At 69.8% G+C, this 53,275-nt stretch carries 61 protein-coding genes and 6 pseudogenes (2 of these 67 only partly in view); 27 read left to right on the top strand and 40 right to left on the bottom strand.

The genetic code is table 11. The features are described from left to right. A protein-coding gene (gene phnE / locus FDA94_RS00610; RefSeq protein ID WP_137245037.1) for a phosphonate ABC transporter, permease protein PhnE crosses the window boundary here: on the top strand, positions 1–143 show its final stretch. It extends 733 nt beyond the left edge of the window; 143 of the gene's 876 nt are visible here — the last part of the coding sequence; its start codon lies beyond the left edge, outside the window; it ends in the stop codon at positions 141–143. Beyond that, a complete protein-coding gene (locus FDA94_RS00605; protein WP_062436733.1) occupies positions 140–490 on the top strand; it encodes a DsrE/DsrF/TusD sulfur relay family protein in 351 nt (116 codons plus the stop codon). Before phnE ends, FDA94_RS00605 begins: the two co-directional genes overlap by 4 nt. Before the next feature lie 57 nt (positions 491–547). On the opposite strand, the gene FDA94_RS00600 is transcribed toward FDA94_RS00605, so the two are convergent. The 3 genes from FDA94_RS00600 to FDA94_RS00590 all read right to left on the bottom strand — a co-directional run bounded on the left by FDA94_RS00600 (position 548) and on the right by FDA94_RS00590 (position 4,520). Continuing rightward, positions 548–1,903: an aminotransferase class V-fold PLP-dependent enzyme gene (locus tag FDA94_RS00600; RefSeq protein WP_137245036.1), complete on the bottom strand. Its 1,356-nt coding sequence runs from the start codon at positions 1,901–1,903 to the stop codon at positions 548–550. Positions 1,904–1,968: 65 nt separating this feature from the next. Beyond that, a complete protein-coding gene (locus FDA94_RS00595; protein WP_137245035.1) occupies positions 1,969–3,207 on the bottom strand; it encodes an MFS transporter in 1,239 nt (412 codons plus the stop codon). Further along, complete coding sequence (locus tag FDA94_RS00590; protein WP_246059429.1) at positions 3,204–4,520, bottom strand: MBL fold metallo-hydrolase; 1,317 nt, start codon at positions 4,518–4,520, stop codon at positions 3,204–3,206. The genes FDA94_RS00595 and FDA94_RS00590 overlap by 4 nt, the downstream gene beginning before the upstream one ends. Before the next feature lie 56 nt (positions 4,521–4,576). Between FDA94_RS00590 and FDA94_RS00585 the strand changes: the two genes are divergently transcribed. The 3 genes from FDA94_RS00585 (at position 4,577) to FDA94_RS00575 (ending at position 6,762) form a co-directional block, all read left to right on the top strand. Next, positions 4,577–5,236: an ArsR/SmtB family transcription factor gene (locus FDA94_RS00585; protein ID WP_137245033.1), complete on the top strand. Its 660-nt coding sequence runs from the start codon at positions 4,577–4,579 to the stop codon at positions 5,234–5,236. Further along, positions 5,233–6,348, top strand: a complete 1,116-nt coding sequence (locus FDA94_RS00580; protein ID WP_137245032.1) for a cysteine desulfurase family protein — start codon at positions 5,233–5,235, stop codon at positions 6,346–6,348. Before FDA94_RS00585 ends, FDA94_RS00580 begins: the two co-directional genes overlap by 4 nt. An 87-nt stretch (positions 6,349–6,435) precedes the next feature. After that, a complete protein-coding gene (locus FDA94_RS00575) occupies positions 6,436–6,762 on the top strand; it encodes a YciI family protein (RefSeq protein WP_137245031.1) in 327 nt (108 codons plus the stop codon). 5 nt (positions 6,763–6,767) lie between these two features. Here FDA94_RS00575 and FDA94_RS00570 read toward each other — a convergent pair whose 3' ends face one another. From FDA94_RS00570 to FDA94_RS00550, 6 genes and pseudogenes are all read right to left on the bottom strand, one after another. Beyond that, positions 6,768–7,982, bottom strand: a complete 1,215-nt coding sequence (locus tag FDA94_RS00570; protein ID WP_137245030.1) for an RNA polymerase sigma factor — start codon at positions 7,980–7,982, stop codon at positions 6,768–6,770. After that, the gene (locus FDA94_RS00565; protein WP_170990714.1) at positions 7,979–8,320 is read right to left on the bottom strand and encodes a YciI family protein; all 342 of its coding nucleotides are present in this window, start codon (positions 8,318–8,320) and stop codon (positions 7,979–7,981) included. Before FDA94_RS00565 ends, FDA94_RS00570 begins: the two co-directional genes overlap by 4 nt. A gap of 31 nt (positions 8,321–8,351) precedes the next feature. Further along, complete coding sequence (locus FDA94_RS00560) at positions 8,352–8,747, bottom strand: VOC family protein (protein ID WP_137245029.1); 396 nt, start codon at positions 8,745–8,747, stop codon at positions 8,352–8,354. A gap of 209 nt (positions 8,748–8,956) precedes the next feature. Continuing rightward, positions 8,957–9,160, bottom strand: a pseudogene (locus FDA94_RS00555) (transposase); the annotation flags it as partial. Then, a pseudogene (locus FDA94_RS41445) lies at positions 9,148–9,467 on the bottom strand (transposase); the annotation flags it as partial. The pseudogenes FDA94_RS00555 and FDA94_RS41445, both read right to left, overlap by 13 nt. A gap of 80 nt (positions 9,468–9,547) precedes the next feature. Then, entirely contained in the window at positions 9,548–10,342 is a 795-nt protein-coding gene (locus tag FDA94_RS00550) for a MerR family transcriptional regulator (RefSeq protein ID WP_137245028.1), read from the bottom strand. Between the two features lie 78 nt (positions 10,343–10,420). Between FDA94_RS00550 and FDA94_RS00545 the strand changes: the two genes are divergently transcribed. The 3 genes from FDA94_RS00545 to FDA94_RS00535 all read left to right on the top strand — a co-directional run bounded on the left by FDA94_RS00545 (position 10,421) and on the right by FDA94_RS00535 (position 12,831). Beyond that, complete coding sequence (locus FDA94_RS00545) at positions 10,421–10,783, top strand: nuclear transport factor 2 family protein (RefSeq protein WP_066376311.1); 363 nt, start codon at positions 10,421–10,423, stop codon at positions 10,781–10,783. 38 nt (positions 10,784–10,821) lie between these two features. After that, positions 10,822–11,610 (top strand): SDR family oxidoreductase, encoded by a 789-nt coding sequence (locus FDA94_RS00540; RefSeq protein ID WP_137245027.1) that lies wholly within the window; start codon positions 10,822–10,824, stop codon positions 11,608–11,610. Between the two features lie 276 nt (positions 11,611–11,886). Next, positions 11,887–12,831 carry an alpha/beta hydrolase gene (locus FDA94_RS00535; RefSeq protein ID WP_212735084.1) on the top strand — a complete coding sequence of 315 codons (945 nt, stop codon included), beginning with the start codon at positions 11,887–11,889 and terminating at the stop codon, positions 12,829–12,831. A 647-nt stretch (positions 12,832–13,478) separates the two neighbouring features. On the opposite strand, the gene FDA94_RS40960 is transcribed toward FDA94_RS00535, so the two are convergent. The 5 genes from FDA94_RS40960 to FDA94_RS00510 all read right to left on the bottom strand — a co-directional run bounded on the left by FDA94_RS40960 (position 13,479) and on the right by FDA94_RS00510 (position 18,336). Continuing rightward, complete coding sequence (locus FDA94_RS40960) at positions 13,479–13,877, bottom strand: Tn3 family transposase (RefSeq protein ID WP_281286523.1); 399 nt, start codon at positions 13,875–13,877, stop codon at positions 13,479–13,481. Further along, positions 13,831–15,111 (bottom strand): Tn3 family transposase, encoded by a 1,281-nt coding sequence (locus tag FDA94_RS40955; protein ID WP_212735083.1) that lies wholly within the window; start codon positions 15,109–15,111, stop codon positions 13,831–13,833. The genes FDA94_RS40960 and FDA94_RS40955 overlap by 47 nt, the downstream gene beginning before the upstream one ends. Positions 15,112–15,319: 208 nt before the next feature. Next, positions 15,320–16,423 carry a lipase family protein gene (locus FDA94_RS00520; RefSeq protein ID WP_137245026.1) on the bottom strand — a complete coding sequence of 368 codons (1,104 nt, stop codon included), beginning with the start codon at positions 16,421–16,423 and terminating at the stop codon, positions 15,320–15,322. Between the two features lie 476 nt (positions 16,424–16,899). Next, positions 16,900–17,334 (bottom strand): DUF3040 domain-containing protein, encoded by a 435-nt coding sequence (locus tag FDA94_RS41440; protein WP_137245025.1) that lies wholly within the window; start codon positions 17,332–17,334, stop codon positions 16,900–16,902. Positions 17,335–17,952: 618 nt separating this feature from the next. Beyond that, a complete protein-coding gene (locus FDA94_RS00510; protein ID WP_030924288.1) occupies positions 17,953–18,336 on the bottom strand; it encodes a hypothetical protein in 384 nt (127 codons plus the stop codon). A 48-nt stretch (positions 18,337–18,384) separates the two neighbouring features. Between FDA94_RS00510 and FDA94_RS00505 the strand changes: the two genes are divergently transcribed. From FDA94_RS00505 to FDA94_RS41435, 4 genes and pseudogenes are all read left to right on the top strand, one after another. Then, the gene (locus tag FDA94_RS00505) at positions 18,385–19,143 is read left to right on the top strand and encodes a DeoR/GlpR family DNA-binding transcription regulator (RefSeq protein WP_170990713.1); all 759 of its coding nucleotides are present in this window, start codon (positions 18,385–18,387) and stop codon (positions 19,141–19,143) included. Positions 19,144–19,200: 57 nt separating this feature from the next. Further along, positions 19,201–19,548: a helix-turn-helix domain-containing protein gene (locus FDA94_RS00500; RefSeq protein ID WP_246059427.1), complete on the top strand. Its 348-nt coding sequence runs from the start codon at positions 19,201–19,203 to the stop codon at positions 19,546–19,548. A gap of 57 nt (positions 19,549–19,605) precedes the next feature. Then, complete coding sequence (locus FDA94_RS00495; protein ID WP_137245023.1) at positions 19,606–19,788, top strand: site-specific integrase; 183 nt, start codon at positions 19,606–19,608, stop codon at positions 19,786–19,788. Positions 19,789–20,291: 503 nt separating this feature from the next. Further along, positions 20,292–20,491, top strand: a pseudogene (locus FDA94_RS41435) (IS21 family transposase); the annotation flags it as partial. 83 nt (positions 20,492–20,574) lie between these two features. Here the strand turns inward: FDA94_RS41435 and FDA94_RS00485 are convergent. Further along, on the bottom strand, positions 20,575–21,192 hold the full coding sequence (locus tag FDA94_RS00485; protein ID WP_137245021.1) for a TetR/AcrR family transcriptional regulator: 618 nt from the start codon (positions 21,190–21,192) through the stop codon (positions 20,575–20,577). Between the two features lie 143 nt (positions 21,193–21,335). On the opposite strand from FDA94_RS00485, the gene FDA94_RS00480 reads away from it, so the two are divergent. Then, entirely contained in the window at positions 21,336–22,115 is a 780-nt protein-coding gene (locus FDA94_RS00480; RefSeq protein ID WP_137245020.1) for a glucose 1-dehydrogenase, read from the top strand. After that, a complete protein-coding gene (locus FDA94_RS00475) occupies positions 22,112–22,588 on the top strand; it encodes a nitroreductase/quinone reductase family protein (protein WP_137245019.1) in 477 nt (158 codons plus the stop codon). Before FDA94_RS00480 ends, FDA94_RS00475 begins: the two co-directional genes overlap by 4 nt. Positions 22,589–22,629: 41 nt before the next feature. Here FDA94_RS00475 and FDA94_RS00470 read toward each other — a convergent pair. The 8 genes and pseudogenes from FDA94_RS00470 to FDA94_RS00430 form a co-directional block, all read right to left on the bottom strand. Beyond that, a pseudogene (locus FDA94_RS00470) lies at positions 22,630–23,507 on the bottom strand (IS5 family transposase). Between the two features lie 390 nt (positions 23,508–23,897). Further along, positions 23,898–24,092 carry a hypothetical protein gene (locus tag FDA94_RS00465; RefSeq protein WP_137245018.1) on the bottom strand — a complete coding sequence of 65 codons (195 nt, stop codon included), beginning with the start codon at positions 24,090–24,092 and terminating at the stop codon, positions 23,898–23,900. A gap of 87 nt (positions 24,093–24,179) precedes the next feature. Beyond that, positions 24,180–24,836: a WD40 repeat domain-containing protein gene (locus FDA94_RS38910; protein ID WP_342778436.1), complete on the bottom strand. Its 657-nt coding sequence runs from the start codon at positions 24,834–24,836 to the stop codon at positions 24,180–24,182. 8 nt (positions 24,837–24,844) lie between these two features. Beyond that, positions 24,845–25,201, bottom strand: a pseudogene (locus tag FDA94_RS41430) (WD40 repeat domain-containing protein); the annotation flags it as partial. A gap of 5 nt (positions 25,202–25,206) precedes the next feature. Beyond that, positions 25,207–25,398, bottom strand: a pseudogene (locus FDA94_RS41425) (WD40 repeat domain-containing protein); the annotation flags it as partial. A gap of 77 nt (positions 25,399–25,475) precedes the next feature. After that, a complete protein-coding gene (locus FDA94_RS00440; protein WP_342778435.1) occupies positions 25,476–25,673 on the bottom strand; it encodes a ferredoxin in 198 nt (65 codons plus the stop codon). A 7-nt stretch (positions 25,674–25,680) separates the two neighbouring features. Continuing rightward, on the bottom strand, positions 25,681–26,910 hold the full coding sequence (locus FDA94_RS00435; RefSeq protein ID WP_137245015.1) for a cytochrome P450: 1,230 nt from the start codon (positions 26,908–26,910) through the stop codon (positions 25,681–25,683). Positions 26,911–27,202: 292 nt separating this feature from the next. Beyond that, positions 27,203–28,093 carry an RNA polymerase sigma-70 factor gene (locus FDA94_RS00430; RefSeq protein WP_137245014.1) on the bottom strand — a complete coding sequence of 297 codons (891 nt, stop codon included), beginning with the start codon at positions 28,091–28,093 and terminating at the stop codon, positions 27,203–27,205. A gap of 311 nt (positions 28,094–28,404) precedes the next feature. Between FDA94_RS00430 and FDA94_RS00425 the strand changes: the two genes are divergently transcribed. Then, the gene (locus FDA94_RS00425; RefSeq protein WP_137245013.1) at positions 28,405–29,256 is read left to right on the top strand and encodes an SDR family NAD(P)-dependent oxidoreductase; all 852 of its coding nucleotides are present in this window, start codon (positions 28,405–28,407) and stop codon (positions 29,254–29,256) included. A gap of 51 nt (positions 29,257–29,307) precedes the next feature. Next, positions 29,308–30,513 (top strand): NAD(P)/FAD-dependent oxidoreductase, encoded by a 1,206-nt coding sequence (locus FDA94_RS00420; RefSeq protein WP_137245012.1) that lies wholly within the window; start codon positions 29,308–29,310, stop codon positions 30,511–30,513. A 386-nt stretch (positions 30,514–30,899) separates the two neighbouring features. On the opposite strand, the gene FDA94_RS40950 is transcribed toward FDA94_RS00420, so the two are convergent. Next, positions 30,900–31,025 (bottom strand): hypothetical protein, encoded by a 126-nt coding sequence (locus tag FDA94_RS40950; RefSeq protein WP_281286510.1) that lies wholly within the window; start codon positions 31,023–31,025, stop codon positions 30,900–30,902. A 43-nt stretch (positions 31,026–31,068) separates the two neighbouring features. Continuing rightward, positions 31,069–31,470, bottom strand: a complete 402-nt coding sequence (locus FDA94_RS00415) for a hypothetical protein (RefSeq protein ID WP_137245011.1) — start codon at positions 31,468–31,470, stop codon at positions 31,069–31,071. A 251-nt stretch (positions 31,471–31,721) separates the two neighbouring features. Between FDA94_RS00415 and FDA94_RS00410 the strand changes: the two genes are divergently transcribed. Further along, positions 31,722–31,892 carry a helix-turn-helix transcriptional regulator gene (locus FDA94_RS00410; protein WP_281286522.1) on the top strand — a complete coding sequence of 57 codons (171 nt, stop codon included), beginning with the start codon at positions 31,722–31,724 and terminating at the stop codon, positions 31,890–31,892. A gap of 626 nt (positions 31,893–32,518) precedes the next feature. On the opposite strand, the gene FDA94_RS00405 is transcribed toward FDA94_RS00410, so the two are convergent. Then, on the bottom strand, positions 32,519–33,427 hold the full coding sequence (locus FDA94_RS00405; RefSeq protein WP_137245009.1) for a hypothetical protein: 909 nt from the start codon (positions 33,425–33,427) through the stop codon (positions 32,519–32,521). Then, positions 33,427–33,921 (bottom strand): hypothetical protein, encoded by a 495-nt coding sequence (locus tag FDA94_RS00400; RefSeq protein ID WP_137245008.1) that lies wholly within the window; start codon positions 33,919–33,921, stop codon positions 33,427–33,429. Before FDA94_RS00400 ends, FDA94_RS00405 begins: the two co-directional genes overlap by 1 nt. A gap of 406 nt (positions 33,922–34,327) precedes the next feature. On the opposite strand from FDA94_RS00400, the gene FDA94_RS00395 reads away from it, so the two are divergent. Continuing rightward, complete coding sequence (locus FDA94_RS00395; RefSeq protein ID WP_246059424.1) at positions 34,328–35,494, top strand: coiled-coil domain-containing protein; 1,167 nt, start codon at positions 34,328–34,330, stop codon at positions 35,492–35,494. Positions 35,495–35,865: 371 nt separating this feature from the next. Here FDA94_RS00395 and FDA94_RS00390 read toward each other — a convergent pair whose 3' ends face one another. Together FDA94_RS00390 and FDA94_RS00385 are read right to left on the bottom strand one after the other, a co-directional pair. After that, on the bottom strand, positions 35,866–36,405 hold the full coding sequence (locus FDA94_RS00390) for a DUF1062 domain-containing protein (RefSeq protein WP_246059423.1): 540 nt from the start codon (positions 36,403–36,405) through the stop codon (positions 35,866–35,868). A gap of 244 nt (positions 36,406–36,649) precedes the next feature. Next, on the bottom strand, positions 36,650–37,387 hold the full coding sequence (locus FDA94_RS00385; protein ID WP_137245005.1) for a VOC family protein: 738 nt from the start codon (positions 37,385–37,387) through the stop codon (positions 36,650–36,652). A 33-nt stretch (positions 37,388–37,420) separates the two neighbouring features. On the opposite strand from FDA94_RS00385, the gene FDA94_RS00380 reads away from it, so the two are divergent. Further along, positions 37,421–38,062: a class I SAM-dependent methyltransferase gene (locus tag FDA94_RS00380; protein WP_137245004.1), complete on the top strand. Its 642-nt coding sequence runs from the start codon at positions 37,421–37,423 to the stop codon at positions 38,060–38,062. Here the strand turns inward: FDA94_RS00380 and FDA94_RS00375 are convergent. After that, a complete protein-coding gene (locus FDA94_RS00375; RefSeq protein WP_246059421.1) occupies positions 38,031–38,735 on the bottom strand; it encodes a TSUP family transporter in 705 nt (234 codons plus the stop codon). The genes FDA94_RS00380 and FDA94_RS00375 overlap by 32 nt on opposite strands. A 109-nt stretch (positions 38,736–38,844) precedes the next feature. Here FDA94_RS00375 and tmpA point away from each other — a divergent pair, with 109 nt between their 5' ends. Continuing rightward, positions 38,845–40,401, top strand: a complete 1,557-nt coding sequence (gene tmpA / locus FDA94_RS00370) for a 2-trimethylaminoethylphosphonate dioxygenase (protein ID WP_137245003.1) — start codon at positions 38,845–38,847, stop codon at positions 40,399–40,401. On the opposite strand, the gene FDA94_RS00365 is transcribed toward tmpA, so the two are convergent. Beyond that, positions 40,375–41,139 carry a GntR family transcriptional regulator gene (locus tag FDA94_RS00365; protein ID WP_246059420.1) on the bottom strand — a complete coding sequence of 255 codons (765 nt, stop codon included), beginning with the start codon at positions 41,137–41,139 and terminating at the stop codon, positions 40,375–40,377. The two genes, tmpA and FDA94_RS00365, sit on opposite strands and share 27 nt — an antisense overlap. Positions 41,140–41,157: 18 nt before the next feature. Between FDA94_RS00365 and FDA94_RS00360 the strand changes: the two genes are divergently transcribed. Then, positions 41,158–41,628, top strand: coding sequence for a DUF5946 family protein (locus FDA94_RS00360; RefSeq protein ID WP_246059418.1), 471 nt, complete (start codon positions 41,158–41,160; stop codon positions 41,626–41,628). On the opposite strand, the gene FDA94_RS00355 is transcribed toward FDA94_RS00360, so the two are convergent. The 3 genes from FDA94_RS00355 to FDA94_RS00345 form a co-directional block, all read right to left on the bottom strand. Continuing rightward, positions 41,612–42,208, bottom strand: a complete 597-nt coding sequence (locus FDA94_RS00355; RefSeq protein WP_246059416.1) for an ATP-binding protein — start codon at positions 42,206–42,208, stop codon at positions 41,612–41,614. The two genes, FDA94_RS00360 and FDA94_RS00355, sit on opposite strands and share 17 nt — an antisense overlap. A 147-nt stretch (positions 42,209–42,355) precedes the next feature. Further along, positions 42,356–42,838, bottom strand: coding sequence for a hypothetical protein (locus tag FDA94_RS00350; RefSeq protein WP_137245000.1), 483 nt, complete (start codon positions 42,836–42,838; stop codon positions 42,356–42,358). A gap of 80 nt (positions 42,839–42,918) precedes the next feature. Then, positions 42,919–44,496 carry an MFS transporter gene (locus tag FDA94_RS00345; RefSeq protein WP_137244999.1) on the bottom strand — a complete coding sequence of 526 codons (1,578 nt, stop codon included), beginning with the start codon at positions 44,494–44,496 and terminating at the stop codon, positions 42,919–42,921. A gap of 238 nt (positions 44,497–44,734) precedes the next feature. Here FDA94_RS00345 and FDA94_RS00340 point away from each other — a divergent pair, with 238 nt between their 5' ends. After that, positions 44,735–45,352, top strand: coding sequence for a helix-turn-helix domain-containing protein (locus FDA94_RS00340; protein WP_137244998.1), 618 nt, complete (start codon positions 44,735–44,737; stop codon positions 45,350–45,352). Positions 45,353–45,475: 123 nt separating this feature from the next. Further along, positions 45,476–46,345, top strand: a complete 870-nt coding sequence (locus FDA94_RS00335; RefSeq protein ID WP_137244997.1) for a class I SAM-dependent methyltransferase — start codon at positions 45,476–45,478, stop codon at positions 46,343–46,345. On the opposite strand, the gene FDA94_RS00330 is transcribed toward FDA94_RS00335, so the two are convergent. After that, on the bottom strand, positions 46,315–46,767 hold the full coding sequence (locus tag FDA94_RS00330) for a winged helix-turn-helix transcriptional regulator (protein WP_137244996.1): 453 nt from the start codon (positions 46,765–46,767) through the stop codon (positions 46,315–46,317). The genes FDA94_RS00335 and FDA94_RS00330 overlap by 31 nt on opposite strands. A 130-nt stretch (positions 46,768–46,897) precedes the next feature. Here FDA94_RS00330 and FDA94_RS00325 point away from each other — a divergent pair, with 130 nt between their 5' ends. Genes FDA94_RS00325 through FDA94_RS00315 form a run of 3 tightly spaced genes read left to right on the top strand, consistent with a single transcriptional unit; the run spans position 46,898 to position 49,143 of the window. Beyond that, the gene (locus tag FDA94_RS00325; protein WP_137244995.1) at positions 46,898–47,782 is read left to right on the top strand and encodes an aldo/keto reductase family oxidoreductase; all 885 of its coding nucleotides are present in this window, start codon (positions 46,898–46,900) and stop codon (positions 47,780–47,782) included. A gap of 18 nt (positions 47,783–47,800) precedes the next feature. Then, positions 47,801–48,379, top strand: a complete 579-nt coding sequence (locus FDA94_RS00320) for a PadR family transcriptional regulator (protein WP_137244994.1) — start codon at positions 47,801–47,803, stop codon at positions 48,377–48,379. Further along, positions 48,376–49,143, top strand: a complete 768-nt coding sequence (locus FDA94_RS00315; RefSeq protein WP_137244993.1) for an SGNH/GDSL hydrolase family protein — start codon at positions 48,376–48,378, stop codon at positions 49,141–49,143. The genes FDA94_RS00320 and FDA94_RS00315 overlap by 4 nt, the downstream gene beginning before the upstream one ends. Here FDA94_RS00315 and FDA94_RS00310 read toward each other — a convergent pair. Beyond that, positions 49,133–49,903: a Fic family protein gene (locus tag FDA94_RS00310; RefSeq protein WP_170990709.1), complete on the bottom strand. Its 771-nt coding sequence runs from the start codon at positions 49,901–49,903 to the stop codon at positions 49,133–49,135. The genes FDA94_RS00315 and FDA94_RS00310 overlap by 11 nt on opposite strands. A gap of 64 nt (positions 49,904–49,967) precedes the next feature. Next, entirely contained in the window at positions 49,968–50,414 is a 447-nt protein-coding gene (locus tag FDA94_RS00305; RefSeq protein ID WP_137244991.1) for a MarR family winged helix-turn-helix transcriptional regulator, read from the bottom strand. A gap of 75 nt (positions 50,415–50,489) precedes the next feature. Here FDA94_RS00305 and FDA94_RS00300 point away from each other — a divergent pair, with 75 nt between their 5' ends. After that, positions 50,490–51,254 carry an SDR family NAD(P)-dependent oxidoreductase gene (locus tag FDA94_RS00300; protein ID WP_137244990.1) on the top strand — a complete coding sequence of 255 codons (765 nt, stop codon included), beginning with the start codon at positions 50,490–50,492 and terminating at the stop codon, positions 51,252–51,254. On the opposite strand, the gene FDA94_RS00295 is transcribed toward FDA94_RS00300, so the two are convergent. The 3 genes in view from FDA94_RS00295 to FDA94_RS00285 are tightly spaced (each overlapping or abutting the next) and all read right to left on the bottom strand, a layout consistent with a single transcriptional unit that may run on beyond the window. Beyond that, positions 51,221–51,928 carry an NADPH-dependent F420 reductase gene (locus FDA94_RS00295; RefSeq protein ID WP_137244989.1) on the bottom strand — a complete coding sequence of 236 codons (708 nt, stop codon included), beginning with the start codon at positions 51,926–51,928 and terminating at the stop codon, positions 51,221–51,223. The two genes, FDA94_RS00300 and FDA94_RS00295, sit on opposite strands and share 34 nt — an antisense overlap. Beyond that, positions 51,925–52,962, bottom strand: a complete 1,038-nt coding sequence (locus FDA94_RS00290) for an LLM class flavin-dependent oxidoreductase (protein WP_137244988.1) — start codon at positions 52,960–52,962, stop codon at positions 51,925–51,927. Before FDA94_RS00290 ends, FDA94_RS00295 begins: the two co-directional genes overlap by 4 nt. Beyond that, positions 52,959–53,275: the 3' portion of an LLM class flavin-dependent oxidoreductase gene (locus FDA94_RS00285; protein WP_212735081.1), read on the bottom strand. The gene runs 724 nt beyond the window's last position; the window shows 317 of its 1,041 coding nt (coding positions 725–1,041); its start codon lies beyond the right edge, outside the window; the stop codon is at positions 52,959–52,961. Before FDA94_RS00285 ends, FDA94_RS00290 begins: the two co-directional genes overlap by 4 nt.

Raw genomic sequence — 53,275 nt, 5'->3', positions numbered from 1 at the left:
CGCTCATGGCCTCGGTGGTGATCCTCGTCATCGCCGTGGACCGGATCTCGAAGATTTTCCGGGGGCGCCTCGGGGCGGCCTCCGAACGTACGGGCGGCGGCCTGCCGTCCGCGATTCGATCCCTCTGGAGGAGCCCGCGATGAAGCTTCTTTTCGTCCTGCACGACGCCCCCTACGGCAGTGAGCGCACCTACAACGGCATCCGCTGGGCCCGGCAGATGCTGGAGGACGACGGCAACGAGGTCAAGGTCTTCATGTTCGGTGACGCCGTCTCGGCGGTGATGTCCGGGCAGAAGACCCCCGACGGCTACTACAACGTGGGCAACATGATCCGCGGACTGGTGTCCAAGAACGCCGAGGTCGGCTCGTGCGGCACCTGCCTGGACGCCCGCGGCATCAACGAGGACAGCGTCGCGCGCGGCACCCACCGCTCCTCGATGAAGGAACTGGCCACCTGGACGATGTGGGCCGACCGCACGATCAACGTCTGACCTCCCGGAAAGACGGAACCGGCCGGGCGCCCAGGGCCCGGCCGGTTCCTTTCGTCCTCAGGCCAGCGCCGCCATCGCGGAGATCGCCTTGTCGACCTCCTGCGAGGTGGTCACCATGCTCGGTCCGAACCGCACATAGCTCTCCCGGTAGGGCGTCGCCGCCGCCGCGACCTGATGCTCCTTGACCAAGCGTTCGGCCACGGCTTCGGGGTGCAGCCCCTGGACGGCGCAGCAGATGATCCCCGAGGACACCTCGGCCGACCGGGGGGTGACCAGGCGGACGTGCCGCAGCCCGGCCAACCCGGCCTTGAGCTGCTCGGCCTGGGTCCTGATCTGCTCGGCCACCCGGGCGGGGCCGATGGCCTGGTGGAACTCCACGGCCGCCGGCAGCGCCCACCGGTGCTCGAAGGTGTGATAGCCGCCGGGCGTGGCCAGGTCGCCGGGGGCGCCGCCGGGCGGCTGGCCGGTGAACCAGCCTTGGAAGGCCGGCATGGAGAAGCTCGGGATGATCTGCCGGTGCCGCCGCCACGCCGCCGGGGTGCCCCACACGAACCCCGTGCCGCGCGGCCCGAACAGCCACTTGTGAGTGGAGGTGACGAAGAAGTCGGCGCCCAGGTCCTTCACGGTGGCGGCCTCGGCGGCGAAGCCATGCACCCCGTCGACGCACAGCAGCACTCGCTCGGGCTCCCGCCGGCCGGCGTTGATCGTCGCGAGCATGTCGGCGACCTGCTTGATCGGGACCTTGACGCCGGTGATCGAGTGCACCCAGGTCATCGCGAGCACCCGCGTCCTGGGGGTGATCACCGCCTTCAGCTTGGCCACCATCTGGTCGGCCCGCGCCTGGGCGGGGTCGTCGTAGAGGCGGATGGTGCGGACCTTGGCGCCGGTCGCGGTGGCGCGTAAGCGCACCGCCTCGTAGGTGGAGTAGAACTCGTGGGCGGTGGTGACGATCTCGTCGCCCTCCTTGAGCACCAGACCCCCGTACATGAGGCCGATGCCCATGGTGGCGCTGTCGGTGAGGGCGATCTCGTCGGGGCGGGTGCCGATGTACTTGGCCAGGGCCTGGCGGGCCCGGGAGCTGAACTCGAAGTCGGCCATGCCCATGCCGAACTCGATCGGGTTGCTGTCCAGGCCCTGCCGGAACCCGGTGATCGCGGCGGTCACCGTGGCCGGGTGAGAGGACAGCATGAACGCCGAGAAGTGCGCCAGGTTCGGCGTCAGCGGGAACTGCGCCCGGACGGACTTCCAGTCGCGCGGGTCGAACTTCGGAGCCGGAGGGGGCGACGGGGCTCCTCCGGCCCCGGCCGCGCCGGCGTTCGCGGTCGTGCACGCGCCGGTCAGCAGCCCGCCACCCGCCAGGGCGGCGCCCAGGAGGAGGGAGCGGCGGTGAACGGTCTTCGCGGGGTCGGTCATGACGCCTCCTGCACAGGGCAGAGCGAGCTATAGATTTATCAAGCGTAACATCGTGCTATATGAATCTAAAGCAACGTTCTATCCGGCGTTTGACCAGGTCGCGTCTCCTTCATCCGTACCGCCACTACCAGGCCGGACAGGGCCGTCACCACGGCTGTGGCGGCCACTGCGGCGTGGACGCCGAACCGGTCGGCGACGACCCCGGCGAGCACCGCGCCAACGGCGAACCCGAAGTCGCGCCACCACCGGTAGACCCCCACCGCGCGCGCCCGCCACGAGGGATGAGCGACGTCGGCGACGGCCGCCAGCAACGTCGGGTAGACCATCGCGGTGCCCGCGCCGATGAGAGCGGCGCCGATCGCCCACGGGACGAAGCCGTCCGCGGCGGCGACCCACGCCAGCGCGGCGCCCTGAAGCAGCATCCCTCCGGTGATGAGGCGTTTGCGGCCCCACCTGTCTGAAAGCGCGCCCGCCGCGATCTGGCCCAGCCCCCACACGGCCGGGAGCACGGCCGTCAGGATCCCGATCTCGGCCAGAGTCAGCCCCTCGACCGCGAACAGCACGGGGAACAGGCCCCACGCCACGCCGTCGTTGAGGTTGTTCACCAGGCCGGCCTGGCTGACCGCCGACAACGAGCGATCGCGGAAACTCGTCGTCACGAAGATCTCGCGGGCCGAACGCCGATCGTGACCGCGCGTCTCCAAGGAGACGAATCCGCGCGTCTCCCTGACCAAGACCACGGAGAGCCCGAGCCCGATCACCGCGTAGGCCAGGCCGAGCAGGAAGGGCGCGGGCCGGAGCCCGTGCGCCTCCGCCAGGTAGCCGGTGACGAGGGCCGTGGCCGCCACGGCGAGGTAGCCGGCCGACTCGTTGAAGCCCATCGCCAAGCCGCGACGCTCCGGCCCGACCAGGTCGATCTTCATGATGACCGTGGTCGACCACGTCAGCCCTTGATTGACCCCGAGCAGCACGTTCGCCGCGATGACCCAGCCCCACTCGGGCGCCCAGATGATCAGAAGCGGCACCGGGAGCCCGACCAGCCAGCCCGCGACCAGAACCGGCCTGCGGCCGTAGCGGTCGCAGAGGGAACCCGCGAAGAGGTTGGCGATCGCCTTCGACAGGCCGAAGGCCAGGATGTACGTCAGCACGGCCGTGTAGGCACTCAGGGAGAACACCTGCTCGGCCAGCAACGGGAGAACGGTGCGTTCCTGACCGAGCATGCCGCCGACCATTGCGTTGACGACGACGAGCAGAGAGAACTGGGGAAGGTTCGCGCGCAGGCCGAGGCGAGGCCCACCTGTCATCGGCCGCGCTCCAGGGTCAGACCGGTCAGCCGGGACCAGTCACCCGGCCCACCCGACAGGATGCGCACGTTCCGGTGGCCAGCCCGCATCAGCAGGCTGGCGGCCGTCGCGGCACGCTCGCCGTGACCGCACATCACCACGAGGGGTTCACCGCCCGGAGGGAGCGTCTCGATCCGGCCGAGTTCCACGTTGCGCGCCCCCGGCAGGTGACCGGTCTCGAACTCCGACTCCTGACGCACGTCGATCACCTGGCCGGCGCCTACTTCGGCGGGCCCGATCACGTCGACCGTCGCCTGCCGGTCGCCGGCCACCTCGCCCAGAATGGTGTCGTATCCGACCTTGAGTGCCTGCCACACGATCTCGTCGGCGTCCTGCGCCGCGTTGCGCACGAACGCCACCGGGGTTCCGGCGGGCACCGTCCAGCCCAGCCACGTGGCGAACTGACCGCGCAGCGGGATGGAGACCGATCCCGGCACGTGCCCGCGCGCGAAGTCGAGCACCGGCCGCACGTCGACCACGACCCCGCCCGCACGGGCCACGGTCGCGAGGTCGACGAGGCCCAGCGGCGGCCGTCCGGCCACCACGGCCGGGCCCGTCCGGTTCACCTCGGGCAGGTCGGCGAAGTAGGACGGATGTGAACCCATCCCGGCGAGCAGGCGTTCGGCGAAGGCGGCTGGATCGGGTGAGCGGAGTAAGGCGTTGGCCTGCTTCTCGGCGCCGATCGTGGAGGTGCGCTCGGCTCCGGGAGGCGCCGAGCAGAAGGAACCCGCTCCGTGGGTGGGCCAGACGTGGGTCTCGTCGGGCAGTGTGGTGAGGCGGCGTAACGACGCGTACTGGGCGTGGGCGAGTTCGATCGTCCGGTCGGGGTCGACCAGGTCGGTCCGTGCGGCAGAGCCGACGATCAGGGAGCCTCCGGTGAAGACGCCGAGTGGCCGGTCGCCGTCGAGGAGCACGTACACGATGTGTTCCAGCGTGTGCCCCGGAGTGGTCAGAACCCGGAGCGTCGGCCCGCCGAGGTCGACCTCCTCCTCATCGCGCAGACCCACATGGGGAAACTCGCGTCCCCCCTCGGCCGAGGCGAGGATCGTCGCCCCGTCGTCGGCGGCGAGCTGGCGGGCTCCCGACAGGAAGTCGGCGTGCAGGTGGGTCTCCGCCGCGTAGGCGATCTTCAGCCCCCGGCGTTCGGCGGCTGCCCTGAGCTGCCGAAGGTCACGTGAGGCGTCGACGGCCAGAGCGCGGCCGTCGCCCAGGTCGGTGAGGTAGGCGGTGTTGCCGAGCCCTTCGTCCACGAGCGGGATGATGTTCGTGTCCACTGTGCTACCTCCCGGACGGCTGTTACGATATTCCATAAGTATTTGGAGGATTATAGATGAGCGACCGCGAACGCAAGCTGCTGCTGTACGAACAGTTCGCGCGCATGGGCAAGGCTCTGGCCAACCCTCTGCGGCTGGAACTGATCGACGTGCTGGCTCAAGGGGAGCGCAGCGTCGACGATTTGGCCACCTCCTGCGGGTGGAAGCTCAGCAACACCTCCGCCCAGCTCAAGGTGCTGCAGCACGCCGGGTTGCTGAAGACGAGACGGTCCGGGGTCAAGATCTTCTATCGGCTGGCCGACCCGTCGGTGCACGACTTCGTCGAAACCCTGAAGGCCCTGGCGACCGAGACCTTGCCTGACGCCGAGAAGGCGGCCCGTGACTACCTGGGCGACGTCTCCGTCCTGGAGCCGGTCGGGCGCGGCGAACTGACCGAGCTGATCGCCCGGGGCGAGGTCGTCGTGGTCGACGTGCGCCCCGCCGAGGAGTACGCCGCCGGTCACATCGCGGGCGCGCTGTCCATCCCGCACGACCAGGTCGCCGCCCGGCTGACCGAGCTGCCGAAGACCAGCCTCATCGTGGCCTACTGCCGCGGCCGGTTCTGCGTGATGGCGCCGGAGGCCGTGCGGCTGCTGCGCTCGGCCGGGTTCGACGCCCGCCTCCTGGTCGACGGCTGGCCGCAGTGGCACGCCGAGGGACTGCCGATCGCCTCATGAGACCGCCGGGCCTCCGCGACGACGTCGTCTACCTCGACCACAACGCCACCACCCCGGTCGACCCCCGGGTGGCGGAGGCGGCCCGGCCGTACATCGAAACGCACTTCGGCAACCCCTCGACCACGGGCGCCTACGCCGAGGCGCCCCGCCGGGCCCTCCACGAGGCCCGCGGCCACGTGGCGGAGCTGATCGGCGCCGAGCCCGGTGAGATCGTCTTCACCAGCGGCGGCTCGGAATCCGACGTCCTCGCGCTGCGCGGCCCGGCCCTCGCCCCGGACGATCACCTGATCACTCAGGTCACCGAGCATCCGGCGGTGCTGCGCACCTGCGCCGCCCTGGAACGCGCCGGCGTCCGGGTGACCCTGCTCTCCGTCGACCGGTTCGGGCTGGTCGAGCCGGCCGAATTGCGCCGGACCCTCACCCCCCAGACCCGCCTGGTGTCGGTCATGCTCGCCAACGGCGAGACCGGCACCATCCAGCCCGTCGCCGAACTCGCCGCGATCGCCCGCGAGCACGGCGCCCTGTTCCACACCGACGCCGCCCAGGCCGTCGGCAAGATCCCGGTGTCGGTCACCGACCTGGGCGTCGACCTGCTCACCATCGCGGGCCACAAGCTGTATGCCCCGAAAGGCATCGGCGCCCTGTACGTCCGCCGCGGCCTCACCCTCGAACCGCTCATTTCCGGTGGCGGACAGGAAGACGGCCGCCGATCCGGGACCGAGAACGTCGCCTTCGCCGTGGCCCTCGGAGAAGCCGCCCGCCTCGCGAGCGAGAGTCTCGACGTCGAAGCCGCCCGGATCGTCGAACTCCGCGACCGCCTGCACAACCGGCTCGGCGAGGTCCAGCTGAACGGCCATCCCGACCACCGCCTGCCCGGCACACTCAATGTCAGCCTTCCCGGTGTCGTCGGCCGTGATCTGCTCGCGGGCCTTCCCGAGCTGGTGGCCGCGACCGGATCTGCCTGCCACACCGGAGATCCGGAGCCGTCCGCGGTGCTCACCGCGATGGGTCTCGACCGCGACCGAGCCCTGGCCGCGATCCGCCTGTCCCTCGGCCGATGGACGACCGGAGCGGAAATCGACCACGCCGCCGCCCTGCTCACTCAGCGATAGAGGGAAATCTCCGCCGATGTCGTATCGGACCGGTTCCCGATCGTCTTCCCCATGAAGGCCGGAAACGCCGACAGGGGAGGACATGTCATGAAATACGTCCTGATGTTCTTCGAAACCGATTCCTACGTCAGCGAGATGCGAGCCAAGGGCGCCACGGAACAGGACGTCGCCTACGAGGCGGTCGGACGGTGGTTAGCCGAACACGCCGAAAAGATCACCCATCAGACCCGGTTGAAGCACCCCCACACCGCCACCACCATCCGGCTCGACGCGATCGTCGACGGGCCCGCCGGCGACGGCCCCGAAACGTTCAGCGGCTACATCGAGGTGGAGGTCGCCGACCTCGACGAGGCCCTGCGGCTGGCCAGATCCTGGCCGGCCTGCCCGGTCGTGGAGATCCGTCCGGCCACGTGAGCCCGTCAGCTCCAGCTCAGCCGCTCTTCCAGCAGTGCCTGCTGAGCGGGGTTGGCGGTCAGTGCCAGCGCCCGCTCATCGCACTCCCTGGCCTCCGCGTTCCGGCCCACCGCCCGCAACAGGTCGGCGCGGGTGGCGTGCAGAAGCAGATAATTCTCCAATACCCGGTCGAGATCCTTGAGCTCGTCCAGCGCCGCCCCCGGGCTGGAGGCGTATCGCAACGCGATCGCCCGGTGCAGCCTGGTGATCGGCGAGGGCGCCAGATGCAGCAGCATGTCGTACAGGACCACGATCTGGGGCCAGTCGGTGCTCTCGAAGCTCTCGGCCTCGGCATGGCAGGCGGCGATCGCCGCCTGTAGCTGGTAGGGCCCCGGCCGACGGTGAGCGCGGGCGGCGCGCACCAGCAGCGCGGTCGCCGCGCCGATCGCCTCGTGGTCCCACAGGGTGCGGTCCTGGTCAGCCAGCAGCACGAGCTGCTCGCGGTCGTCGAACCGGGCCGCCCCACGAGCCCGGTGAAGCCGGATGAGCGCCAGCAGCCCGGCCACCTCGGGCTCGTCCGGCATGAGCCCGGCCAGCAGGCTCGCCAGATATTCGGCGTCGTCGACGAGGTCACGCGCCTGCGCATGGACGCCGCTGCTCGACAGGTAACCCTCGTTGAACAGCAGGTAGATGACGGCGAGCGCGCCGTCGAGCCGTGCGGGCAGGTCGTCGACGTCAGGGATCCGGTAGGGGATGCCCGCCTCGGTGATCTTCCGTTTGGCCCGGGTCAGCCGCTGGGCCACCGTGGTCTCGGGGACGACGAACGCCGCGGCGATCTGCGCCGTGCTCAGCCCGCACACCACCCGCAGTGTGAGCGCGATCTGGGCCGCGCGGGACAACGCCGGGTGGCAGCAGGTGAAGATCAGCCGCAGCCGGTCGTCCCTCTGAGACGGCTCGACCCAGGTCATCTGGGCCAGCTTGGCGCGGTAGTTCGTCTCGCGGCGCAGCACGTCGAGCCCGCGCCTGCGGGCCACGGTGAACAACCACGCGTCCGGACGCTCCGGCACCTCCTCCACCGGCCACCGCCGCAGCGCCGTCTCGACGGCGTCCTGGACGAGATCCTCCGCTGCCGAGAAATCGCCCAGCAGCGAGACCAGAGACGCGGCGAGCCGGCCCGCGTGGTCGCGCACCACGTGGGCCAGCGCCTGTTCGGAGTTCGGTCCGGAGTTCGAAGCGGTCACGAGACGGGGCGGATCTCCACGATCGGGCAGGCGGGCCACGACCTGGCTATCTTCAGGGCCTCGTCGAGGTCGGCGACCTCCACTTCGGCGAACCCGCTGACCACTTCCTTGCCCTCCACGAACGGGCCGTCGGTCACCACCGGCTCCTCACCGCGCCGCAGCCGCATGGTGGTGGCGGTGTGCACCGGCGCCAGATGCGCGTGGTGGGTGATCTTGCTTCCGTGTTCGGCGAACCAGCGGCCGACGGCCGCGTAGGCGTTCTCCCGCTCCGGATCGCCCATCGTCTCCAGTTCCTTGGCGAACTCTTCGGTCTCCACGAACATCAGGACGTACTTCACTTCGGCTCCCCCCTTACCCTGGTCGGTCTCGTCAGGCCGGCAGCGTCGCGTAGAGGTCGACGCCGTTGCCGTCGGGGTCGGCGATGGTGGCGTACCGATGACCCCAGAAGGCGTCGAACGGCTCGGCCAAGCCCTTGTATCCGGCACCGGTCAGCTCCGCGTAGGCGGTGTCGACCTCGGCCGGGATTTCGAACTGGAAGCACAGCAGGGTGCGCGGGCCGCCGACCGGGGCCTTCCACCCGGGCAGGAACGGGGTGCGGAAGGACTCGGTGTCGAGCATGAGGTGCAGCCCGTTGGGCAGATCGCAACCGGCGTGCTCGGGGGAGTGGGGGTCGAGCTTGAAGTCGAGCCCGAGGCGGGCGTAGAACTCCACGGACGCCGCCATGTCGGAGACCACGATGTCGATCGTGTTCAACGTCGGATTCATGATGTGCCCTCTTCCTCCACTGAGTGGATCCTTCGTGCTCCTACAGGAGCGTGAGTGGACGAGGCCTCGGCCGCTGTTCGCGCAGGTCGGCAGAGCCAAGCCTCACTTGAAAGACGATCGGCCACCTGGTCACCACGACACTTGGGCCAACTTTTCCACTCCAGGTGTCCGCTCCTCCCAAGCGTCACGGCAGAACACGCTTAGAGCTCCTAACAAAATGAGTTGAGTCGTCGCCAGCAGATGAGGGCGCAGGCCAGTTTGAGGAAGGCCTCGTGGATGTCCGCCCGGGCTTCCCAACGGATCCGTAATCGCCGGAAAGCGTGCAGCAACGCGAAGGTCTGCTCGACGACCCAGCGCTGTTTGCCCAGGCCGGAGCCGTGCGGTGTGCTTCGGCGGGCGATCAGCGGGCGGATCTGAAGGGCGCGGGCCATGCGGCGGATATGATCGAGCCTCGAAGGTGCAGCCCGGCCTCATAGCTTTCGGGGGATTTGTCGTAGCGGGTGGCTAACCCGCGCCAAGTCTTGATCTTCTGGAAGCAGCGTTCGACGGTGTTGCGCTACCGATACAGGTTCGGGTCGAAACCGACCGGCCGCCCACCGGCTGAACCCTTCCTCTTCCGGTTGGCCTGCTGGTCGCTCTTCTCGGAATGACCGCGGTGATCCGGCGTGGGCGCGGGTAAGCGCGGTTGCCCGTGGAGGAGTAGGCCTTGTCCGCGCCCATCATCCCCCGGGAGGCCCCCGGCGCGGTGATCTTGTACGTGAACGGACGTCAATCACAACGCAGTCCCACAACTGTTCGCTTCAGGTGACGCGAAAGACCGGCCAGCCGATCTCGGTGCGCCACGCTGCGGGATCGCTTGTGTCACGAGGGCCGACGACGTAGACCTCCCGCACCGGCCCGGCCACCGACATCGCGTTCTCCACCACCCAGGTCCCGAGTGCGCCGTACGTGACCTCGATGCCGTCGTGCTCGCCGACGTGGGTGGTGACGGCCAGTTCCGCGGCCGGGAGAGTTGCGGGGTGCACGCGTCCGGTGCAAGGTGGCGCAGCGGTCGGTAGGTAGACGAGCGCGTGACCGCGCTCTTGTTCGAAGAGGACGTTGTCGTAGCAGCCGCCCGGCGGTCCGGTCGCGGCGGCGCCGACGGCCGCCTCCAGTTCGGCCATCGCGCCTGCATACCAGGTCGCGACGTCGCGACCTCTGACTACGGCCTCCACCGCCGCGACGGTCCGGGCGGGCTGCGCACGCAGCTCGACGTCGATCGGCGCGGGGTCGGGCCGGAGCAGGCGCCGCAGCGACACGACTGCGGCCCTGGTGCGGTCGAGCTCGTCCTCGAGGCGTTGCAGGTGGTCCGCGACCAGGGCCGCCCGGACACCGGGGTCGGGGGTCCGCAGGATTCGCTGAACATCGCTCAGGGGGACGTCGAGTTCGCGGAGCCGGTGGATGACCTGCGCGGTCGGGATCTGGTCGACGCCGTAGTAGCGGTAACCGGTGATCTCGTCCACCACGGCGGGTTCCAGCAGGGCCGCCTCGTGATACCGACGCAGTGTCCGCACGCTCAAGTGGGTCAGCCGCGAGAACTCCCCGATGGTCAGCACCCCCACATTCTGGACCCTCTCCCAGGGGGAGAGTCCAGGGCTTGACCCTCCCGCACCGTGAGGTCGCACGGTGGGCTCATGACACAGCACACCGATCTTCCGTCCGATCTGCTCCCGACCACCGTGCGCGAGTTCTTCGCCGCCCACGTCGTCCACGACGCCGACACCGCCTCGTCGTTCCTCACCGAGGACGCGGTGGTCGTCGACCAGGGCGAGACCTTCCGGGGCCGAGAAGAGGTCCACGCGTTCCTGCGGGACGCCGGGTCCGAGTTCGAGTACACGACCGAACAGATCGGCGCTCGCCGCGTCGATGACGCCCACTGGGTGGTGACCGTGCGGCTCGAGGGCACCTTCCCGGGTGGCGTCGCCGAACTCGACTACCGGTTCGCGTTGCGGGATGGCCTCGTCGCCGAACTCGTCATCGCCAACCACACAGCCTGACCGAATCCGCGCTACGTCGATCTTCAGTGGAGAGAGAAATGTCTAGTTCAGATCGCGATCGTCTCGACGGTCGCCGGGCGCTGGTCACGGGCGGCTCGAAGGGCTCGGGCAAGGCCGTCGTGGAGAGGCTCCGAGAAATGGGTGCCGACGTATACGTGACGGCGCGAACGATGCCCGACGGGTACGAGCACCCCGACCGATTCATCGAAGCGGACGTGACGACGATCGAGGGCACCGATGCCGTGGCCGCTCGAATCGGTGAGGCAGGCGGCGCACTCGACATCCTGGTGCACGTCGTCGGAGGTGCGTCGACGCCGGCCGGTGGGTTCGCGGTCATCACCAATGACCAGTGGCTCACCGAGTTGAACCTCAACTTCCTGGGAGCGGTGCGGCTCGATCGAGCTCTTCTCCCGGCGATGATCGAGTCTGGGGCGGGCGTGGTGCTGCACTTCACCTCGATCCAGCGTGAACTACCCCAGTACGACGCGTCCCTGGCGTACGCGGCAGCGAAGGCTGCTCTGCGCACGTACAGCAAAGGACTTGCCAACGAGCTCGCGCCGCGCGGCGTGCGGGTAAACGCGATCAGCCCCGGCGGGATCGAGACCGAAGCCTACGAACGATTCGTGGACCGGATCGCCGAGGGCAACGGACTCACGCGTGAAGCGGCCAAGCAGACCATCTACGACTCCCTGGGAGGAGTACCCCTGGGGCGATTCGCGAACACCGAGGAAATCGCGGACCTGGTCGGGTTCCTGGTGTCGGACCGCGCCTCGGCGATCGTGGGCGCCGAGTACGTGATCGACGGCGGGACTGTTCCGACCGTCTGAGCCAGGAGGCGGTTCCGAGCAGCCACTCGCTAACGGTTCGATCCGGCTGCCGAACCCCTCCTGCGCAAGCAGAACTCGAACGCCCACCTCGGCCTGCCAGTTGGCGGGCCACATCCACCACCTGACACATATCGATCACCTATGACCTGGGGCAGGCAGACGTCCGGTCTCTTGCCGCAAGGAGAACATATGACTGCGCAAGTCACGGACCGGTCCTCCACCCAGCCGGTCGGACCGCCACCACCCTTCGATCCGGAGCTCGCTCCTGTCGTTGAGATGCTGACCGGCCTGCGCCCTCCCGACGCGTACCGTTCGGACAACATCGTCGAGATGCGCAAGCCCGTCCCCGGGGTGGAGACCCCGACCGACGAGATCCTCTCGCGCGGTGGCGCCTACAGCGTGCAGGAGCGGGCGGTGCCAGGGCCGGACGGGGACCCGGACATCTCGCTGCTGATCTGTCTCCCGAAGCACGCGGCGACCCCGACTCCGGCGATCTATCACGTCCACGGAGGCGGCATGATCGTCGGAGACAACCGGTTCGGCCTGGTCGAGATGCTGAACCTGGCCGAACCGATGGGCATGGCGGTGGTCTCGGTCGAGTACCGGCTCGCACCCGAGACACCCCACCCCGGTCCCGTCGAGGACTGCTACGCGGGCCTGGTGTGGGTGTCGGATCACGCCCACGAGCTCAACATCGACCCTGAGCGCATCGTCATCGGCGGTGCGAGCGCCGGCGGCGGCCTCGCGGCGGCTGTCACCCTGATGGCACGCGACCGCAACGGCCCGGCCATCCTGGCCCAGCTGCTCCTGTCGCCGATGCTGGACGACCGCAACGATTCGCCCTCCGCTCAGCAGATGCGCGGCCTCGGCATCTGGGACAGCTCCTCGAACGAGACCGGGTGGAACGCGCTCCTCGGCGACGGCGTTCGCGGAGGACCGGACGTGTCTTCGTACGCCGCGCCTTCCCGCGCCGCAAACCTCTCCGGCCTGCCCTCCACGTTCGTCGACGTCGGGTCGGCCGAAACGTTCCGGGACGAGGACGTCGCCTACGCCAGCCGCATGTGGCAGGCGGGCGGCAACGTCGAACTGCACGTCTGGCCCGGCGGGTTTCACGGGTTCGAGGTCGTGGTTCCCCATGCCGTGCTCTCGCAGGACGCCATCGCGGCTCGAGTGGCATGGCTGCGCCGTCAACTGGGGCGTACTCCCCCGGTGAGGCGCTGAGCTGGGCGCGTGACCCGTGATCAGGTGTTGTCGGACCAGACGTGGGAGCGGATCGCGCCGTTGTTGCCGACGCAGTGGGGCAACGGCCGCCCGTTTCGTGATCACCGACCTCGATGACTCAGGTCTTGGTCGAGTTGAGGGAACTACTCGTCTTCGCGGCGTTTTTCCACCTGATCATCCTTTTCGTTTGGCCGTGGGGATGGCACGGTCACTCCTTTCGTGCTCGGCGGTGCGCCTTGATGCTGGTCAGCGGCTCTGGCCACCGCCCCGATCCATCTGGTGGATCACCCACCGCTGACCCCACCCTGAGCCCGGCTCCCGTGATGCCCGCGGGACGCCGAGTACCTGTTCAAGCAGGCCTCCGCCGCGCTCGACCGCCCGGGGCCTGCTGGTCGCTGCACCAGCTGCGGCACTCCGCGCGCCAGCACCTGGCCCGAGCCGGCCGTACCGCTCCTGAACTTCAGGCCAAGTCCCGCCACCAGCACCTGGCCAGCCTCGGCCACTATGTCCGGCTCAGCGACGAAACCGCCGCCCGCGTCACCGCCGAAGCCGACCCTGCCGCCAGGCGCAGACCGCGCTGACCAACACATCCCCCGCAGCGGCGAGCTGCCTTCCAAGGCCGGGCCGATCCTCCCCAAGGGGGTGGGTCAGAAGAGGGTGTCGCGGACCCGCAGCGGCCGGTAGCCGGTGGGGCTGATCTTGCCGAGATCCCGGATGCGTGGGGACAGCTGCAACCCGAGCAGGTCGAACAGGCCGAAGTTGACCAGCGTCACCCCGTGCGTGTCGGTGGCGTGCTCGGTGATCGGGATGTCGGTGGCGTCGCCGAGGATCTCATCCAGCACGTAGTGGGCTTCCCGCTTGGTCGTGACGATCACCTTCGTGCCGTAGGTGGTGTGCTGGTCGGTCACTTGCGTGTAGGTCGACAGGCCCTCGTGCGCGAAATAACGGCTCAACGCCCGCGCGGTCACTGACTTCCCGCGGATGGGGAAACGCTGGCCATCAGAGGAGGACAGGGTGCCGGACCCGAAGATCGAGGTCAGCGACAGGGTGCCGTGGTAGCCGATGAGCGCCAGGTTCGCCGCGCGCAGCGTCTCCCTCTCGCACGTACCACTCCGAGGTCCAGGCCAGGATGTCGTAGGAGATGCCGCAGGCATCGGCCATCCGGGTCAGACCGAGGTTGGTGGTGTGGCTGAGCAGCACCGCCATCAGGTTCCGTTTCAGCTCCGGGCTGCGGGACTGCTTGCCGTCGGCGTGGGTGAAGCAGTCCAGGAAGCCGGTGCGTTTGTCCAGCTCGATCAGCAGAGACACGATCGGCGCGAATGGCAGCATCTCGGTCAGCTCCGCTTTGAGCGCCAGCGCCTCGGCCGGCACGTCCTCCGCAGACAGCGGGGAGATCACCAGGTCTCCGTCGTCGTCCAGGCGGACCGGGCCGTCGCCGGCCGCCAGGGTCTGCTCCAACTCTTCCAGCGCGGTGTGCAGTTCGTCCTCGGCTTGAGTCACAGCTGTGTCGGCGTCGGCGGGTTTGCCGACCAGGCGGCAGAACTCCACCCGGTGATCGGCCCACTTGGCCGGGGTGAGCAGATAGGCGGCCGGGTCGGAGTAACGGCGCGAGCCGGGTACGAACACGTCGCCGGTGCGCAGCCCGTCGCGTAACGCCAGCAGGACGCACAGTTCCCAGTAATGGCGGTAGGCGGGGAGGTTGCCGTCCTTTGCCGCAGCGTCCAGGTAGCCGCGCCAGCGGGCCGGTACGAAGTCGGTCGGCGCGTTGCCCGGCACCTTCCGGGCACCAGTGGTGTTGAGCTCTCGCAGGATTTCGACCGCCGCCAGGAGTCTGGTTGCGGCGGTGCCGTCGGCGAACCGCACCGTGTCCAGGACCTGTGGGGTGAACTGCCGCAGGTAACCGTAGGAGCTGTCCAGCGCGGCCAGGTGGCCGTGATCGCGCGGCAGCGGAGGCAGCGTGGAGGCCTGCGCCGAGCGCAGCCGCTGCCAGCCGATCTTCTCTCCGCGGATCAGCCCGCCCACGTCCTCATCTGCAATCGCCGGGTCGGCAACGATGGCCAGGATCGCGTCCAGCAGGGCCTGGCGGTCCTTTCCTGCCTTGCCGCGCTCGGCCAGCGCGTCGCGCATCTTGTGCGCGGCCTTGCCCTCCCGCGCCGAGACGGCCTGGTCGAACAACTGCACGACCTCGTCCAGCACGTCGGTCGCCGACTGTGCCAGCAGGGTCAACAGGATCGGATGGCGGCGTTGCGGTTCAAGGCGTTGCAACGCCTGCGCGGTCAAGCGTCGGCCGACGGTCGCCAGGAATCGGCGTCGCTCCGCAGGCAGCACCGACGGATCGAGGGGGCATGGTGGCCGCCGGTATGTCGGCGGGGGTTCGGTTACGGCGCCAATGCGGTGGCGCGGATCGGAGGCCTTCGCCGGGCGAGCCCAGCCGTTCCGCGCGTTCGACAGCGGCGGGATGGTCGGCGAACGCGTCACCCGCTATTTCCTATGGGTTCGCGAAGAACGCCTCTGCCCGTGTCACCACGTCGGCCGCCACCGCTGGGAGCAGGGTGAAGTGGTCGGCGCCGTCCACAGGCGTGTACGTCGCATCCAGGCCGGCCCCCGCGAGCTGACCTGTCGTGATCTCGCTGAAGACGGCGGGGAGCGTGTCGGCGGTGCCGTGGATGAGCTGGACCGGGCGGGTGTATCCGGTGAGCGGTGCCTCCTCCTCGGCGAACAGGCGGACGAACTCATCGCTGGCTGCGACCGGATCCTTCAGTATGTCGGCGTTGGTCAGCCCGGCGACGGCCGCGACCATCTCATCCACGCAGAGCCGCCCGGCCAGACCGATCAGCTCCAGGCCTTTGCGGGTGAACCAGCGGGCGGGCCGGAAATCGTGGGTGATCGGGAGCGCCCGCCCCGAGTAGGGCACGACGAAGCTGGCCGCTCCGGCCGGGTCGCGTACAAGGGGCGAACCGACCTGGAGCTGCCACTGTGTGAAAGGCGCCAGGGCGATCGTGCCTTTGGCCGCCAGTTCGGGCGCGTAGGAGGCGGCGAGCGCGCCGGACCAGAGCGCGGCGTGCCCGCCGAGCGAGTACCCGACCGGCAGCCAGGACCGCGACACCGGCCCCAGCCTCCTGGCCGCACGGACAATGTCGATCATCGCGTACGCCGCCGAGGGGCCGTCCACGCCCGGACTTTCTCCCGGTGTGCCGATGCCTTGGAAATCGGTGACGGCCACCGCGTACCCGGCTCCGATCAAGGCTTCCTGGAGAGTGCGTTCCCCGGGGGCACCGCCGGTGCGGGAGACCGCGCAGGAGTCCGCCACCCCGCCGAAGCCGTGCCCGAAGCTGATCATCGGCCAGCCGCTCGCGGGTGGCCGGCCCAGGGGAAGCGAGATCGTGCCGCTGATCACCGTCGGTTGCCGGTTCCAGGCCGAGGACACGTACCAGACTCGCCACGAGGGGCCGGAACCCGCGAGCTTCAGGTTTCCGGTCAGCGCTTCGACCCGGACGAGGGTGCCTTTCCCGAGAGTCGAGGCATGGGCCGGTGAAACGGCGACGACGGCTGTGAACGCGAGTAGGGCCAGCAGTGCGCGAGCCAGACGCATGGCGCCTCCGGGGCATCGGTCCGTTGGCTCAGATCATCACCCCGGCCCACCGGGTCCTGGCAACGCGCGGCGTTGTCCGCGCACGTCGGCTATGAACGCTTCAGCCAGAGGGCGGCGTTCTGGTGGATCTCCCTCGCAGTTCTGCTGGTCGGCGGCACAGTGGGCGGCACGCTGTGGTGGCTGCTGGCCGACCTGGCCGCCCAGGCACCTCCAGTTCCTTCCGCGCCGGGCAGCCTGCCGGGGCGGGCACCCTGGCTCTGGCCTTCCGCCGCCACCACCAGGAGCTCAGCGCCGCCCACACCACCCACGACGCCACCGAACGCCGCGTGACCGACCTGTCGGGGCTGAGCCGCCCAACCGGCTGGAGGCCGCCTCACATGGGGCCGCCGGCAAGGCCTACGCCGTCCGCGACGATCCGGAGGCCATGGCCGAGCTGTGCGCTGCCGTGCGCAACCCCAAGGCGTCGGCTCCGAGTGTCAGCATGTCCCACCGGTCACCACCTTCCGCAGCGCGGAGGGCCCAGTGGGTCGCAACCGGCCGGAACGGATGGGCCGTCGTTCCCGGGCCCGGTCAGGCACTGATGATCGCTTCGATCGGCGCCGCCGCGATGGGCTGCGCCGCTGCCTGTTCGGGGAGGCCGGGCGGCGGGGGTTCTGCGGAGGTGTGAGCAGATGCATCGCCAACGGCGCCGTGACCAGGCCCGCCGCCAGCAGCAGGCCCTGCGGCAGCATCATGCCCGTGACCAGCATCGCCACAGAGACCGCCAGCAGAGCCAAGGCTAGGCCGCGCCGTCGTCGGTAGGCGCGCGGCCGGCGCGGGCGCCCTGCTTCCAGAGCGGGAGCGCCATGCGGATCGCCTCGCTGCATCTGCTCCTCAAGAGCGTGCAGTGGATCGGTGCCGGACTGTGCCATGGCTCCTCCTTCCGGGACCGGCAGGTCAGGGGCTCTATGCCACAATCACATGGGCCTGGCGGCATCACCATCGGGTCCAGCACCCATTTCCGCAGGGGAACGGACCCCATTCGCACCGAACGGCATCTGCATGCTGGCCGCGATGGACAGCGGAGGGGAACAGCTATGCCCTCAACCGGTCCCTGCGGAAGGCGTGGGTATTGGTACGTGAGGCGCTGACCCGCGCGGAGCCGCCCCCGAGGAAGACTCTCCAGATGCGGTCGGCACAGCTGGAGCCCTTCAAGAAAGTCATCGGCGAGTGGCTGCGCGCCGACCTGGACGCACCTCGCAAGCAGCGGCACACCTCAACGCGAATTCACTGCCGCCTGATGGACGAACAGGGCATGGGCAAGATGTCCTACTCGGCGGTGCGTGACTACGTGGTCCGGCGCAAGCCCGAGATCTGGATCGAGGAAGGGCGCGGTCCGGCTCAGGTATTCATCGCCCAGCACCATCCGCCGGGCCGGGAGGCCGAGGTCGATTTCGGGGAGCTGTGGGTCCGGCTGGCCGGGATCATGGCCGGCCTGGTCGAGGCCGGTGCGGCCGCGATGGTCGGGGTGTCGATGCCTGGGTGGCTTGTCACGCGGTCTCCTGCGGGGTGCGGCGGGGAATCTCGGCCACGTCGTGGTAGACGGGCAGGCCGCGGTGGCGGGCGGTGGCGACGTCCTGGTCGGCTCCGGAAGAGTCGCCGGGTAGGCGCAGCACGGCGTCGCAATGGGCGAGCAGTCGGTCGGCGGTCGGGTACAGCACCTGGTCGGCGAGGGGGTCGGTGGGGCCCGCATCGGCGGAGCGCAGGACGGGCAGGGCGATCCATTCCCCGATCACGGGGAGGTGGCCGGTGGCGAAGACCGGCCAGGCGGCGGCTTCGAGGCGGGCAAGATTGGCGGCCATGGCCTGCGGGTCGCCGTTGGTGCCGGAACGGTAGGGGCCGGCGATCAGGATGAGCATGGGTTTGTCGGTCACGGGTACTAAGATACATGCAAAAACGTGCAAGAACGGGAAAGAGTGCGCATGCTGGCTGCTGAACGGCGCGACCATCTGCTCGATCTGCTCGCCCGTGAGGGCAAGATCGTCGCCAAGGACGTCGCCGCCGAACTGGGGATCTCCGAGGACAGCGTGCGGCGCGACCTGCGCGATCTCGCCTCCGAGGGACTGTGCCAGCGGGTCTACGGCGGCGCCTTGCCTGCTTCGCCCGCGCTGGTCGGCTATGCCGCCCGGCAGACCGTAGCCCCGGACGGCAAGCGGAAGGTCGCTTCGGTGGCTGCCGGGCTGGTGCGGCCGGGCGGTGCGCTGATTCTCGACGGCGGCACCACCGCCCTCGCCGTCGCCCGCGCGCTCCCTCAGGACCTGGCCTGCACCGTGATCACCCACAGCCCGACCATTGCCGCCGCGCTGCTCGACCATCCGCAGACGGAGCTCTTCCTGCTCGGTGGCCGCATCTTCAAGCACTCGGCGGTCGCCTGCGGTGCGGCCGCGGTCGAGGCCGCACAGAACGTCTCCGCCGACCTCTGCCTGCTCGGCGTCACCGGCGTACACCCTGAGGCGGGACTGACCACCGGCGACGCCGAGGAGGCCGCGATGAAGCGTGCACTGGCCGCACGCGCGGCGGACACCTACATCCTCGCCTCCTCCGAGAAGCTCGGCACAGCTTCGCGGTTCCGCGTCCTGCCCTGGGAAGAGATCAGCGGACTGATCACCGACGCCGACCCCCATGACGCAGTCGTCGAACGGCTCACGGCGCGCGGCGTGGAGATCCTCACAACCGGCTGACGGCTACGAGCCGAGCGCTCGCCCGTCGGCAGGTCTTGCACCAGACGAGCTGGGGGAATGATGGTTGCAGGGGACCGCCATGCCGAAGCTGCTGTTCGCGCGCCGCCGCAGAACGCGGACGAGGAACGCAAGATCCGCAAGCTGGCCGGAGCGCGGCACGGCCCGAGCGACTGGATCATGCGGGCGCAGATGATCGTATCGAGTTGGCAGGGGCTGCGGACCAGCGCGATCGCAGCCAAGCCAGGCTGCCACATTCAGACCGTGCGCGAGCGGCTCGACCGGTCCAACGCCGAGGGGCTGGCCGGATTGGGTGACCGGCCCGGAGTAGGCCGCAAGCCGCGGATCACTGCGGCGGGCGGCTGCTGCGCCGGGTCGACCGGCACGGCACCATCGGCCCCTCGCTGAGCGGCGAGTCGGTGAACGTCGGCGTGGGCGATCTGGCCGTCCGGGCCGGGGTTCCCAATGCCGAGGCGGTCACCGCGCAGCCTGCGCGCCGGCGAAGCGACCGTCGCCTACGCCGCAGGCGTGCCGGTCTCAGTCATCGCCGCACACGGCCGCTGGGCTCCGAATTCCCCGGTGGTGCTGGGCCACATCCGCGCCGTAGATCGTTGGCGCGACAACGCCATGCGCAACGTCGGCCTCTGACCAGGGGAACAGGAACCCAACGCAACGCGGAGAACCGGGCTCCGCCCTGACTTCGTGGCGACATCAAATCGGCGCTCAACACCGATCTTGCTGAAGGTTCGACGACGATTTTTCACTGACGGATGCTGACGAATCCACAGGTCAGACGCCGCTCTGCAGATTTCTTTCAGCGGCGATTCTTCAGCCACTTTCAGCGGCTCTGACGAGTCGCGCAGGAGGCTGGCAGCCCGATACGACCGATGTGACGGTCTCGTTGGCCGTGTGGCCATAGCCCTACCTCGATCCCGCGCCAGCGGGAGTGGGACCAGACCTCCCTGCATGAGCCTGCACAGGCGCATCTCCCGGTCGCCGTAGACGCAGACGGGTGGCTGGCGGGCAAGCCGCACCGTTTCTGACCAGGGGAAACAGCACGGGAAGGGAAGATGGTGATCTTACTGAAGCCCGGTGACGGAACCACTGAAGCCTTGTGACGAATCTGCAGGGCAGAAATCTGCAGGTCACAGCAACACCCAGCGATTTGGTCAGCAGCGCGCCGCGCGCTGGGTGAGCTCGCCGCGACCCGCGTGCTGATCGAGGTGTTGCTGCTGCACGGCACATGGACGACGGCGACGTGGTGGCCGGGATCCGTGCGGCGCTGTCGGTCGATGCCTTCGCGGTCGACGTCGTCGCGGTCGAGGCCCGCAAAGCCGCCGATGCCCGCGGCGCCGGCCTTACCGCCTTAGTGTGGCGGCTGCACCGGCGGGCCGAAGCGTTGCTATCAGACATTAAGCGACCTGGCGTTATCTGTCAGACGGCGTACCGGGCGACGATGGTGCGGACGGCCTCGTCGACCACCTGAGCGACGCGTTCGGCGCTCACCTGCCAGCCCGGCACCAGGAGTGTCGGCCAGAAGACGTAGTTGGAGATCATGCCCAGGAACTGGGTGGCTGCGAGGTCCACGTCTTCGACTCGCACCGTCCCCGCCTCGTGCTCGGCCAGGAGGTAGCCGCGTACGGACTCGAAGTAGGGCATCTTCCCGTGTGAGAACTGCGCGTTGGCGAGTTCGGGGAATCGCGGCAGCTCGGCGATGACGATTCGGAACAAGTCGGTCATCTGGGCGCGGCTCAACAACTCGGCGTAGCGGCGACCGATGGTGCTGAGCCCGTCGACGACGTTGCCCGCCGGCGGAGGATCCTCTTCGTGAGCGGTTGACCAGGACTCGGTGACCATGGCGTCGAACAGGGCGGCCTTGCTCGGAAACTGCTTGAACAAGGTGGCCCGGGAAACGCCCGAGCGCTCTGCGATCCGCGCCAGCGACGTCCGGTCGTAGCCCAACTCGAGGAACAAAGCGGTCGCGGCCCTCACGATCAGCGCGCGCTTCTCCTGGGCGATGCGCTGGTGATACGTCGTCACGACCCCGCTCATAGGCTGAGTATACGAGGTGAGTGGCTTGACTCACCATTGCCGCCCACCTACTGTCGGGGAATGGTGAGTCACTCGGCTCACCATTGGCCGCCGTTCATCACAGATGATCCCGGTCAGTCACCCACATAGCGAAGGAACATCTGATGCGCCGCTTCGACGACCAGACCGTGCTCGTGACCGGTGGGACCGGCGGCCAAGGCTCGAGCCACGTACGTGCCTTTCATGCGGAGGGAGCGAACGTGGTGATCGGCGACATCGACGCCGAACGCGGCGCCGCTCTCGCCGCCGAGCTCGGGACCCGCGCTCGATTCACCCGCCTCGACGTCACCGATGAGAGCTCGTGGTCCGCCGCTGTGCTGGCCGCCGAGAGCGCCTTTGGCGCCCTGAACGTGCTCGTCAACAACGCGGGCGTCCAGAACCCGCCGGCGCCGATTGAGAAGACGGACCAGGCCACGTGGTCGCGCATCCTCGACATCAACCTCACAGGGACCTTCCTCGGCATCAAGGTCGCCGCCCCCGCTCTGCGCCGCGCAACAGGGGGAGCCATCGTCAACATCGCCTCGACGATGGGCTTGGGCGGTACGGCGCACTACGCGCCGTACGTCGCCAGCAAGTGGGCCGTGCGCGGTCTCACCCAAACGGCGGCGCTCGAGCTCGGCCGGGACCACATCCGCGTGAACACCATCCACCCCGGCGTGATCGCGACCTCCTTCATCCAAGAACCAGCGGCCGGCGCCACCGCGGCCATCGCCGACTTCTACTCACCCGAGCCGTTCGCCATCCCCCGACTTGGAGAGCCGTCCGACGTCACCCGGCTTCTCCTGTTCCTCGCGTCATCAGAGGCGTCGTTCATCACGGGGTCGGAGTACGTCATCGACGGTGGACTCCTCCTCGGGCCCGCCCTTCAGATGGAGACCGCATGAGCAGTCCAGACACGACCGGATGGAACGAGTCCGCACGGGACGCGTCTTTGTCGCACCTGCCCGATCACATCCGGCGAGCCCTCGAGATCACACCCGCCGCAGGCACCAGCGAACGGATCATCGACATCACGACGCTGGGGCGCCGCACCGGCCGACCACGCCGCATCGAGATCTTCTTCTACCGAGCTGCGGGCTCCACCTACCTGTGTAGCGGCGCCGGCGGGGGCGCTACCGACTGGTATGCGAACCTTCTCGCCAATCCCGCCTTCACCTTCCACCTCAAGAACGGGATCCGTGCAGATCTGCCAGCACTGGCCACGCCGGTCACCGCCCCGGCTGAACGTCAGGCCGTGCTGACGGAGATCGTCGCGGATCTCAATCAGCCCCACGACCCCGGCACCATCCGGCCGACTCGGCTCGTAGACTGGGCCGACAGTCGGCTGATGCGCATCAGCTTCCGCCATCGGCCGTGATCGCGCCAGAGACTGGGGTGTGGTCGCGGCTAGGTCGTGTTTCAAAGTCGGGTGAGCCAGTCGCAGATGGCGGCGATCTGGATCGTGGCGGTGTAGCGGACGGCGAGCTTGTCGTATCTGGTCGCGATGGCGCGGTGGCGTTTGAGCCGGTTGATGCCGCATTCCACGGCAGACCGCAGTCGGCAGTCGACCGGGTCGAAGTTGGGCGGTCTGCCGCCTCGGCTGCCGCGGCGTAACCGGCCGGTGATGCGGTCAGCCGGTTCGGGAATCGTGGCCTTGATGCAGGTGGACCTGGATCGCGCGGGAGGAGTAGGCCTTGTCGGCCCGCACCACGCGCGGCCGCGTCCGTGGTCGTCCCGGACCTGTGCGGGGAACACTGATCCCTGACATGACCGCGGGGAACTGAGGCGCGTCCCCGCGTTGCCCGCCGGTCACCACCAGCGACAACAGCCGCTGACCCTGCTCACAGGCCAGATGCAGCTTGGTGGACCAGCCTCCGCGCGAGCGCCCCAGACCGTGATCGGCCGGTTCGGTCGTGGTCCCGCCGGGCGGTTCGGCCTGCCGATCGCCGTTGCGGGCGGCTCCGGCGGCGTGCTGGTGAGCCCGGCAGATCGTGGAGTCCACACCGACGTCCCAGCCGGATCCGGCCGGCCGCATCGGCCAACTGCTGCACCCTGGTCATGATCTGCCGCCAGATACCGGCACGCTGCCGGCGGCGAAACAGCGCATAGACCGCCTGCCAGGAGCCATAACAGTCGGGCACGTCCCGCCAGGGCGCGCCGACCCGGATCCGCCAGCGGATGCCATCGATCAGCTGGCGTTTGTTCCACATCGGCGGTCGGCCCGGCCGACTGGGCACGGGCAGCAGCGGCTCCAGCAGCGCCCATTGTTCGTCGGTCAGGTCGAGCCGCCGCGTCACCGTTAAGGTGGTCACGAGGTCTCCGGGAGCAAAGGTTCTTCTTGGTCGTTAAACCCTTTACCGGAGACTCACCGCGTCAGGCTCCGCGACACGCCGCCAGGCCGACTTTGAAACAGGTCCTAGCTCCGCGGCCGCGCGGCCAACGCGGTGGAGGGGCTACACGGCGTCGTGAACGCGCTGCGCGATGCCCTGTCCCTGGACGATCAGGAGCGCGAACGGCTCGCTGTCACGTTCCCGGCGATCTTCCCGACCTCTGCGGACGTCGTCGGCTCGCTCGCCGACCTCCCGCAGGTGTGCGACGTCGAGGCCGCCGCCTCCGTGCTCGCAGGCCCTGCGGTGGCCGAGCTCGGCCTCCGATCGTTATCTGGGGTTGAAGGTTCTTCTCGCAAGTCAGAGCGATGTGATCTTGTTAGGCATGTAAGGCATGTGGCAGACGCCCAAGATGCGGGTGTCGGGGTTCAGGCCGTCACCCCGCCGCGCGACTTCGCCCCGGTCGACCGAGACGCCGTGGCCGAACAGGGCCGGGCCCTCGCGTCCTTCCTCCCGGACGGCGAGAGCCCACGAGCCGCACGGCCGGTAGGGCACGGCGGGGATCAGCTGGGCCCAGCGAGCGAGGCTGACGGGCCCGACGAGGTGACAACCGCGCGCGGTGACGCGGGCGGGATCGGTGTCCTAGAACCGTGCGGTGCCGTCGTTGCCGACGGTGGCCAGGGTGGTTCCGTCGGGGCTGAACGCCAGGCCGTTGACGGCGCTCGTGTGGCCGTTCAGGACGGCGATGGCCTCGCGGCGGGTGAGGTCCCACAGTCTGGCCGTCCGGTCGGCGCTCGCGGTGGCGAGCGTGCGCCCGTCGGGCTGAAGGCGACGTCCCAGATGGCGTCGGCGTGTCCGGTCAGCGTGGCGATCGGCGTGCGCCGGGCGAGGTCCCACTACTGAACGACCTTGTCGTCGCCGGCTGTGGGCGAGGGTCTTCCCGTCGGGGCTGAACGTCACGCTGTAGACGGCGCCGGTGTGGCCCTTCAGGGCGGCGATTTCCGCACCGCTGGTGATGTCCCACAATTCGAGCATTTTGTTGCCGCCGACCGTGGCGAGAATCCGGCCGTCCGGACTGAACGCTCTATCCCAGACACTGCGCATGACTTCGCCGGAGGTCTCCAAGATGGCGATGACTTCACGCCGGGCCACATTCCACAGCTGCGCCGTGCCGTTATCGCGGGCGACGGCGAGAGTTCGTCCGTCTGGGCTGAACTCCACCGCCAGACCCAGAAAACCGGTTCGTCTGTGCCCGGGTGGAACAAAGTCGTGGAAAGGCGGCGACGGCCCGCCTCCCATAACCGGATCGTGCTGTCGCTGCTGTTGGTGGCGAGGGTATGCCCGCCGGGGCTGAACGCGACTCCCCATACGGCATCGGTGTGACCCGGCAGAGCAATCACAGTGTGGTTCGCCATATCCCACAACCGGGTGAGACCGCTGGTAGTGGCGCTGGCCAAGGTTCTGCCGTTAGGGCTGAACGCCACTCTTTTCATCGGCGCCGCTGGAAAGGGCAGCAGAACCGCGCCGTTGAGACTCCAGAGCACCACACTGTCGTCGTTGCTGGTGGTGGCCAAGGCGTTCCCGTCGGGGCTGAACGCGACCCCCACACCGCACCGGTGTGGCCGGACAGAGTGGCGACCGTCTCCTGGCGCCGGATGTCCCACAACCGGGCGGTGCCATCCACACTGACCGTCGCGAGAATATGCCCGCCGGGACCGAACGCGGTCCCGGTCCCGGTCAGGGCCCCGAAATGGCCGGTCAGCATGGCCTTTTGCCGGAAGCTCCGGGTATCCCACAGCCGAACGGTCCTGTCGTTGCCGGTGGTAGCGATGGTGTCTCCGTCCGGGCTGAACGCCGCGGCGTTGACATTGGAGGCAAGGTCTGACCTACCCGCCCGCTACGGGCACGGACGGACGCGTGGTCCACCCGGGGGAGGGCTTACTCCTGCAGGATGGACAGGGCTCGGGATGGGCACAAGATGACGGCGTGGCGTGCCTGTGCGGCGCTCTGGTCGTCGAGGTGATCGGTCAGCAGGGCCACGATGCCGTCCTCATCCTGGTCGAAGACGGCCGGTTCGGTCAGGACGCACTGGCCGGAGCCGACGCAGAGATGGGTGTCCGCCTTGATTCGCATCATGTCCTGCTCACCAGGTGACCGGGAGTTCGTGAACGCCGTAGATGACGGCGTCGGTCTTGAACGGCAGGTCCTCGGCAGGTGCGGCGAGCCCCAGGGTGGGGATGCGGCGGAACAGCGTGTCGAAGACGATCTGCAGCTCCATCCGGGCCAGGTTCTGGCCGAGACACTGGTGCGGGCCGAACCCGAAGGCGAGGTGGTGGCGGGCTCCGCGCTCGACATCCAGTTCGCCCGGGTCTACGAACGCCGCCGGGTCCCAGTTGGCCGACAGCATCGAGACGATTATGCCCTCGCCGGCCTTGATGCCCACCCCGCCGATCTGTACGTCTTCGGTGGCCAGCCGGGAGGTGACCCCGTCGGCGATGGTGAAGTAGCGCAGCAGTTCCTCCACGGCCATGGGCGTCCTGTCCGGGTCGGCTTTGACCGCGGCCAGTTGCTCGGGGTGGGTGAGCAGCCCGACGACGCCGAGCGAGATCATGTTCGCGGTGGTCTCGTGTCCGGCGGTCAGCAGTAGGAAGGCCAGGCTGACCAGGCTCGCGTGGTCGAGGGTGCCCTCCTGGCGTTGCCGGGCGATCTGCCGGCTGAGCAGGTCGTCGCCGGGTTCGGACTCCTTGCGGGTGATCAGGTCGTCGATGTAGGCGCGCAGTTCGGCGAAGGCTCGCTGGCGCTCTTCCAGCGAGGTGCGGCTCACCATCATGGTGGTGCGGCTTTGGAAGAAGTCGTGGTCGGTGTACGGGACGCCGAGCAGTTCGCAGATCACCAGGGAGGGCACCGGCAGGGACAGCGCCTGCACCAGGTCGACCGGCCGCTGGTCGGTGGCGAGCATGTCGTCGATGAAGTGGTCAACGATGTCCTGAATGCGCGGGCGCAGCGCGGCCAACCGCCTCACAGTGAACTCGCCGATCACCGCGCGCCGGGCCGCGGAGTGTTCCGCGCCGTCCATGCCGAGCATCAACGGCGGCTGGCTGCGCAGCTGCCGCAGGGTCGCCGCGTCGAGGGTGAAGAGCGGGAAGCCGTCCTTGCGCTTGTCAGAGGAGAAGCGGCCGTCGACGAGGACGGCCCGGGCCTCCTCATGCCCGGCCACCCACCACGCCTCTCCACCACTGGCCAGGCGGATCTTGTTGATCGGCGCCTGCTCGCGCAGCCGCTCGTAGGCGTCGGGCGGGTCGAACGGGCAACCCCGCTCGACCGGCAGTTGTAGACCGGTGAGTTCGCCGATGTCGGCGACGTTCTTTGTCATGAATGACCTTCCAGTATGAGATCTGGCGGAATGTGTTCTGCTTGTCGCGGCCTCGGGAGCGTGATCTACACCGCCGGTTCCGCGTAGGACGACAGGCGCCTGTTGCGCCACCGTCAGGTCCATATCGCTCCAAGGCTGTGGGCCGGCTCGTCACCGGTGTTCATCGCAGGGTGAGCGGAGTCTCGGATTCGCTGGCAACAACAGCTCCGGGTTGCGGACGCGTAGGAGAGGCCGGTGATGCGGCCGTCCTCAGAAGGCCCGTGGCGACGGTGGCGGCACGCTGGCTGAACGATTACCTCAGCGTGAGTGGGGTCTCGGAGGCGATGCGGGTCAGCTTGCGCGGGTTGCGGACGTAGTAGAGGCCGGTGATGCGGGCGTCCTCGACACGGACTGCTATGACGCCGTCGATGTCGCCGTCCACGCGCAGGAGGAGTGCCGGGTTGCCGTTGACCACGGTGGGTTCGCCGGCGAGCGCGATCTGGGCCTTGCCGAGGCCGCTGACGATCATGCGGGCCACCTTGCCGGCGCCGATGATCGGCTGCGGAGCGGCCTGCTTGACGCCGCCGCCGTCGCTGATCAGGACGACCTCGGGGGCGAGCACATCAAGCAGGCCCTGCAGGTCTCTGGTTTCGACCGCGCGCTGAAACGAGGCCAGCACCGCCCGGGTCTGGCTCGGGGAGACCACCTCGCGCGGGCGGCGGGCATCGACGTGCCGCCGGGCGCGGTGCGCGATCTGGCGCACGGTCGCCGGGGTCTTGCCGACCGCGGCCGCGATCTCGTCGTAGCCGACGTCGAAGACCTCGCGCAGGACGAAGACCGCGCGCTCGGTCGGCGACAGCGTCTCCAGGACGAGCATCAGCGCCATCGACACGCTCTCGGCGAGTTCGACGTCCTCGGCCACGTCCGGCGCGGTGAGCAGCGGTTCGGGCAACCAGGGGCCGACGTACGCCTCCTTGCGGCGCTTCATGGTGCGCAGCCGGTCCAGCGAGCGCCGGGTGGCGATCCGCACCAGGTAGGCGCGCTGGTCGAGCACCTGCTCCAGGTCGACCTTCATCCACCGCAGCCAGGTCTCCTGCAGGACGTCCTCGGCGTCGGCGGCCGAGCCGAGCATCTCGTAGGCAACGGTGAACAGCAGGTTGCGGTAAGCGAGGAATGCCTCGGTCGCCTCGGTGGCGGAGTCCATCCGGCCGTCACCAGCCATCGGCTCGGCTGTGCCCGTCGTTGGCTCGCTCGTTCATACCTGGCTCCTGCCTGTTCACCCGCAACTCCTACTCCATGCATAAGGCGCCGGCGCCCACCGCTGTGTGACACCCGTGTTCGGTGACTCACGTCACATGGCCGCACTGTCACAAAGTTGGGGGTGCCGGCGCCTCATGGTCGTCAGGACGCCGCGCGAACGATTCCCGCAGCACACAACTCCCCGAGTTGATCGCCTCGGCCGGTTGCGTGGTAACCGCCGCGCCACCGCCACCGAAAAAGGAACGGAAAGACATCATGAGCAAGGTCTGGTTCGTCACCGGTTCGTCTCGCGGCCTCGGCCGCAACTTCGTCGCGGCCGCCCTGTCGCGTGGCGACAAGGTGGCCGCGGCCGCCCGAACCGCCGCGAGCCTTGATGAGCTGGTCGCCGCCTACGGCGAGGCGGTCCTTCCGCTGGAGCTGGACGTGACCGACAAGGTCGCCGTCTTCGAGAGCGTCAAGCGGGCCAGGGAGCACTTCGGCCGCCTCGACGTCATCGTCAACAACGCGGGCTACGCCCAGGTCGGCGCGATCGAGGAGCTGGCCGAGCAGGACTTGCGCGACCAGCTGGAGACCAACCTGTTCGGCGCGCTGTGGGTGATCCAGGCCGCGCTGCCCCACCTGCGCGAACAGGGCTCGGGGCACATCATCCAGCTGTCCTCGGCCGCCGGGGTCATGGCGATGCCGCTCAGCGGCGCCTACAGCGCCTCCAAGTGGGCCCTGGAAGCCCTGAACGAATCCCTCGCCCAAGAGGTTGCCGACTTCGGCATCAAGGTGACCGTGATCGAGCCCGGCGGCTTCGCCACCCGGTCCGGCAAGAACCCCGACCCCCTCGCCAACGGTCACCTGTCCGAACCCAATCCGACCTACGACGGCCTTCGCCAGCGCATCGCCGCGTTCGCGGGCAAGCAGCCCGCCGGCGACCCGGCCGCCGCAGCCCAGGCACTCCTCAAGATCGTCGAATCCGACAACCCGCCCCTGCGGGTGCTCTTCGGCCTGGGCTTCTACCCGATGCTCCAGCAGGTCTACGCCGACCGCCTCAAGACCTGGGCCGACTGGCAGGACCTTTCGGCGCAGGCTCACGGCGACCTCGATCAAGAAAATCGGTGACCCAGGGCCGAGTCAACTCACCCAGAGCAAGCGAATCGACAGGAGCACCACATGAAGCACCGCATCGTCGTCCTCGGCGCCGGGTATGCCGGGGCCTACGTGGCCGGGAACCTGGCCCGCCGGCTGTCCCCGGCGGACACCGAGATCACCGTGGTCAACGCCGAGCCGGACTTCGTCGAGCGGCTGCGGCTGCACCAGCTCGCGGCCGGCCAGCAGATCAAGGCTCCAAAACTGGCCGACGTCTTCGCGGGCACGGACATACGGCTGCGCCTGGCCCGGGTCACCGCCGTCGACCCCGAGCGCCATCTCGTCGCCATCGCTGACGCCGACGGCGGCGGCGGCGGCGAGCTCGGCTACGACATGCTCGTCTACGCGCTCGGCAGCCACGTCGCCGACGGCGGCGTCCCCGGCGTGGCCGAGCACGCCTTTCACGTCACCAGCCGGCCCGCAGCGCTGCGCCTGCGCGAACGCCTGGACAACTTGGACAGGCGTGGCGAAGGCGGGAGAGTTCTGGTCGTCGGCGACGGGTTGACCGGCATCGAGACCGCCACCGAGTTCGCCGAAGCCCGGCCGGGCCTGTCAGTGACGCTCATCGCCCGCGGCGAGCTGGGCGCCCGGCTCTCCACCGGAGCCCGCGGCCATCTGCGCCAGGCCTGCGACCGGCTGGGCATCACGGTCCTGGAGCACACCAGCGTCGAAGCCGTCGAAGCGACGCGGGTGCTGTGCGCCGACGGCACCACCCTGGCATCCGACGCGACCGTGTGGACGGCCGGGTTCGCGGTCACCCCCATCGCCGCCGCCAGCGAGCTGGAGGTCACCGAGAACGGTCAGATCGTCGTCGATGACACCATGCGGTCGGTCTCGCACCCGAACGTCTACGCCGCCGGCGACAGCGCCTACGCCATCGGCGACAACGGCCGACCGCTGCCGATGTCCTGCGCGTCGGCCGGCTCCACCGGCCGGCAGGCCACGGACGCGATCGTGGGACGCCTTACCGGCCGCAAGATTGCGAAGGGCAAGCTGGACTACCCGGGCAATCACATCAGCCTCGGACGACGGGACGGGATCCTGCAGATGGTCGACGAGAAAGCGCGAGCAAAGCCGAAGTACGTGGGCGGCCGGAAGGCCGCGCGGATCAAGACGGGCATCCTCCAGATCTCGCTGTGGGGCATTTCGCACCCGACCTTCGGCCTGCCCAAGCGCAAGCGCCGCCTGGCCGCCGCGCCGGATGCGTCCGCCGAGAAGGCGCTCGCGTAACCGCTGACCGGCAGCGGATCAAGGTGCCGGAAGCATCGCTGACCAAGGTCGTCACCAACCTGTGCCTGGACCGGCTCCAGTAGCGCTACTACGAGGGGCAACACGTGTGGCGGCCCAGCTCGACCAGGGGGCGCGGCAGACCGTCGAGCAACGGACGGTCGGAGCCGTTCGCCCCCGCCACTGGCCTGCCGATCCGGCAGTAGCGATCCGGCAGTACACGGCGGGGCCGACAGGGCTGAGCGGGCACAACTGCGGCCATCCGGTCTCATACAGAGCCAGCATCGCCCACTCGGGCACGCTCGACTCGTCCTCGCCCGGATCGTCGAGGAAAGCCGGGACCGGCCTGCTGGCCGGCTCGGCAGCTCCACCCGGTGGGGCCGACGCCCTTACCGGTCGATCCACTCATTGGCCAGCGCCAGGCGCTGGTCCTCCAGGGCGTCCAGCACCGCCTCCATCTTGCGGTCCTGAGCAGCCCGCAGCTGGTCACGCCGGGTCTTCTCAGCGGCGGTCATGTGCGTGGCACAGTGCGCCGACCCGATACCGGTGAAGATCGTCTTAGTGCAGCGCTGGTGCTTCAGGGTGATGCCGGCGCACTGGGCTCGCGGGTGGGCGGCTGGCTGCGGCGATGTCGTCGTTGAAGCGCCGGTCGATGGGCGGGCGGCGGATCATCATCACATCGACGTAGGCTGCGGACGGGTCGGTTCCCGCCTCGCGGGCCTGGGCGAAGATGGAGCGCCGTCGGGGCGGGCCGTTTCCCCAGGCGGGTGCCAAGGGCAGCCGTGACTCTACGATGGCGGTGGCGTGGGCGGCGTCCAGCAGTTCGTCGCTGAGATTCAGGCGCATGCCGTTGATCAGCTGCAGGATGCTGGTGACTTCCCAGGACAGCCGGGCCGCCTGAGTCAGCAGCCAGGCGGGGGAGGCCCCGCCGTGCAGTTCACGACGTGGCGGAGTGACCATCCGCGGGTGGTCGTCGCGTCGAAGTCGGTTTATTCATGCCCCTCGTGGTCGCCTGGGCGGACGCGACCGAATGCTCGCAGCGCGCTGACACCTACGCACTCTCCGCAATCATCATTTGTACCGACGTTGGTACAGACCTTTGGGGATCATGCGCGCAAGCGTTGGTGAGTGCCCAATCCGATCAGGCCACGCCTGGCTGAACTGCGCAGACAGTTCGGCACACGCTTGCGTGAACTCCGCGAAGGGCGCGGCTGCCCCAGGAACAACTCGGCGAAATGGCCGACGTGGACCGCAAGACGATCAACCGCATCGAGAACGGCATGTACAGCCCGCACCTCGACAAGGTGTTCCAGATCGCCGATGCTCTCGCCATCCCCACCCGCGACCTGTTCAAGACAAGCAACACCTCCATCCACAGGTGAGGCTTCGGGCCGATGGCCGTTGAGCGTCACAGCGCCGTGGTAGCCCAACCGCCTGCGGCAAGACCCGGTGACCCGGCTCCGGTGGTCAGACGAGGGCAGCTTCGAAGATTTCGCGGTGCTTCGCGGTGAACGCGGCTTCCCGACGGCTCCACTCGATCCGCCCGGCGATTGTCTCGGCGTCGGCGAGCTCCGCACACCATCGCTGTCTCGGGAGAAACCCGCAGGTGAACCAGCCGTCCAGCACTCATGGCGCGATGGTGGAGGGCTCAGCGCGCCTACCTGGCCGGTTGCAGGTGACAGCGCAAGCGCTCGATAGCTGTCCATTCCTCGCCGCCTTACGGGTTGCGGCGCAGCAACTCGTCGCGCTCCTTACGGGGGTGTCGGTCAGAATCGTGTCACCAGGCCTAAACGAGCACGTTCGCCCAGCTCAGCCGGGCTGAGCTCACAGAACAGAACGTGCCTTCCGCAACTCACCGAGCTGCCACTGCCGGGCCAGCAGCCACAGTGGGTCGCCGATCCGGGCGGCCAGTACCTCATTCAGCGGCACCGGCCAGCGCGGTTCCAGGCGGGTGATGATTGCTGGCTGGCGCGGCCACGGACGGGCTGCTGGCGGTCGGCGCGTTGATCTACTGGTTCTGCCCGGTTTTCGGGAGCGACGACTGAGGAACGGCGAGCTGGGCGAGCATCGGGGCCAGGCGGCCCGGCTCGACGGGGACGCCGGCCCGGAGGGCGGCGTACTCCGCGGCGGGTCCCCCGAGCTCGGCGAGTTCGTTCCAGCAGTGTTCGAGTTCCTCCCTGGCCTCGCGGAGGGCGCGGTGGTCACGTCTGTCACGTGCGTTCCGGTAGCGCTGGTGGGCCTCCTGCTCGCGGGATATCAGCGGGTGGTCGCCCTGACCCGGGACGGTCTCGCCGAGCAGCTCGGCTAGCGCCCTGGACTTGACCGATTGGACGGCGTAGAGCCCCAGGTTCGCGGGATGGGGTTCGGCTTCGGTAGGGACGGGCCGGCCGGCCAGGGTGGCCAGGTGGTCGATGACGAGTTCGGCGAAGTTCTCGGCCGCGCCGCGCGCCGCACCGCGCAGTTCGTCGTCGACGATGCCGAAGTGCACCGTCTGCAGGTGGGTGAGGGCGGCCATCAGATGGCCGGCGGCCGGGTAGGGGTCGAGGGTCCTGAGCTGCAGGCCGAGTAACTCGTGGAACTGGGCGGTCATCGCGAAACCGCCGCGGTTCTCGGTCTGTTCGATCCACTTCTCGATGACCCGGGTATCGGGTACCTCCAGCCAAAAGCGGCCGTCGCGGATTCCGCCGGTCATGCCGCGGTTAAGCCGGCGGCGGCCGGGGATCGGGGCGGCACCCGTGAGGATCTCGGTGACGATCCACAGGTTGCTCAGATGCGCGGCCGGCAGGAAGTCCGCGGCCTGGGCCTCTCCGCGCAGAAGCGGGCCGTAGTCGACGACGTCGCGCGCCAAATGCTGGAAGTGCGACCCGAGCCCTACCAGAACCCTGGTCGCACTGACCTCCACCGTCTCCAGCCCCATCACCGTTGTTTCCGCTGTCCGAGGGGAATCGCGGCGCCGCGCCGCAGGAGTTCCTCGGCGGACCGGAGATCTCCGTAGGTGGCCCGCAACAGCGCGGTGCTCACCGCGATCGCGCGGCGCAGCTGGGGATGCACCCGCTCATCCCGCGTGGCGCGCAGCAACGCGGCGTCGGCCTCGGCGAGAGGGAGAGTGCGACCGGCGACCGGCCAGCGAGGGTCGACGCCGGGAAAGATCGGGATGATGTGCGCCAGCGTCATCGCCTCCAGGTTGACCGCGCCGATGTCCCGATAGAGGCGCGCGGCGGCCCAGTAGTCCATGACCGCCTCCTCGTAGCGACCGTGCAGGCGGTTGGCCAGTCCCCGGACGTTGTGGAGGTAGCAGCGGTACACGGCGAAGTGGGAGCGCAGCGGGTCGGTGGCCGTGGCCAGCCGGGGGTGGGACCGGCCGGCCAGGTCGAGCAGTGACCTGGCCTGCTCCGCCCACCTCAGCGCCACGTCGAGCAGCGGCGGGCGCCCCTCGGCCAGGACGAAGGGCAGCAGGAGCGTGTCGTCGACGCCTGCTGACGTGCGGTGACAAAAGCCCGGGACAACTTTGTGACAAGCCTCATCCGCGCGGTCGACCGCTGGCGCGACAACGCGATGCGCAACGTGGGCCTCTGAACCTGCGAAAACAGGTACCCGGCCCGGTGCGGAGAGTCAGGTTCGGGCCGGGCCTCGTGGTGACATCAAATCGGCGCTCAACACCGGCCGGGACAGCCGGGACCACTCACATGCAGAGTCACGGCACTTCGCCACCCAACATAACGAGGATTATGTTGGAAGATCATCTACACCTCCGACACAACGGATCTCTATTTTCGATTTTCTGTTTCCAGAAAATCGAAATGCTAGGGTGATCTTCGTGACGTGCAAGCACTGCGGCAGGCCCTTGGAGCAACGCCAAGGACGAGGCCGTCCGAAGGAGTACTGTCCCGAGAGCGACTGCCAGGCCGCCGCCAAGAAATCGCGCGAACTCCGCCGATCCACCCCCGGCCTCGACGGCTCCCTGGCCCGCGCCGAAGAGCTCTACGAGCGCATGGAGAAAGGCCTGGCCGCGGCGATCGCCCCCTTGGCCCAGGTCCTCGCCGACGAGCTCTCGCCGGCCGGGGTCGAGGCGCGGCTCAGCGCGGTGCAGGCCGAAGCGCACACCCGCGTGGCCGTCGCCCGGGCCGAGCGTGAACAGGCCTTCGAGCAGGTACGGCTGGCCCGCGCCGCCACCGAAGACGCGCGCAGGAACGCTCAGCAGGCCGAGCAGCGCGCCGAGGAGGCGGTGGCCGAGCGTGACAACGCGTTCACCGACGCGGAGAACGCACGCGAACAGGCGCTGGCCGCGCTCCGTGAGGCGGCGGCGACCGAGCGGGTCGCCAAGCAGGCCGCCGATGAGGCTCGTCGACGGGCCGAGCAGGCGGAGTCCCGGCGGGATCACGCGGAGGCCGAGACACAGGAGGCGCGCGCGGCCGCCACCGAGGCCGAGAAGAAGGCCCGGCGGGCGGAGGCCAAGGCGGCCGCCGCGCAGCGGGACGTCCAGGAGGCGCGCAAAGACGTGGCCACCGCCGAGAAGGCGGCCGCCGCGGCGTCGGCGCGCGCCGACGCGGCCGAGTCCGAGCGTGACCGGGCCATCACGCGGGCGGAGGTCGCCGATCAGGCCCGCGCCGATGCCGCCGCGAGTGCCACCGAGGCCAAGGCGGAGGTGTCCCGGGTCACCGGGTTGCTGGCCGAGTCGGAGAAGGCGATGGCCGAGGCCCGGAAGGATCGGGACGCGCTGGCCGCGGCGCTGAACAGCAGCCAGGCCGAGGCGGCCGCGCTCAGGACGTCGGGGGAGGCGGCCCAGGCCGAGGCGACCCGGCTCGGGGCCGAACGTGCGGCCGCCCAGGAGAGCCTCGCCACGCTGCGCGCCGAGCTCGCGTTGGAGCGGGCCCGGCTGAGTGACCTGCGATCGGAGCTGGAGTCGGCTCGTACGGAGGCGGCTGTGCTGCGGGAGCGGGCGGTCGCGGCTGAACTCAGGTCCGCCCCGGCCGCCGACGGCTGAGGCCCGCATGTGGCAGGCGTTGTCGATTCACCAAGCTCGTGGCCTGCACCCCTCGCGTGAGGGAGGGATGCAGGAACATCAGCCTGCCGCTGTCACCCGCCAGGCCGGCGCCTGCATCCCCCCGGGCGATGAGGATGCACGTCACCCTGCCCGGCACAGCCCTCCGCCGGGTGGGGGGCGACCCTCCGACCCTGGCCTAATGCCCGATGGACGCCCGGCCCCACACGCGACGACTCTGATGCTGACGCCGCAGACACATCGCATCCCCGGATCATCGAGGACAGCGCACGACCGGCCTGCGGAGTGGGGAAGCCGCAGCGGCACCGGTGGCACCGATCAGCTCTCCCGTCGATCTCCAGGAGAGAAGGCCGTTACTCCCCGGCCATCACCGTGAAGGCGAACCCGCTGCTCCTCTGATGCCGCAGCGAAACGTCACTCTTGACCCGCCGCACCACCTCGCCCCGGCTGAACCCCAACCCCTGGGCAATGAGCCGATCCGGCCGCACCGGCACCGGATCGTCGAAGGTCACCTCCACCCGCACCGGCCACCCGCTGTCGACCCAGACAGACCCGCAGTCCAGCCGCCAGGCACCAGCCCAGTCGAGGGTGAACCGGTTACGGCGCCCGAACAGCGGATCCAGCAGCGTCGAAGCCACCAGGTCAGGGTCGTTGCAGCGATACCCGCGAAGCGCCCCCGGGTCCAGGCCCGTGACCGGCACCCGCTCGTGAACGGTCAGCTTGCTCGTGCGGTTACAGGACACGCACCGCACCAGCAGCCACACGTCCAGCAGTTTCCCGTTGGCGTTGACCCGGAACCGGCCCGCCCCGGTGGTCGCCGACTCGCACCCGCAGTCGACGCAGCGGAAGAAGAGCAAGGGCAGCCTGGTCCGGCGGACGGTCCAGGGCAGCACGATATGAGGTTGTGAAGACATGATCTCTCTAGATCTGACACGAGGCCGATTGCGCGCGGCCTCAGACGCCGTATGACCGGGCGCTCACAGAGGGCAGCCCGGCGGAGCCGACGGCAGAGTCGGCTGACGGTGTGCGGAAGTTACGTGTCAGATCTGGAAAGCAGGCGGGGTCACGCGGGTTGTCCTCACGTCTCGGGGCCGCAGGCAACCTACGACTCCGACAGACGAGGACACAAACGATTTTCTAGAGCGGGGTCAGCACGCAGAACTCGTTGCCCTCGGGGTCGGCGAAGACCGTCCACGGCACGTCGACCTGGCCGATGTTGACGTCGACGGCGCCGAGGGCGCGGATGCGGGCCGCTTCGGCCGCCTGTTCCTGGCCGGGGTAGGGGCGCAGGTCGAGGTGGACCCGGTTCTTCACCGTCTTCACGTCAGGGGTGCGGACGAACTCCAGGTAGGGGCCGACGCCCTTGGCCGAGCGGAGCCGCGCGTGGTCGTCGGTCACCTCGTGGAGGGTCCAGTCGATCGCCGCGTCCCAGAACCGGGCCATGGCGCGCGGGTCGGTGCAGTCGACGACGACCGCGGCGATGGGGCCGGTGTCACCGTAGATCTCCCGGGGTTCCAGGACGCAGAACTCGTTGCCTTCGGGGTCGGCCAGGACCGTCCACGGCACGTCGCCCTGGCCCACGTCGATCGGGGTCGCGCCCAGGGAGCGCAGGCGCTCGACCAGTTCGGCCTGGTGGGCGGGCGAGGTGGTGGCGAGGTCGACGTGGACGCGGTTCTTGACCGTTTTGGGGTTCGGGTCGTGGACGACGTCGATGCACACGGCCGTCGGGTCGGGGTAGGCGAAGCCGACGGGTTCGAGGTTGGTCACGCCCGGTCCCTCGCTGGAGACGCCCCATCCGAGGGCCTGCGCCCAGAAATGGCCGACCGCCTCGTCGTCTGCGGCCTTCATGTGAATCTGTACCAGCCTCGTCGCCATGCAGACGATCTTATGCGTGGGTCTAATGGAGTCATGCCGAAGCTCTTCGCCCGGATGTGGCCGCGTCTGCGGCAGACCATGGACCGTCGTGGCATGGCCGAGCACCGCCGCGCGCTGCTCGCGGGATTGTCGGGGCAGGTCGTGGAGGTCGGGGCGGGCGACGGCGCGAACTTCGCGTACTATCCGCCGGCCGTGACGCGGGTGCTGGCGGTGGAGCCCGAGGCGCTGCTGCGGCGGCACGCCGCCACCTCGGCCGCCGCGGCGCCGGTGCCCGTCGAGGTGAGCGCGGGGACGGCGGGCCGGTTGCCCGCGCTCGACGCCAGTGTCGACGCCGTGGTGTTCTGCCTGGTCCTGTGCTCGATTCCCGATGTCGGCCAGGCACTCGCCGAGGCCAGGAGGGTGCTCAGGCCGGGTGGTCAGGTGCGGTTCCTGGAGCACGGGAGGGCCGATTCTCCCGGTCTTGTACGCATGCAGCGCGCCCTCGACGCCACCGTCTGGCCCCCTCTCGCGGGCGGCTGCCACACCGGCCGTGACACCGTCGAACTGCTGGAGCGGGGCGGGTTCACGGTCACCGGCGTGCACCGCTACAACTTCCCGCCGGTCCGCACCCCCTGGTCGTTCCACGCGCGGGGGAGCGCCACCGTCAGCCCCACAGGCCTTTCGCCAGCGTCGTGAGACCCCCCGCCAGCGCGAGTGACAGCACGATCCACCGGGCGGGGCGTTCGGGCACGTGCCGGGCCACGATCGATCCGATCGCCAGCCCGGCCGCGATCCCGACGCCGACCAGGGCCCACGTGGGGCCGCCGAGCTGGGGGAGTCCTTTGGCGGCGATCGAGAAGACGTTCACGACGACGCCGTAGAACTGGGCGTTGGGGACGAACTCCCGTACCGTCCAGCCGGCGTTGACGGCGTAAAGGGAGACGGCGGGGCCGCCCACGCCGGCCGAGGCGTTGAGGAACCCGCTCGCGGCGCCGGCCGCGAGCGCGCCGCCGCGCCCGCGCAGCGACCGCACCCGGAGCCCGCTCATCACCAGCAGGGCGGCGGCGCTGACGAGGGCTCCGGTGACGGCGAGCAGCGCGGGTTCGGGCAGGGTGCGGGAGACCCAGGCTCCGGCCGGTACGGCCGCCGCCGCCGCGACCACCAGCGGGATCATCGCGCCGGGCCGGACCGACCCCCAGGTGCCCGCGAGCCCGACGGCGCTGATGACCAGCGCGCCGCAGTTGGCCAGCCGCACCCCTTCGGCGGGGCCCAGCAGGAGCGCCATCGCGGGCACCCCGACCAGCGCGAACCCGATCCCGGCGAGCCGCTGCACGGACGCCCCCACCACGACGATCCCGAACAGAAGCACACACCCCAGCCTCATGAACAGGGCGCGTCCCGCTCAACCGAATTTCACTTTCCGGACATCTCGGACCAAGAAGTTGGCTATACAACTTGGCGAACCGACGAGGACGATCATGCTGGACAACCCGATGTGGCTGCGGGACAACTGCCCGTGCCCCGAGTGCCGCGACCCGCGCAGCGGCCAGAAGCTCTTCCAGATCACCGACCTGCCCGACGACCTGGCCGTCGGCACGGTGGCCGAGCGGCCGGAGGAGGTGGAGGTGACCTGGTTCCCCGACGGGCACCGGTCGGTCTACCGCCGCGACTGGCTGACCGCCCCGGCCCCGGTGGACCACCGCACCGAAGCCGGAAAGCGTCTGTGGGCCACCGCGGACCTGGCCACCCCGCCTGAAGCCGACTGGTCCGCCTACCTGTCCGTGCCCGCCGAACGCGTCCGCGTCCTCGAGGCCGTGCGACGGCTCGGATTCGCGCTGCTCCGAGGGGTGCCCGTCGAGGAGGGCCGGGTGCTGGAGGTCGCGAGATCGTTCGGGTACGTCCGGGAGACCAACTACGGGCGGTTGTTCGACGTCCGGGTGGAGCCCGCCCCCGACAACCTGGCCTTCACCTCGCGGGCCATCGCCCCGCACACCGACAACCCCTACCGCGACCCCGTGCCGACCATCCAGCTGCTGCACTGTCTGACCAACGCGGCGCAGGGCGGCGACTCTGGGCTCGTCGACGGTTTCCACGCCGCGGCGCTGCTGCGCGCGGAGGACCCCGAGGCGTTCGCGGTGCTGACCCGGACCCCGGTGCCGTTCGTCTACCGCGACGCGCGCACCGAACTGACGGCGGTGAAGCCGCTCATCGACGTCGATCCTCTCGGGCGCATCCGCGAGGTCCGGTTCAACAACCGGTCGCTGGGCACGCTCCGGCCGCCCGGCGCGTTCTACGACGCCTACCGTGCCTTCGCCAAGGTGCTGGCGCGGCCCGAGCTGATGCTGGCGTTCCGGCTGGCGCCGGGCGACTGCCTGATCTTCGACAACACCCGGCTCCTGCACGCCCGCACCGCCTTCGAGCAGAACGGCGCCCGGCACCTGCAGGGCGCGTACGCCGACCTCGACGGCCTGGCCGGCACGCTGGCGGTGCTCGGCAGGACCGTGGCGCTGGACGAGCTGGAGGCGCTCTTCACCGGTCCCGGCACGGGCGACTACCTGGGCGAACCGGTCACGATGGCCGAGCACATGCGGCAGGCCGCCGCGCTCGCCGAGGCCGCCGGAGCGCCCGCGCACCTGGTCGCGGCGGCGCTGCTGCACGACATCGGCCACCTGGAGGGCGGCGCGGAGCTCATGTCCGGCGTCGACAACCGGCACAGCCACACCGGCGCCGACGTGCTGGCCCGCTGGTTCGGGCCGGAGGTGACCGAGCCGGTTCGGCTGCACGTCGATGCCAAGCGGTACCTGTGCGCGGTCGATCCCGGCTACCGGGCCCGGCTGTCGGAGGCCTCGGAGTTCACCCTCCGGGTGCAGGGCGGCCCGATGACCGGGCCGCAGGCCGCCGCCTTCGCGGCGCTGCCGGGGGCGGCCGACGCGGTGGCGGTCCGGCGGTGGGACGACGCGGCCAAGGTCGCGGGCGCGGCGACGCCCGATTTCGCGCACTTCCGTCCGCTACTGGCCTCGTTGCTGCGCCGCTGACCGCAGCCGCGACAGTGTCGAGGTCGCGATCGAGTTGTGCACGGTGAACGCCACCGTCCCCGGCAGGTAGCGGTCTTCGGACCACTCCACCGGCCGTCCGGCCGGGTCGGTGGTGCGGCGGCGTTCGCGCAGCAGCGCGGCGCCCTCGGGGCAGCCGAGCAGGCGGGCGTCGTCCGGGTCGGCGAAGGCGAGGTCGATGGTGTGCTCGGCGTCGGCGAAGACGATGCCGTGGTCGAGCAGCCGTTCGGTGTAGGACACCGTGTCGGCGGGCAGCCGGGCCACGATCTCGCCGACGCGGGGCGGGTAGGTCGTCCGTTCGATCATCACGGGGCGTCCCGACAGGGTCCGCACCCGCAGGGCGGCGTACACCTGCGAGTCGGCGCGCAGCCGGAGCCGGGCCAGTTCCTCCTGGTCGCCGGGCCGGACGGTCAGCGATTCGAGCACCCCGCCCGGCTCCTCGCCGATCGAGCGGGCCCAGGCGGTGAAGCTGTGCAGTTCGGCGAAGCTCTGCGCCGGGGTCGCGCCGAGCACCACCCGCCGGGTGCCGCGCCGCGAGGTGACCACGCCGCCGGCCCGCAGCAGCGCCAGGGCCTGCCGGATCGTGCCCCGGGAGACGCCGTAGTGCTCGGCCAGCGCCGCCTCGGCCGGGAGCCTGCCGTCGGAGCCGTAGACCCCGCCCGCGACCGCCTCGCGGAGGTCGGCCGCCACCCGGCGGTAGAGCACGTCACGGTCGTCCACCCCCCTATGATCTCGGCCATGACGGATCGCTGTGACTGCGGGGCGCCCGCCGGGCCGCTGGGCCGGTGCGCCGACTACTACCACGCGATCCTGGCCGAGGAGCAGGGCGACCCGGACATGTACCGCTGGCACAACCCCGTCGTCTGCGCCTACCTGCTGCAGCACCCGGCCGAGGGCCACGAGAAGCATCTCGACGTCCAGTTCCGCTGGCTGCAGCTGCTGCTCGACCAGGGGATCGATGCGGTGATCCGCGTGGCGGCCCACCAGGTCGCGCGCAACCGGCACGCCTCACGTCAGGGCTACGACATGACCCCGTTCGAGCGCTACGCGCCGCTGCCGCCGGGCCGGGCGGCGACCGATTTCGGGGCGTCGTTCAGCGCGCTGCCCGTGGTCGGCGGCAGTTTCGTGTTCGACGGCCCCGAGGCCTACGGGCGGCGGATCGAGGCCGTCGCGGCGGCGACCGTCGAGCGGCTCAGCGGTCGAACCTGACCTCTTTGAGCCGGTCGGCCCCGGCCCGGGTCAGCACGTGGGCCGTGAGGGCGGGCGCGGGGTCTCCTTCCTGTACGCGGCCAAGAAGCCGCCCCCACCTGCGGATGTGCCGGCCGAAGGCGGCCTTGGGCACCACCCGCCCGCGGGTCCGCTGCCCGGCCATCGCCAGGTCGGGCGGGGTGTCGAGCATCAGCAGGTGGAGCCGGGTGCCGCGCCGGACGGCCAGCCAGGCCAGCACATAGAGCACGAAGACGCCGCAGCCCCGGTTGTGGGCGATCACCGGGCCGGTGCGCATGGCCCGGGAGATGCGGGACATGTGGGTGACCCACGTGATCGCGGTGCGGACCGGTTTGGGGGCCCAGGGGATGCGGCCCCTCCAGTGGAGCCGCGACTGGTAGCTGTCGATGACGGTCAGGCCGTCGCGGCCGACGGGCCGGGTCTCGTCGCCGCTGAGGCCGTAGAGGCGGCGCAGCAGTGTGGTCTTCCCGGCGCCCGGCAGGCCGGTCAGGATCACCAGCGATCCCGGCGGATAACTCAGTGTGTCGGCCGTCCTGCCGGCGGCCGGAACCCCCAGGGTCAACGTGTCCCCTCCCGTTGTCCTTCATGATGGCGAAGAAATCGGGGAGATGGGCTCAGTAGCCGAGGGCGACGCCGCCGATCCGGCCTCGGCGGGTCCGCGTCCGGACGGGCCGGGGGGATGAATCGTCGCCGTTTTTCAGCAGAGGACTCAGCTCCATCCGGTTCCGGAGATTTCCGTGTGGTCGTTCCAGACATAACCGGTGACACCGGCGCAGCAGTCCGAATGCCACCACAGGTTTCCGGCGCTGTTCACACAGCGCTTGTTCACGCGGAAAAGCTGTCGGTATTTCCACGTGGCTTTCACACTCGATTTCGAGCTGTAGCTGCTGTGCACTTTGGTGCTGCCGACCCTGACCCGCCGGATATGCGGCGTCCAGCTCGTGCATCCGGCCATGACCTGGGTGCCCTTCGCGGTCGCCGCCGCGCTCGGAGAGGTTGCGGCGACGGGCGTGGCGACGATCGTAATCGCCGCCGTCGCAATGGACAGCGTTCGATTGCCCTTCATGCGCATTTCAAGCTCCCTTCGGTGGATCTTGGATGAATGGATCTTCCTTCCATGGTGATCAACAGTCAAGATCGCGCGTGAAGGCTGGCATGGACAGGCAAATTTCAGAATGTCGGACGTCCCCATGAAAAACACCATTGGAAAGACGCGAGACCTTCCACGTATCCGCGGAGGCGCCTGACATGGCCGCGCCGACGGCTGCGAGGTCAGCGAGCGGCGACGTCGTCCGCCGCCTCGGCGTCGAGCTTCGGGCCGTACAGGGCGACGTAGAGAAGCAGGGCGGCCATGACGGCGGCGCCGACCCACATGGACTGCCGCCAGCCGTCGACGAAGGACTGCTGCGCGGCGTGGATCAGGTCCCGGGCGTGGTCGCCGGCGATGGGTGCGACCTCGACGGCGTTGGCGACGCCTTCGCGTGCGGTGTCCGCAGCACCGGCGGGAACGCCGTCGAGCCTGCCGTCGATGGCGCTGCGGTAGCCGCCTGCCAGGAGCGCGCCCAGCATCGCGACACCGAGGGCCGTGCCGAACTCGCGGGTGACGTCATTGAGGGCGGAGGCGACGCCCTGCTCGGCGCGGGGGAGGGAGCCGGTGATGGCCTCGGTGGACGGCGTCATCGACAGACCCATGCCGATGCCCATGGCGAGCATGCCGACCAGGATGGACGGGTAGCCGCCGGAGACGGACACGAACAGCGCCATCAGCGCCAGTCCGAGGGTGGCCAGGGCGACGCCGACGGTCATGGTGGAGCGGGCGCCGATCTTGGCGGCCGTCTTCGGGGCCAGGCCCGAGGCCATCATCATCATGACGGCCATGGGCATCATCGCCACGGTGGACAACAGCCCCGACCAGCCGAGCACGGCCTGGAAGAACGGGAAGAGGACGACGGCGACACCGGCCTGAACGCCGAAGACGACCAGCAGGGTGATCGAGCCGGCGGCCAGGCCGCGCTCGCGGAAGAGGCGGACGTCCAGCAAGGAGGCGTCGCGGCGGTGCAACTCCCAGGCCACGAAGGCGATGGCGGCGAGGGCTCCGACGGCGAGGCTGATCAGGGTGATGGGGGCGGTCCAGCCGCGTTCGGGGCCTTCCTGCAGGACGAAGATGAGAGCGATCACGGCGATGGTGGAGACCAGCGCGCCGATGGTGTCGAAGGCGTGGGCGGACCGTTCGCGGGAGTTGGGCACCGACTTCAGCGTCATCGCCAGCGCGATGACGACGAGAACCACGGGCAGCACGAACAACCAGCGCCAGTCGGCGACGTCGACCAGCAGGGCGGAGAGGAACATCCCGAGGATGCCGCCCCCTCCGGCGACCCCTGTCCACACCCCGATGGCCTTGCCGCGCTCCTCCTCGGGAAAGGTGGCGGTGATGACGGCCAGCGTGATCGGCATGATCATCGCAGCGCCGATGCCGGCGGCCACCCGGGCGGCGATCATGATCCCGGCCGACGGGGCGAGGCCGGCCACCGCGCCGGCGGCGCCGAAGACGATCAGTCCGGTGATCAGCATGGGCTTGCGGCCCAGCCGGTCGCCGATCGCGCCGAGCGGCAGCAGCAGCGCGGCCAGGGCGAGGGTGTAGACGTTGATGATCCACAGGACGGTGGTCTGCGAGGCGCCGAACTCGACGGCCATCTGGGTCTGGGCGACGTTCAGCCCGGACACGGAGGCGATGACGGCCATCAGCGCGATCGAGACGGCGATCAGGATCGCGCGCAGTCGACGCGCATCCGGCGTCCCTCCGCCGCCGACCGGCGCGGCCGCGGCCTGAGGAGGCTGGTTGATGGTCATGGTTTCCTTTCCTGGAAGGCGTGCGGAACCGGCGCTGAGACAGGCCCGGTCGCCAGATCGGTGAGATGGGGAACGCGCTCACCGCGCGGGCGGCCAGCTGGGGTCGCGCGGTTCTTCAGCCGCTGATCTTGTGCGGCGGCGAGCGGGGGAGCGGTGGGCTCAGCGGCGCCGTCGTCCCGGCCCCTCGTGCCGGGCGTCTTGTCGTCGACGCTAACCGGGGTTGCATCACAGGCATAGCATGTTGCCTATGACGCAAGAAGATGAGCAGCTGGACAGCCTCGTGCGCAAACGGATCCGCGCACTGCGCGTCGCGCAGGGCTGGTCCCTGGAGGAACTCGCCACCCGGGCCAACCTCAGCCAGTCTTCTCTGAGCCGCATCGAGAACGGCCGGCGCCGCCTCGCCCTGGACCAGCTCGTCACCCTCGCCCGCGCCCTGGACACCACCTTGGACCAGCTCGTGGAGAACGCCGCCGACGACGTCGTCATCAGCCCGATGGTCGACGTCGCCCACGGCCTGATGCGCTGGCCCATCAAGGGCGACCCGGGCATGAGCGTGATGCGTCAGCGCATGACCGATCCGCCACCCGACAGCCCTGCGCGCATGCGCGCCCACCCCGGCCGCGAATGGCTCGTCGTCCTGTCCGGCGCCGCCATCCTCATGCTCGGCCACCGGCGCATTCGCATCGAAACCAACCAGGCCGCAGAGTTTCCCACGATGATGCCGCACGCCATCGGCGCCGAGGGCGGGCCATGCGAAATCATCGGCATCTTCGACCGCGACGCCCGCCGCGGCCATCAGAGGGACGCCGGAACCGACGAATCCGACTACGGAGGCGCTCAGGCCCGCCGTCCGTAGCGGGCCGCCGGAGGCCCTCGCCAAGGTGGGCGATATTGCGTGGCGGGCATTGGGGCACACCACCTTCTTGCGCTTCACGCAAGCAGTCATGCGTCATGCGCATGGCAGCCTTACGGTGGTGACATGACCCGTACACATCGGCACACCCAGCCCGACCGCGATGAAGGACATGCGGAGATCCTCGATCTGGACGCGGAGGTGCTGGCCGAGCACACAGCGTCCATCACCGCCTGGCTGCCGCTGACGCGCGAGCCGCGCCAGATCGTGGACCTGGGCTGCGGCACCGGCGCGGGCGCCTTCGCGCTCCTCGAACGCTTCCCCGAGGCGCACGTCACCGCCGTCGACACCTCGGCCGGGCACCTTCAGCTCCTGCGCGAGAGGGCATGCGCCCGCGGCGTCGAAGGGCGCGTGCGGACCGTACAGGCCGACCTCGACACCGACCACTGGCCCGACCTCGGTAGCCCGGATCTGGTGTGGGCCTCGGCCTCGATGCACCACATGGCCAACCCCGACGGCGCGCTGCGCAACGTCCGCGAACTGCTCGCCCCTGGCGGCCTGTTCGCTGTCGTCGAGCTCGCGGGATTTCCCCGCTTCCTGCCCGCACACGCCCCGGAGAACCGGCCCGGCCTAGAAGAGCGCGCCCATGCCGCGACCGACGGCTTCCACGCCGAGCACGTTCCGCACCGCGGCGCCGACTGGGGCCCGATGCTGACCGCCGCCGGCTTCACCGTCGAGGACCACCGCACCATCACCGTCGACATCGAAGGAGGGCGTGGCGAAGCGATCGGCCGCTACGCCTACGGCAGCCTGCGGCGCATCCGCGGCGTCGCCGCCCCCGCCCTCAGCCCCGAGGACCTCGCCGCACTCGACGAGCTGCTGGACCTCGGCAGCCCGAACAGCATCCTGCGCCGCGAAGATCTCGCCGTACGCACCAAGCGCACCGTCTGGGCCGCCCGCCGCAGTCACGCAGGCGGTGCGGGTCGCGGGTCGTAGGTCTCGCGGTTGGCGAGTACCTCGTCCATGTGCGTCTCGGCCCAGGCCTTGAGCCCGCGCATCATCTCGTACAGGGACAGGCCGAGATCGGTGAGCTCGTAGGTGACCGTGACAGGCACGGTCGGGGTCACGCTGCGGGACACCAGGCCGTCGCGTTCCAGGGATCGGAGCGTCTGGGTCAGCATCTTCTGGCTGATGCCGGCCAGCAGGCGGGCCAGTTCCGAGTAGCGCATCGGCCGGGGCTCGCCGACGCAGTCGGTGCCCAGCCGCTGGGGGGCGCCGTTGCCCAGGGCGGCAAGGATCAGCGTGACCCACTTGTCAGAGATCCGGTCGAGCAGTCTGCGGCTGGGGCAGGCCGCGACGAAGGCGTCGTACTCCACCTTGGCCTGTGCCCTCTGCTGGGCCGCTGTCTTCGTCGCCATGGGACCCCTCCTCGATACGCGGGTGCCTTACGCACTCTGAGGTGCGTACTTCCCATCAGAGAGCTACCTCCCAATCATGGTGCAACAAGCCATCGGGAACCACCTCTGGCGCATTGACGAAAGGCACACCATGAGCACTTCCTCCGCCTCCCTTCCCGGCGGGACCCAGGCGCTGGGCGATCTGACGGTCTCCCGGTTCGGCTACGGCGCCATGCAGCTCGCCGGTCCCTGGGTCATGGGCCCGCCCGCCGACCGCGACGGCGCTCTCGCCGTCCTGCGGGAGGCCGTCGACCTCGGCATCACCCACATCGACACCGCGGGCGCCTACGGGCCCCGCTTCACCAATCAGATCATCCACGAGGCGCTGCACCCCTACCCCGAAGTCCTGCACATCGCGACCAAGGTCGGCGCCGTCCGCGACGCGGAAGGCGGCTGGCCACCGGCCCGCACGCCCGAGGACGTACGCCGCGCCGTCCACGAGAACCTCGAGGACCTCGGCCTTGACGCGCTCGATCTGGTCAACCTCCGGCTCGGCGACGCCCAAGGGCCGCGGCCCGAGTCGCTCGCCGAGCCCTTCGAGGCTCTCGTCGAACTCCAGCGGCAGGGCCTGATCCGGCACCTGGGCGTGAGCAACGCGACATCGGAGCAGGTCGCCGAGGCACGCGCGATCGCGCCCATCGTGTGCGTGCAGAACATGTACAACCTCGCCCACCGCCAGGACGACGAGCTGATCGACGAGCTCGCCGGACAGGGCATCGCCTACGTGCCGTTCTTCCCGCTCGGCGGCTTCACCCCGCTGCAGTCCTCGGCGCTCACGGCCGTGGCCGACCGGCTGGACACGACGCCGATGTCCGTCGCCCTGGCCTGGCTGCTGCAGCGGTCGCCGAACATCCTCCTCATCCCCGGCACCTCATCGGTGGCGCACCTGCGCGAGAACGTGGCCGGCGCGGGACTCACACTCTCCGGCGAGGACCTCGCTGAACTGGAGAAGATCGCCGCATCATCAATTAGTTGAATAGGTATGGTGTTGAGCATGTCTCTGCGCCACGCCGTCATGGCCGCCCTGCTGGAGGGCGAGGCCAGCGGTTACGACCTGGCCAAGGGCTTCGACGCCTCGGTCGCCAACTTTTGGATGGCCACACCCCAGCAGCTCTATCGCGAGCTCGACCGCATGCACAACGACGGCCTCGTCCATGCCCGCCTCGTGCACCAGGACCGCCGCCCCAGCAAACGCCTGTTCTCCCTCACCGACGAGGGCCGCCGCGACCTCCACGCCTTCACCAGGGAGCCGACCCGCCCCGGCGCGATCAGGGAGGACCTGTTCGTCCAGGTCCAAGCCGTCGACGCGGGCGACGCCGCCGCCGTGCGCGCGGCGATCGAGGAGCGGCTCTCCTGGACCGAGGCCAAGATCGCCCGGTACGACCGCCTCCGGACCCGCATCCTCGGCGGTCGCACCGAGGAGGAGTTCCTCGACCACGCCGACCGCATCGGCCCCTACCTCACGGTCACCCGAGGCCTGGCCTTCGAACGCGAGAACCGCCACTGGTGCCAATGGGCGCTGAAGGCCCTCGACCGGAGGACCGCGCGAACGGGATCGGAGGGGACCGGATGACCTACCTGCGTTACGTCGCCATCGGCGACAGCCAGACCGAGGGACTCAACGACGGCGACGAGGCGTCCGGCTACCGCGGCTGGGCCGACCGCCTGGCCGAGCACCTCGCGGCGTCCAGCCCGGGCGTGCTCTACGCCAACCTGGCGGTCAGAGGCCGTCTCGCCGCCCAGATCCGGGCCGATCAGCTGGCTCCCGGCCTGGCGCTCAACCCCGACCTGGTGTCGGTGATGGCCGGCATGAACGACATCCCCCGTCCGGGCAGCGATCCGGCCGTCGTCGCCGGGGAGGTGGAGGAGATGATCCGCGCCTTCACCGCGACCGGCGCGACCGTGCTGACCTTCACCTTCCCGAACATCGCCGAGATCGCCCCGATCGCCCGGCGTTTCCTGCCCAAGATCCTCGATCTCAACGACCGGCTCCGTGACGCCTCTCGCCGGCACGGCGCGGTCCTGGTGGACACCTTCCCCTACCCCGTCTCCACCGACGCCAGGTTGTGGAGTCGCGACCGTCTCCACGCCGCCCCCTTGGGTCACGAACGCATCGCCGCCGCGGCCGCCCACGCCCTGGGCCTGCCCGGCAGCGACCTCACCTGGACCGGCGAGCTCCCCCCGGTCCGCCGCCCGAACGCCCTCATCCGCACCGGCGCCGAGATGCGCTGGGCCGCCGCCTTCCTCGGCCCATGGGCGATCCGCCGAATCCGCGGCCGCTCCTCCGGCGACGGCCGAACGGCCAAACGCCCGGACCTGCTCCCGGTCAAGCCGTGAGTAGGCCGAGGACGTCTTCGGCCACGTAAGCGAAGGTGTCCCTGCCGGTCTGTTCGGGCCGCACGACGCCCGCGTCGGCCAGCTGCGCCAAAGCCCGGCGGGCCTCCTGGTTCGTCATCCTGAACGTGCGCTCGGCGGTCGAGGCCGTCATGACCGGAACCGCCGGGAACCAGTGGAGCAGCCGATACGTGGCCCGTCCCATACGCGGACCGGGAGGCAGGCCGGCGGCCCGGCATCGCCCGTCCCACACGTCGCGTACTGCGGCCAGTTCGTCGGCGAACGTCCCGACCCGTTCCGCGGCGGCCCTCGCGGTCCGGAGGAAGAGGCGCAGCCAGTGGGCGGGATCGCCGTTCCGGTAGGCGGCGAGGCCTTCGGCGTATTCGTCGTGCCGGGCGAGCAGGGCCACGCTGACCGGGAGAATCGCCGACGTGCTCAGGCCGCGCCGGGTGAGCACCGTCTGGATCAGCGCCCGACCCACGCGTCCGTTGGCGTCGGCGTACGGGCCGATGGTCATGAACCGGGCGTGGACGAGCGCCGCCTGAACCAGTGCCCCGTGATCCGCCGTGTTCACGTAGGCGACCAGATCCTCCAGATCGGTGTTGCCCCCGCCCTTCCCCTCTCCGGGGAGCAGGCGCCGGTGGAGGGCGTCGACGTGCGCGGTCGTGAGTTCGGGGACGGCCTCCAGTTCGCCGACCGCCTGGTCCAGGGTGTCGAGGTTGCGGGCCACCGACCGTGCGATCTCGTCGTCGTGATCGGTCACCTCGGCCTCCAACGTAAAGGAGCCCGCGCCCTACGGCGGCTACAGCGCCAGGCGGGCGTGGGGCTCAGTCGGCGAGGGCGACGTTCTCGATGGCGCGGGCCAGGCGGGCGACGTCGATGCCGTCGAGGTGGTCGAGCAGGTGCCGCCGCACGCTGGCCAGGTTGGTCGGCCAGGCCCTCTCGAGGCGGGCCAGACCGGCGTCGGTGATGACGGCGTTCCAGCCTCGGGCGTCCTCGTCGCTCCGGACGCGTTCGATGAGGCCGTTCTTCTCCAGCACGCCCGCGATGCGGGTCATCCCGCTCAGCGACAGCTCGCACGCGGTGGCCAGCTCGCCCATCCGCATCCGCCGGCGGGGGGCCTCCGACAGGCGCATCAGGACGGTCCATTCGATCAGCGGCAGCTGCTGTTCGCGCACCATGTCGGCGTCGATCGCCCGGGGGAGGGCGTACATGAGCCGGGGCAGGGCGCGGACCAGGGCGTCCTCGTCGGGGGTGAGCGGTCGTGTGGTCATTCCCACATATTAGTTGCTTCACGAAGGAAGTAATGTACTTTTTTGACGAAGCAACTATTACTCGGGGAGACTCCGATGGGATCACTGGACGGGAAGATCGTGCTGATCACGGGCACCGCCGGAGGGCAGGGACGCGTCGCGGCGCTGGCCTTCGCCCGCGAGGGCGCGAAGGTGGTCGGGTGTGACATCCAGACCGCCGCCAACGACGAGACGGTGGAGCTGGTCCGCCGGGCGGGCGGGGAGATGACGGGCGTCGCGCCGATCGACCTGACCGATCCGGAGCAGGCGCGCCGGGTCGTCGAGGAGGCCGTCGCGGCCTACGGCGGGCTCGACGTCGTCTACAACAACGCGGCCCTGCCGCGCTTCGGGCCGCTGCCCGGCTTCTCGGTCGACGACTGGCACACGACCATCGCGGGCGAGCTCGACATCCCCTTCTTCGTGTCGAAGTTCGCCTGGCCGCACCTGGTCGCGCGCGGCGGCGGGGTGATCGTCAACGTCGCGTCCATGGCCGGTCAGATCGCCGGCGAGGTGCCGCCGATGGTCGCGCACGCCGCTGCCAACGCCGGGGTCGTCGGGATGACCCGCCAGCTCGCGCTGGAAGGGGCGCCGCACGGGATCCGCGCGGTGGCCGTCAGCCCCGGGCCGGTGCTGACCCCGGCCAGCGAGCGCGACCTCGGCGACGACCAGGCGGCCCGGGAGGCGATCACCCGCAAGACGCTGCTCAAGCGGTTCGCCCGGCCGGAGGAGATCGTCGAGCTGGTGGTCTTCCTCGCCTCCGACCGGGCGGCCTACATCACGGGCGCCAACTATCTGGTGGACGGCGGCGCGACCGCCTGGTGACGGGCGCGGCCGCGCTCCGATTCGGGGAACCGGGCCAGCATCGCGCGCAGTTCGGCGGCCTCGACGTTGGCGCCGAACGGCTCGGTTCCCGGCTCCATCCGCACGCCCTCGGCGAGCGGCCCGGCGATGACCGGGTCGAAGCCGAGGGCGTCCACGATCCCGGCGACGACCGCCACGTCGCCGGGGTCGTCCCCGGCGACGGCGATGGCCCGGCGCCCAGGCGCGCCCGTGGGCAGCGCGCCGTCCTCCAGGTCGTGGTAGCCCATGTGGTTGAAGGCCTTGACCACCCGCGCGCCCGCCAGGAACTCCTGGACGATCTCGCTGGTGGTCGTGCGCGGGTCGGTCAGGTCGTCGCGGACGCCGTCGACCTCCCACCAGTAGTTCATCGCGTCGATGACGAGCTTGCCGTCGAGCGCCGACGCCGGGATGTCGCGGTGTTTGCCGAGCGGCATGGCCAGCACCGTCACGTCGGCCTGGGACGCTGCCTCCCGCGCGGTCACCACGGTCGCGCCGGGGGTGAGGACCTCGACGATGAGGGCGATCTTGGCGGGGTCGCCGGAGCCCGCGATGAGCACGCGGTATCCGGCGGCCAGCGCCAGGCGGGCCAGGACGGTGCCGACCTTGCCCGCGCCCAGGATGCCGATGGTCTCGACGGTGCCGTCGACAGGGCTCATGACCGGTCGCCCAGGAGGTCGCGGACCATCGGGATGACCTTGCCGCCGAACAGCTCCACGGCCTTGGTGCGGGCGCCGACGGGCTGCGGGCCGACGCTGTAGATGAGGTCGAACCGGGCCACCCCGAGCGCGTCGATGGCCTTGGCCATCTTGCGGGCGACCGTTTCGGGCGAGCCGATGTAGAGCGAGCCGTGGGCGATCTCGGCGTCGTACTCCGAGCGGCTGATCGGCGGCCAGCCCCGGGTGGCGCCGATCCGGTCGCGCATCACCTTGTAGCCGGGCCAGAACCCCTCCCGCGCCTCCTCGTCGGTGTCGGCGACGAAGCCGGGCGAGTGCATGCCGACCGGGTGGGCGGTGGTGCCGAACTGCTCGGCGGCCCGCTGGTACAGGTCGATGTAGGGCGCGAAGCGGTCAGGGGCGCCGCCGATGATGGCCAGCATCAGCGGCAGGTCGTAGTGGGCGGTGCGGACCACCGACTGGGGCGAGCCGCCGACGCCGACCCACGTCGACAGACGGCCCGACTCGGTCTTGGGGTAGACGTCGGCCTGGTCGAGCGGGGCGCGGACGGTGCCGCTCCAGGTCACGGGCCGTTCGTCGAGGAGCTTGACGAACAGCTCGATCTTCTCCTCGAACAGCTTGTCGTAGTCGGCCAGGTCGTAGCCGAACAGCGGGAAGGACTCGGTGAAGGAGCCGCGTCCGAGGATCACCTCGGCCCGGCCGTTCGACAGCGCGTCGACGGTGGCGAAGCGCTGGAACACCCGGACGGGGTCGTCGGAGCTCAGCACGGTCACGCCGGAGGCCAGGCGGATGCGCGAGGTGCGGGTGGCGATGCCGGCCAGCACGGTCTCGGGCGAGGAGATCGAGTATTCGGGCCGGTGGTGCTCGCCCAGGGCGATCACGTCGACGCCGAGCTCGTCGGCGATCACCGCCTCGTCGAGGACCTGGCGGATGGCCGCGGCGTGGGACAGGGGGGCGCCGGAGTCGTCCGACGGCACGTCGCCGAAGGTGTCCAGGCCGAAGGTGATGTCGGTCATGCGCTTCTTCTTTTCGGGGAGGAGAGGAGTTCACGGACACGGGGGGCGACCTCGCGGCCGAGCAGCTCGATCGTGCGCGCTCGGGCGTCGCGAGGGAGACGCATGATGTCGTACTTGAGGTCGAAGCGGCTGAGCCGCAGGTCACGGGCGGTTCGGGCGATCTTCCTGGCGACGGTCTCGGGGGAGCCGACGTAGAGGGCGCCCTGGTCGAGTTCGGCTTCGAAGCGGTCGCGGGTGGGGGCGTAGAAGCCGCGTTCGGCCGCGAGCGCCGCCACGACGGGCTGCCAGTAGGTCCACCAGGTCTCCCGGGCCT

It is taken from the genome of Herbidospora galbida (assembly GCF_005233835.1).
GTDB classification, from domain to species: Bacteria; Actinomycetota; Actinomycetes; order Streptosporangiales; family Streptosporangiaceae; genus Herbidospora; species Herbidospora galbida.
Note: the sequence above shows the minus strand (reverse complement) of the source record. Positions and strands in the feature narration are given on the sequence as shown.

Excerpts from the sequence above, each read along its gene's own strand:
- FDA94_RS00605 (WP_062436733.1), top strand. The coding sequence starts at position 140 with ATGAAGCTTCTTTTCGTCCTGCACGACGCCCCCTACGGCAGTGAGCGC.
- FDA94_RS00600 (WP_137245036.1), bottom strand. The coding sequence starts at position 1,903 with ATGACCGACCCCGCGAAGACCGTTCACCGCCGCTCCCTCCTCCTGGGC.
- FDA94_RS00595 (WP_137245035.1), bottom strand. The coding sequence starts at position 3,207 with ATGACAGGTGGGCCTCGCCTCGGCCTGCGCGCGAACCTTCCCCAGTTC.
- FDA94_RS00585 (WP_137245033.1), top strand. The coding sequence starts at position 4,577 with ATGAGCGACCGCGAACGCAAGCTGCTGCTGTACGAACAGTTCGCGCGC.
- FDA94_RS00580 (WP_137245032.1), top strand. The coding sequence starts at position 5,233 with ATGAGACCGCCGGGCCTCCGCGACGACGTCGTCTACCTCGACCACAAC.
- FDA94_RS00575 (WP_137245031.1), top strand. The coding sequence starts at position 6,436 with ATGAAATACGTCCTGATGTTCTTCGAAACCGATTCCTACGTCAGCGAG.
- FDA94_RS00560 (WP_137245029.1), bottom strand. The coding sequence starts at position 8,747 with ATGAATCCGACGTTGAACACGATCGACATCGTGGTCTCCGACATGGCG.
- FDA94_RS00545 (WP_066376311.1), top strand. The coding sequence starts at position 10,421 with ATGACACAGCACACCGATCTTCCGTCCGATCTGCTCCCGACCACCGTG.
- FDA94_RS00540 (WP_137245027.1), top strand. The coding sequence starts at position 10,822 with ATGTCTAGTTCAGATCGCGATCGTCTCGACGGTCGCCGGGCGCTGGTC.
- FDA94_RS00535 (WP_212735084.1), top strand. The coding sequence starts at position 11,887 with ATGCTGACCGGCCTGCGCCCTCCCGACGCGTACCGTTCGGACAACATC.
- FDA94_RS00520 (WP_137245026.1), bottom strand. The coding sequence starts at position 16,423 with ATGCGTCTGGCTCGCGCACTGCTGGCCCTACTCGCGTTCACAGCCGTC.
- FDA94_RS41440 (WP_137245025.1), bottom strand. The coding sequence starts at position 17,334 with ATGGCACAGTCCGGCACCGATCCACTGCACGCTCTTGAGGAGCAGATG.
- FDA94_RS00505 (WP_170990713.1), top strand. The coding sequence starts at position 18,385 with ATGCTGGCTGCTGAACGGCGCGACCATCTGCTCGATCTGCTCGCCCGT.
- FDA94_RS00500 (WP_246059427.1), top strand. The coding sequence starts at position 19,201 with ATGATGGTTGCAGGGGACCGCCATGCCGAAGCTGCTGTTCGCGCGCCG.
- FDA94_RS00495 (WP_137245023.1), top strand. The coding sequence starts at position 19,606 with ATGCCGAGGCGGTCACCGCGCAGCCTGCGCGCCGGCGAAGCGACCGTC.
- FDA94_RS00485 (WP_137245021.1), bottom strand. The coding sequence starts at position 21,192 with ATGAGCGGGGTCGTGACGACGTATCACCAGCGCATCGCCCAGGAGAAG.
- FDA94_RS00480 (WP_137245020.1), top strand. The coding sequence starts at position 21,336 with ATGCGCCGCTTCGACGACCAGACCGTGCTCGTGACCGGTGGGACCGGC.
- FDA94_RS00475 (WP_137245019.1), top strand. The coding sequence starts at position 22,112 with ATGAGCAGTCCAGACACGACCGGATGGAACGAGTCCGCACGGGACGCG.
- FDA94_RS38910 (WP_342778436.1), bottom strand. The coding sequence starts at position 24,836 with ATGGGAGGCGGGCCGTCGCCGCCTTTCCACGACTTTGTTCCACCCGGG.
- FDA94_RS00440 (WP_342778435.1), bottom strand. The coding sequence starts at position 25,673 with ATGATGCGAATCAAGGCGGACACCCATCTCTGCGTCGGCTCCGGCCAG.
- FDA94_RS00435 (WP_137245015.1), bottom strand. The coding sequence starts at position 26,910 with ATGACAAAGAACGTCGCCGACATCGGCGAACTCACCGGTCTACAACTG.
- FDA94_RS00430 (WP_137245014.1), bottom strand. The coding sequence starts at position 28,093 with ATGGACTCCGCCACCGAGGCGACCGAGGCATTCCTCGCTTACCGCAAC.
- FDA94_RS00425 (WP_137245013.1), top strand. The coding sequence starts at position 28,405 with ATGAGCAAGGTCTGGTTCGTCACCGGTTCGTCTCGCGGCCTCGGCCGC.
- FDA94_RS00420 (WP_137245012.1), top strand. The coding sequence starts at position 29,308 with ATGAAGCACCGCATCGTCGTCCTCGGCGCCGGGTATGCCGGGGCCTAC.
- FDA94_RS40950 (WP_281286510.1), bottom strand. The coding sequence starts at position 31,025 with ATGACCGCCGCTGAGAAGACCCGGCGTGACCAGCTGCGGGCTGCTCAG.
- FDA94_RS00415 (WP_137245011.1), bottom strand. The coding sequence starts at position 31,470 with ATGGTCACTCCGCCACGTCGTGAACTGCACGGCGGGGCCTCCCCCGCC.
- FDA94_RS00405 (WP_137245009.1), bottom strand. The coding sequence starts at position 33,427 with ATGGGGCTGGAGACGGTGGAGGTCAGTGCGACCAGGGTTCTGGTAGGG.
- FDA94_RS00385 (WP_137245005.1), bottom strand. The coding sequence starts at position 37,387 with ATGGCGACGAGGCTGGTACAGATTCACATGAAGGCCGCAGACGACGAG.
- FDA94_RS00380 (WP_137245004.1), top strand. The coding sequence starts at position 37,421 with ATGCCGAAGCTCTTCGCCCGGATGTGGCCGCGTCTGCGGCAGACCATG.
- tmpA (WP_137245003.1), top strand. The coding sequence starts at position 38,845 with ATGCTGGACAACCCGATGTGGCTGCGGGACAACTGCCCGTGCCCCGAG.
- FDA94_RS00360 (WP_246059418.1), top strand. The coding sequence starts at position 41,158 with ATGACGGATCGCTGTGACTGCGGGGCGCCCGCCGGGCCGCTGGGCCGG.
- FDA94_RS00350 (WP_137245000.1), bottom strand. The coding sequence starts at position 42,838 with ATGGGGACGTCCGACATTCTGAAATTTGCCTGTCCATGCCAGCCTTCA.
- FDA94_RS00345 (WP_137244999.1), bottom strand. The coding sequence starts at position 44,496 with ATGACCATCAACCAGCCTCCTCAGGCCGCGGCCGCGCCGGTCGGCGGC.
- FDA94_RS00340 (WP_137244998.1), top strand. The coding sequence starts at position 44,735 with ATGTTGCCTATGACGCAAGAAGATGAGCAGCTGGACAGCCTCGTGCGC.
- FDA94_RS00335 (WP_137244997.1), top strand. The coding sequence starts at position 45,476 with ATGACCCGTACACATCGGCACACCCAGCCCGACCGCGATGAAGGACAT.
- FDA94_RS00330 (WP_137244996.1), bottom strand. The coding sequence starts at position 46,767 with ATGGCGACGAAGACAGCGGCCCAGCAGAGGGCACAGGCCAAGGTGGAG.
- FDA94_RS00325 (WP_137244995.1), top strand. The coding sequence starts at position 46,898 with ATGAGCACTTCCTCCGCCTCCCTTCCCGGCGGGACCCAGGCGCTGGGC.
- FDA94_RS00320 (WP_137244994.1), top strand. The coding sequence starts at position 47,801 with ATGTCTCTGCGCCACGCCGTCATGGCCGCCCTGCTGGAGGGCGAGGCC.
- FDA94_RS00315 (WP_137244993.1), top strand. The coding sequence starts at position 48,376 with ATGACCTACCTGCGTTACGTCGCCATCGGCGACAGCCAGACCGAGGGA.
- FDA94_RS00305 (WP_137244991.1), bottom strand. The coding sequence starts at position 50,414 with ATGACCACACGACCGCTCACCCCCGACGAGGACGCCCTGGTCCGCGCC.
- FDA94_RS00300 (WP_137244990.1), top strand. The coding sequence starts at position 50,490 with ATGGGATCACTGGACGGGAAGATCGTGCTGATCACGGGCACCGCCGGA.
- FDA94_RS00295 (WP_137244989.1), bottom strand. The coding sequence starts at position 51,928 with ATGAGCCCTGTCGACGGCACCGTCGAGACCATCGGCATCCTGGGCGCG.
- FDA94_RS00290 (WP_137244988.1), bottom strand. The coding sequence starts at position 52,962 with ATGACCGACATCACCTTCGGCCTGGACACCTTCGGCGACGTGCCGTCG.